The following is a 55,363-nucleotide window of genomic DNA, read 5'->3' as shown; positions in this document are numbered from 1 at the left end:
TCGTACGGTCGCGGTTCGCCTGGTTGAAGTCGACGAAGATGCGCTCTCCGCGCTCCTCCTTCCACCACGCCGTTGTCACCCGGTCGGGCATCCGGCGCTCCAGTTCGCGCGCCGCGGCGATCACTGCATGGCGCACGTCCAGGAACTCGCGCTCCGGGACGATCGGCGCGAACACGTGCAGGCCGCGGTTGCCGGAGGTCTTGATGAAGGCCGTGAGCCCGGCCTCCTGCAGCACCTTCCGCAGCTCGATGGCCGCCGGGACGGCGTCGGCGAACCCCGTGCCGGGCTGCGGATCGAGGTCGATCCGCAGCTGGTCGGGGTTGTCCGAGTCCTCGGCGCGCGACGGCCACGGATGGAACACGACGGTGTTCATCTGCGCGGCCCAGACGGCGGCCGCCGGTTCGTCGATGACGAGCTGGGGATGCGACCGAGCGCTCGGGTAGACGACGGGCACCGCGCGCACGTACTCCGGCGTGCCGCGCGGCGGGTTCTTGGAGAAGAACTGCTCGCCGTCGATCCCCTCGGGGAATCGCTGCAGCGAGACCGGGCGGTCGCCGTTGGCCCGGACGAACGCCTCACCCACCTCGACGAGATATTTCGCAAGGTCGAGCTTGGTGATCCCGGCCTCCGGGAAGATCACCCGGCCGGGACTCGAGATGCGCACCTCCCGGTCGCCGTGGGGACCTGGAACCGTGAGGACGACCGCGTCACCTGCCATGCGACCACCGTACCGCCCGAACCTGCGGTGTCCGCGATGTGAATTCCTTGTGGGATCGCGCGGGGCCGCTTGAGCGTGCGCTCAAGTGGGCCAGAATGGCAGGGCGGGCGCTCATCCGGGCGACCAGCGACTGTGGTCTTCGAGAAGAGGTGCATGACCCTGAGGATCGTCAGCTACAACCTCCGCAAGCACGCCGCGAGCGGCGAGTTGGACGCCATCGCGCAGGACTACGACGTCGATGTCTTGTGCTTGCAGGAGTGCGACAGCGAGGCGCTGCCGCAGCGGCTGCACCACCTTGCGCTGGCCGACACCACGCGCGCCAACCGGCTCGGGCTTGCCGTCTACGTGCGCGACGACCGCTACGAGATCCTTCACTCGCAGGTGTTCGCGGTGCAGAAGTCGCTGCACGACCGCGTTCTCGCTCCCGCGAACGAGCGTCTGCTGGCCGTGCACCTGCGCGACCGGGACAACGGCGAGGACATCCTCGTCGGCTCGTTCCACGCGGCGCCGCTGACCGCGCTCAACTCGCTGCGCCGCAAGCAGATCGCGGCGGCGCACGACGGCATGCGCTCGCTCTCCCCCGACACCCCAGCGGTGATGGTCGGCGACTTCAACTATCCGTGGTTCATCCGCGGACTGGAGCGCCACCTGACGACGTCGGGATACACGCTGAAGCGCACCACGCAGCCGACCTACCTGCGGTACAAATTCTTCTCCGGCTACTTCGACTTCGTCACGTCGACGGGGTTCGAGATCGAACACGTGGATGTGTTGCCCGCCGGCGCCTCGGATCACCGGCCGATCCGGCTGGATGCGGAGCTCGCCGCCTAGCTGTACCGACGGCCCCGTCGCCGACCGGACCCGACCTCCTCACGTCCGCCTCCCCGGCGTACCGTGAACGGCGTTCCGACGGCGAGGGGGTGTGGATGACGGTCCCTGCCTGGCTGACCGGGTGGCTGGCCGGCGACGACTACACGATCGCCCGCGAGATCCTCGAGCGCGGCGTCGCGGCGCTCTACCTGATCGCGTTCGTCTCGGCGGTGAACCAGTTCCCGGCGTTGCTCGGCGAGCACGGCCTGCTGCCCGCCCGGCGATTCCTGCGGCATCCGTACGCGCGGAAGCAGCCCACCCTGTTCCGCTGGCGGTACTCCGACCGGCTGCTGCGGGTGGTGGCGTGGACGGGCGCCGTGCTCTCCGCACTCGTCGTGGCCGGCGTCGTCCAGCTCGCCCCGAGCTACGTCTTCGTACCGCTCTTCCTGATCATCTGGTTCCTGTACCTCTCCATCGTGAACATCGGGCAGACGTTCTACGGCTTCGGCTGGGAGAGCCTGCTGTGCGAAGCAGGCTTCGTCGTCGCTTTCCTGGGCGCGTGGGACACCGCCCCGCCGATCACCATCGTGTTCTTCGTCCGCTGGCTGGTGTTCCGGCTGGAGTTCGGCGCAGGCATGATCAAGATGCGCGGCGACCGCTCCTGGCGCGACCTGACCGCCCTGTACTACCACCACGAGACCCAGCCGATGCCGAACCCGGTGAGCCGTTCGGCGCACCTGCTGCCGAAGTGGTGGCACCGGGTGGAGGTGCTCGGCAACCACTTCGCCCAGCTGATCGTGCCGTGGTTCCTGTTCGCTCCGCAGCCGGTCGCGAGCGTCGCCGCGGCCATCATGATCCTCACCCAGCTCTGGCTGGTGCTGACGGGCAACTTCGCCTGGCTGAACTGGATCACCATCGTGCTCGCCTTCGCGGGCATCAGCGACGCGGTCTGGTCGTGGATGCTCGGCGGCGCACAGGTGGGAGGCTTCGGCGCGGACAGCGTCCCGCTCTGGTACGCGGTGGTCGCCGTCGCCGCGACGGTCTTCCTGGTCGTGCTGAGCTGGCCGCCGCTGCGGAACCTGTTCTCCCGGCACCAGCTGATGAACGCCAGCTTCAACCGCTGGCACCTGGTCAATGCGTACGGCGCCTTCGGCAGCGTGACGAAGGAGCGCTACGAAGTCGTGGTGGAGGGCACGGCAGACGACCCTCGCGACCCCCGGGCGACCTGGTTGGAGTATCCCTTCAAGGGCAAGCCGGGCGACCCGCGCCGGACGCCCCGGCAGTTCGCGCCCTACCACCTGCGGCTGGACTGGCTGATGTGGTTCCTCGCCCTCGGCTCCCGCGACTCCCCCTGGTTCGAGGTCTTCCTGCTGCGGCTACTGGAGGCGGACCGCCCGACACTGAAGCTGCTGCGGGGTGACCCGTTCGGCGGTGCGCCGCCGCGCGCCGTCCGGGCCCGGATGTTCCTCTACCGCTTCAGCACGCACGCCGAGAAGCGGGAGACCGGCGACACCTGGGTGCGGTCCGAGGTCGGCGACCTGGTGCCGCCGGTGAGCCTGCGCGACGGTCAGTAGCCAGTGCGCGTCTCCTCGAGCCGGGCTAGATCGCGCGAGATCAGGAGGTTCAGCCGCGCAGGCTTCTCGCGTTCGTAGTCGTCCTTCAGCGCCTCCGCGCCCGAGAAGGCATCCAGCCCCGCCTCGATGGCGCGCCCGACCTCATCCCAGGCGTCCTTCCTGCCGCGCTCGACGAGGGCGAGCAGCTCCTCGTCCGAGTCCGCCTTTGCCCGAAGTTGCTCAGCGAGGGCGATCGCCGCATCCCGCCGCAGTCGCAGGTTGTCGACGTCCACCTTGCGGTAGTCGTGCGGGTGCATCGCATCCCCACCGAGGTTCTCGGCCGCCCCCAGCTCCTCCTCGATGCGCCCGGCGGCAATGCCCTGCTCGGAGGCGAGCTCGCGGAGCATGGCCGCCGCCTCCATCGCGTGCAGCGCCGGATCGTACGAGTTGCCGTACTGGATGGTGTCGACGACGATGTGATTCTTCACCCACATGCGCGTGGCGTAGTCGGCGAGCAGCATGCCCTCCTCGATGGACTGCTCGAGAGTGGGCGCGACCGGCTCCGGCAGGGCGTCCTCGTCGAAGGGACGCGTGCGCGTCGTCTTCTCGACGCCCCTGCGAAACCACTTCGGCCAGCGCATGGGACTCCTCGATACCTGAAGCGCCGTTCGCGGCGCCGCCCCTCCATTCTGTCCGATCGGGCGGTCCGATACGGCGGGAGCGGCCGGAAGTCCGGCGGGCTCAGCGGCCGGCGAAGAAGTCGTTGGCGCGTCTGGTGTACAGCAGCAGCACGATCAGCAGCGCCCAGAGGATCTGGATGACGCCGTTGACCACCTGAGACGCGAACAGCAGCAGAACGCCGTTCAGGATGTCGATGATCATCACGACGGTCACGATGGCGCGCGATCCGGTGCTGCCGCGCAGCAGACCCCGGGCGACGATGACGATGACCACACCGAGGATGAGGGAGATGATGGCCGCCGTCGTGATGCCGGTGAGGGCCGCAGAATCCCTGCCCGAGACCATCGAGTTGCGCGTGAGGAGGATGATCACGCCGCCGATGATGTTCAGGATGCCGTTGATGTACGTGAGGACGGCCACGAATGTGACCGACCCTGGGCGTTGTGCCATGTCCACTCCTTCGCTTCACCGGTGGCGGTTCCACCGGTGGCCGGTTCACCGGTAGCTTGGCGGATATGGCCGGTTACCGCTATGAGTTCGAGGCAGAGCTGTTCCGTTGGGCGTCGCGGCGGGAGCTGTGGGTGTTCGCCCGGCTGCCGCTGGAGGTCTCGGAGGAGATCCGGCTGCAGCCGCATCCACCGGCCGGTTTCGACTCGGTGAAGGTGGCCGTGACGTTGGGCGGCTCGCGGTGGTCGACGTCGATCTTCCCGGAGTCGGACGGCACGTACGTCGTGCCGATCAAGAGCGCCGTGCGGCGGGCCGAGGGCGTGGAGCTGGGCGACCGGGTGCGGATCGGCGTGGAGACCCGGCTCTAGGAACGCCTCCGGCTACTTCGCCCCCGACATGATGGTGTTCAGCGCGAGCACGATGATGAGGCCGTTGAAGAAGTAGCTGAGCACGGAGTGCCAGACGATGGTCCAGCGCAGCCGCGTGCTGAGCACCTCGACGTCGGAGGCGGCGAACGTCGTCCCCAGGGTGAACGCGAAGTACACGAAGTCGAGGAATCGCGGGTCCGCCGGCGGCGCACCCGCCGGGTGCGGGAAGCGCAGCATCGGCTCGTCGGCCGCGTAGTAGCGCTGGAAGTAGATCTGCGAGAAGCCCCAGTGCAGGAATCCCCAGGCGAGCAGCATCGACCACACTCCCACGATGTCCGTGAGCGAACCGATCTGCGGGTCGTTGTGCAGGGCGAGCACTTGCACGGCCGCCCCCAGGCCGATCAGGCTGGCAAGGATGGTGGCCGTCATCGACACCAACCGGGCGATCCGTCCGGTCTCCCAGCGCGCCGGCCGCGCTCCCTGCGGCGCGGGCTTCTTGGCGATCCGGCCCAGGGCGAACAGCACGACGATGAGGTAGAGGGTCCCGATCCCGCACCAGATGGCCAGAAGCTCGATCGTCGTGGCGTCGTCCTCGCTCAGGATCAGCAGCCAGACGCCCACGACGATCATCGCCAGCTGGGCGACGATGCTGGCGCCGAAGCCGACGAGGGCCATCGGCCGCCTCAGGGGCGCGCTCTGCGACATACCTGGATGCTAGCGGTGCCGTCGCTCATCCCGGCGCAGGGCAGGATGGAGTGGTGCAACCGCTTCTCGTCGTCGCCGCCGTCCTCCGAGACGGCGAGGGCGACGACGCCCGCGTGCTGGCCTGCCGCCGAGCCCCGGGGCGGGATGCGGCCGGCCGCTGGGAATTCCCGGGCGGCAAGGTCGAGGCGGGCGAATCGCCGGAGGCCGCGCTGGAGCGGGAGATCCGGGAAGAGCTCGGTGTCGGCATCCGGGTCGGACCACTCCTCGACCGGACGGTGACCGCCCGTGCGAACGGCCGTGCGATCGACCTGGCTTGCTACGACTGCCGACTGGACGCTGACCCGCCGACGGCGAGCACCGACCACGATGTGCTGCGCTGGCTGCCCGTCGAACAGCTCACCGGGCTGGACTGGGCGGAGGCCGACCTTCCCGCCGTGACCATGCTGACCGCGCGCGGCCGTGCTCAGCCGAAGGAGGACGCGTGAAGGCCCTGTACTACGAGCGATTCGGTGGACCCGTGGAGGTCGCCGACCTGCCCGATCCGGCCGTGCCGGTCGGAGGGGCGGTCATCCGGGTGGAGGCGTCCGGTCTCTGCCGCAGCGACTGGCATGCCTGGGTCGGTCACGACGACACCGTTCCGCTGCCGCACGTGCCGGGTCACGAGTTCGTGGGCGTCATCGAGGCAGTCGGTGCGGGCGTCACCGGTTGGCGGCCGGGCGACCGGGTGACCGCGCCGTTCGTGAACGGCTGCGGCGAGTGCGAGTGGTGCCGGGCGGGTGCAGCCCAGGTCTGCCCGCGCCAGACGCAACCGGGCTTCACGCACTGGGGTTCGCACGCCGAGCTGGTCGCCGTGCGGGCCGCGGACACGAACCTCGTCCGCGTTCCGGACGGACTGGAGCCGGATGCGGCCGCCGCACTGGGCTGCCGGTTCGCGACGGCCTACCGGGCCGTGACCGCGCGGGCCCGCATCCAGCCGGGCGAGTGGCTCGCGGTGTTCGGTGCGGGCGGCGTGGGCCTCAGCGCGGTGATGATCGGCGTGGCTCTCGGCGCACGCGTCGTGGCGGTGGACCGCTCCCCCGCCGCGTTGGAGCTGGCCGCTCGACTGGGCGCCGAGCTCACCGTGCTCGCGGGCGACGACGCGCCCGAGCGCATCCACGAAGCGACCGGCGGCGGCGCCCACGCGGCGATCGACGCGGTCGGCTCGGTCGACACGGCGAACGCGGGCATCCGCTCGCTGCGGCGGCGCGGACGTCACGTGCAGGTCGGGCTGCTGGCCGGCTCCGTTCCCGACCTGCCTCTCGACCGCGTCATCGCATGGGAGCTGGATGTGCTCGGCAGCCACGGCATGGCCGCAGCCGACTACCCCGCCATGCTCGAGCTCGTCGCGGCAGGGCGCCTGCGGCCGCAGGAACTGGTCGGCGGCGCCGTCGGCTTCGCGGAGGCCGCGCGACTGCTCCAGACGGCGGACACCGCGCCCCCGACCGGGATCGCGGTGCTGCATCCCGCCGGCTGACGGACGCGGCGTCCGATTTGGCAGAATGGAACGATGCGAATCGCAGACTTCACTCGCCCGGACACGGCCGCCGCCCGCGCAGCCGTGGTGATCGCGACGACGTATCACTCCCCGTCGCTGCTGAACCATGTCGAACGCTCGTGGCTCTGGGCGGAGGGTTTCGCCGCACTGCGAGGCTTCGAACCCGACCCCGAACTCCTGTTCGTCTCGGCACTGCTGCACGACCTCGGCATCACGCCCGAATTCGACAACCAGACGCTCGCGTACGAGGATGCGGCCGGACACGTCGCCATCGCTCTCACGGCGGGCGCGGGCTGGCCCGCCGACCGCCGCATCCGGGCCCACGAGGTGATCGTCCGGCACAACTGGCCGGAGGTCGACCCGGCGATGGATGTCGAGGGGCACCTGCTCGAGATCGCCACCGCGCTCGACATCTCCGGCGCTCGTTCCGACGACCTCCCGCTCGACTTCCGCCGCGAGGTGCTCACCGCGTATCCGCGGCTCGACCTCGCTGCCGAGTTCGGCGCCTGCGTCGCCGACCAGGCGGAGCGCAAGCCGGACACCTCGGCCCGCCGGCTCGTCGACGGCGGCGTGCAGCGCAAGCTCCGCGACAACCCGCTGGAACGTATCCTCGAAGGGTGACCGTCGCCCCTCCCGAGTCCGTCGCGCTTCCCGCCGTGCGGGCCGGCGTGCCGACCGGCGCGCTCCCCGCCGACGTCTGGCGCGGCCGGGAGCGGGCGCACGCCGAGCGGGCCGATGCCCTCACCGCGGACCACCGCGAGCGGTCGGCCCGCGGAGAGAAGCACCCGGTCTGGGACTTCCTTTTCACCTACTACTCGTATTCCCCGGCCCAGCTGCGCCGCTGGCATCCCGGCCCCGGCGTGGAGCTCGATGAAGCGGCCGAGGACGCCCGGGCCGGCTGGCGCTGGTACGCACCGGGCTGCGTCCCCGGCTCGCTGGTCGTCGACCGCGACGCGTTCGAGCACGAGAAGGCTCCGCTGCTGCGGACCGTGGAGCGCATCCTCCGCTCCACGGCCGCACGGCCTGGACGGTTCGGCTGCTTCGGCCTGCACGAGTGGGCCATGGTCTATCGGGAGGACGAGCACCGGCACCCGGCGCCCCTGCGCTTGGGGCGGGATGGGACGGATGCAGTCGTCGAGGCGAACGAACTCCGCTGCACGCACATCGACGCGTTCCGCTTCTTCACCCCGGATGCGGTCCCCCGCAATCACTTCCGACCGACCCGCGCGACACAGCCGGAGCTGGAGCAGCCGGGTTGCCTGCACGCCGGGATGGACGTCTACAAGTGGGCCATGAAGCTCGGCCCGCTGGTCCCTGGAGAGCTGCTGCTCGACGCCTTCGAGCTGGCCCGCGACATCCGGCTGCTCGACATGCAGGCGTCGCCCTACGACCTGCGGCAGTGGGGCGCCGAGCCCGTCGCCATCGAGACCGCGGAAGGGAAGGCCGAGTATGTGCGCCTGCAGCGCGCATTCGCAGAGCGGTCCAACGCGCTGCGCGGGCGCATCCTCGCCACGTGGCTCGGGCAGGACGACGGCAGTCCCGTCACCGCAGACGCCTGAGCGACGGGGTCACCGGCCACGGGCTCGCCGGCGCGAGCAGGTCAGCACGTCAGCCGGTCGACGTCGGTGACGGCGTCGAGGTGCCCGGCGCAGGGGTGGGGCGCGGCGTTCCGGTCGACTTCTGCCCGTTGCTCACCGTGAGGGTGACCGAGTCGCCGTCCTCCACTGTCGCCCCGGCGGGCGGGTCGCTGGCGGCCACCGTGCCGGCGGGCTGGGCGCTGTCCACCGGGGTCGGGTCGACCGTCACGTCCAGGCCGAGTCCGTCCAACAGTTTCTGCGCCACGTCCGGTGCCTTTCCGGCGAGGTCGGGCATGGTGATCTCGTTCCCATAGAGCACCGCCTGTGTCGGCTTGGTGAAGTCGTCGCCGCCGTACGCGACGTTCATCGCCTTCAGGATCGGCTTGGCGATCGAGAACTTCACGTTGCCGCCGCCGATCCCCTTGAAGCTCAGCGACCGCAGCGGTGTGGATCCGGAGACGTTGCCCACCCAGGTCGCCGTCGCCACCTTGGTGGTGGACGTGATCAGCCAGTTCTCCAGGGAGTCGTCCGTCGTCCCCGTCTTGGCCATGATCGGGACGTCGTCGTACGGGTTGGCGCTCGCGGCCGTCCCGCCGCCCTTCATGACACCCTGCAGCGCGTAGGTCACCCCGGCCGCGATCTCGGGCTTGAGCCCCTGCGTGCAGGTCGACTTGCCGACCTTGTGGTCGGTGCCGTCGGCGTTCACGACCCGGTCGATCGCGATGGGCGTGCACACGATGCCGTTGTTGGCGATGCCCGCGTAGGCCGTGGCCATCGTCAGCGGCGAGATGTAGTTCGTGCCGAGGATCATCGACGGCGTCTGGACCCAGGGGTTGCTCTTCGACGCGGGATGCACGCCCAGGCCTTTGGCCGCGTCCAGGATCGAGCACAGGTCGACCTTCGTGCCCATCTCGGCGAACGCGGTGTTCACCGACTGCGCGGTCGCAGACATGACCGAGAGGCGGCTCGCCGAGCCCTCGTCGTTGGTGACCGGCCACGGCGGGCCGTTGATGTCGGCGCAGGTGTTGGTGAAGTCGGAGGTCGGGAAGAGGTGCTGGGAGGCATTCACCGTCTCGTACAGGCTGTGCCCGGCCTCCAGCCACGCGGCGAGGTCGAACGCCTTGAATGTCGAACCCGTCTGGAAGCCCTGCGAGCCGCCGTAGTCCTCGTCGGTGTTGTAGTTCACCGCGGTCGTGCCGTCGACCGGTGTGTCCGTGTTGTTGAAGGCCCGGTTCTGCACCATCGTGACGACGCGTCCGGTCCCCAACTCGAGCGCGACGTTGGAGGCGCCGAGGTCGATACCGGGACGCGAGCCCGGGATGTATTTGCTGAGCGACGCCTGAGCCACCTGCTGCAGGTCGAGGTTCAGTGTGGTGTAGATCTTGAGGCCGCCCCGGTTGAGCGTCTGCAGGCGGGCGTCCGAGGTGGAGCCGTACGCCGGGTCGGTGAGGATCACATCCCGGACGTAGTCGCAGAAGAACGCGGCGTTGAACTGCTGCGCCGCCGCGCATCCCTGCGTCGTCGGGGTGATCGTCGGCGTGATCGGCGTCGCCTTCGCCGCGTCCCGCTGCTGCTTCGTGATCGTGTGCGTGATGTACATGCGGTCGAGCACGTAGTCGCGGCGTTCCTTGGTCAGCTTGTAGCCGTTGGCCGCACCGTTCGCCTTGTTGTTGGGCTGGTCGATGCGCAGGTTGGCCGGGTTGTTGAGGATCGCGGCCAGCGTCGCCGCCTGGGCCAGGTCGAGCTTCGCGGCGGTCGAGTTGAAGTAGTACTGCGCGGCGGCCTGCACTCCGTACACCTGGCCGCCGAACCCGACCACGTTGAGGTAGCCGGTGAGGATGTCCTTCTTGCTGTAGGTCTTCTCCACCTGCACCGCGTAGCGCATCTCCTGCACCTTGCGCTGGAGGGTCACCCCCGCGGCGTCGGCGTAGCAGGCGTCCACCTTCTTCTGGCTGGTGAGGGCCTCGCACTTCTCGACCTCGACGTTCTTCACGTACTGCTGGGTGATCGACGAGCCGCCCTGCACGTTTCCGCCCGCGACAGTCGAGACCGCACCGCGGAGGGTTCCCCAGATGTCGACCGCGCCCTCTGTGTAGAACCGCGGGTCCTCCGCCGAGACGGTCGCGTCTTTCACCGTCTGGGCGATCTGACCCCAGGACACGTCCTGCCGGTTCTGTGCGAAGAACTTCGCGATCGGCACATCCTGGCCGCCCTGCTTGGCGTAGACGGTCGAATTCTGGGCGAACTGCTGGATGTGCAGGTCTGCGGGAAGCGCGTTGAAGCTGCTCGCACCGGCGGCAGCGGTCACGCCGGCGCCGAGGAACGCGGGCAGCGCCAGCAGCGAGCTGAGCACCGCGGCGACCAGGGCCAGGCCGAGGAACTGGGCGATCAGCCCGCCGCGCGTGCGCGCGGGCTTCAGCTCGAAGCGCTTGACCGGCTCCAGCCGCTCATCGAGGGCGGCCAGGCGTGACGGAAGGCGGAGTCGTTCGGGGGCAGACACGCCTTCCAGGCAACCAGTCCTTTCTGGGCGAGTCCAGGGGGTTGCGTGTGCGTCGGTTTGGAGTCGTTCAGGATGCGCACACGCGAGGGCGCCGCGCGCCGGGCCGGCTTCGCCCGATCTGGTGGACGCAACACGCCGTTATCGCGTAGCCGAAACGGCGTGTTGCGTCCACCAGATGCCGGGATGCGCGAAGGCGCCGGCCCTGGGACGGGCCGGCGCCGTGGCGGGTGGTGCGGGGGCGGTTACGCCGCGACGGGGAGGGACGCTGCGGCGGTGACGCGCAGGTCGCCGGCCTCGGCGTCCACGGTCACGCGGCCGCCCTCGCCCAGCTCGCCGCTGACCATCAGTTCGGCGATGCGGTCGTCGACCTCGCGCTGGATGACGCGACGGAGCGGACGGGCCCCGTACTCCGGCTCGTAGCCGGCGTCCGCGATCCACGCGACCGCCGCATCCGTCGCCTTGAAGGCGATGTCGCGGGCGGCCAGGCGGGAGGCGGTCGCGTTCAGCAGCAGACGGACGATGTCGCGCAGCTGCTCGGCGTCCAGCTTCCGGAACAGGACGATCTCGTCGATCCGGTTCAGGAACTCCGGACGCATGGCCTCACGGAGCTTGCCCATCACGCGGTCGCGGATGTCCTTCTCCGAGGCGAAACCGTCCGACCCGGCCGGGATGAAGCCGAGAGCTCCGCTGCGGCTGGCCAGGAACTCCGAACCGAGGTTCGACGTCATGATGACCACCGTGTTGCGGAAGTCGACCGTGCGGCCCTGACCGTCGGTCAGGCGGCCGTCGTCCAGCACCTGCAGCAGCAGGTTGAACACGTCCGGGTGCGCCTTCTCGATCTCGTCGAAGAGCACCACCGAGTACGGGTTGCGGCGCACGCGCTCGGTCAGCTGGCCGGCCTCGTCGTAGCCGACGTATCCGGGAGGGGCGCCGACCAGCCGGGCGACCGTGTGGCGCTCGCCGAACTCGCTCATGTCGAACCGCAGCATCGCCTTCTCCGAGCCGAACAGCGACGCCGCGAGCGACTTCGCCAGCTCGGTCTTGCCGACACCGGTGGGGCCGAGGAAGAGGAAGCTGCCGACCGGACGGCCCTCGTCGCCGAGGCCGGTGCGGTTGCGCCGGACAGCCTTCGCGACCGAGACGACTGCGTCGTGCTGGCCGATCACCCGTTCGTGCAGCTCCGACTCGAGGCGCGCCAGGCGCTCACGGTCGGCCTCGCCGACGCGGGACACCGGGATGCCGGTCGAGCGCGACACGATCGCAGCGATCTCCGGCTCGCCGACCACCGCATCCACCCGGGGAGCCGACGCCAGCTCGTCCAGCGAGTGCTGAACGGACTCGATCTCGTCGCGCAGCCGCGACGCCTCCTCGTAGTGCTCGGCGGTGACCGCGGAGTTCTTCTCGGACTCCAGCGTGGCCAGCCGCTCCATCAGGGCGGAGGTGTCGACGCGCTTGCCCAGCGAGAGGCGCAGGCGCGCGCCGGCCTGGTCGATCAGGTCGATGGCCTTGTCGGGAAGGAACCGGTCGGAGACGTAGCGGTCGGACAGCTCCACGGCGGCGCGGATGGCGTCGGCCGTGTAGCGCACGCCGTGGTGCTCCTCGTAGGCGGCGCGGAGGCCGTCCAGGATGAGCACTGCGTCCTCCACGGACGGCTCGCCGACGGTCACCGGCTGGAAGCGGCGCTCCAGCGCCGGGTCCTTCTCGATGCGGCGGTACTCCTTCAGCGTGGTCGCACCGATCAGGTGCAGGTCGCCGCGTGCCAGACGCGGCTTGAGGATGTTGCCGGCGTCCATGCCGCCGGACTCGCCGGAGCCTCCGGCACCCACCACGGTGTGCAACTCGTCGATGAACACGATCAGCTCGTCGGTTCCCGCGCTGATCTCGTCCATCAGGGTGGTGAGGCGCTCCTCGAAGTCGCCGCGGTAGCGGGTACCCGCGACCATCGCGGCCAGGTCGAGCGAGACGACCCGCTTCTCCTGCAGCTGCTCCGGCACGTCTCCCGCGACGATGGCGCGGGCCAGGCCCTCGACGATCGCCGTCTTGCCGACGCCGGCCTCGCCGACCAGCACCGGGTTGTTCTTGGTGCGGCGAGAGAGGATCTCGACCGCCTGCTCGATCTCGTCCAGCCGGCCGATGACCGGGTCGAGCTTGCCGTCGCGTGCGAGCGCGGTCAGGTCGGTGCCGAACTGGTCCAGCATGGGGGTCTGCGAGGCCTCCTGGGAGGTGGCACGGTCGCCCGCGCCGCTCGCATCCACCGTCGCACGGTCGCCCATGGACTCGGTCAGCGCCTCCGGGGTCACACCGGCGGCCTGCAGCACCCGGCCGGCCGGGGCGTCACGACCGATGACGAGCGCGAAGAAGACGTGCTCGGGGTCGATGTACGTGGAGCCGGACGCCTGGGCGACCTGGTACGCGTGGAAGAGTGCGCGCTGCAGCGCACCGGTGATGGAGGCGCCGTCCGCACGGATGACGTCGCTGGAGGCGGGTAGGCGCGACTCGGCGGCCTGCGCGACGCGCGATGGGTCGACGCCGATGCGGCGCATGGCGTCGGCGGCCGGCTCCTGCTCGGCCATCACGCGGAGGACGTGCAGAGCGTCCAGCTCGTTATGGCCGTGCTCCAGCGCGAAGCGCCCCGCCTCGGCGAGGATCTCCTGGGTGCGCCGGCTGAGGAAGCGGCTGATGTCGATCGAGCGTGCGTTGCGCGCACGCTCACCCGCGAGGTACCGCGCAAGGAACTCGTCGAACGAGTTGTTGCCGTCACCGTCGGGAGTGAAGTTCTCAGGCACGTGTTCTCCTGTTTCTGAAAGTTGAGCCTTGTGCACTCAAGTCCAACGCAGGAGGGGGGCCTTTATTCCTGGCTCTCGGGCGACGATTTTCGGCGGATCTTGCCGGTGGCTGCTAACGGCGGAGAAGGACCTCGAAATCTCCGACGCACCGCGGTGAGAAGGAGATTCGACGGCTCAGGCCGCCGAATCTCCTTCTTTGGCCGGCGGATCTCCGACGGAAGGGCCCCTCAGGACGTCACTCGCCCGCGTGAAGAGCGTCGAGCGCCGCGACGTCCTCGGCCGACAGCTCGAAGTCGACGTCGGCGTTCTCGACGATGCGGCTCGGGGTCGTCGACTTCGGCAGGGGCAGGATGTCCTTCTGCAGCAGGTAGCGGATGCTCACCTGTGCCACCGACTTCCCGTACTTCTCCGCGATGTCTGCGATGTCCGCGTTGTCGAGCAGGCGCCCGGTCGCCAGCGGCGAGTAGCCCTCGACGAGGATGTCGTGCTCCTGGCAGTAGGCCGTGGTCTCCGGCTGCGTGTTCCCCACGAACCACCGGATCTGGTCGGCGTGCGGGACAACCTCCGTCGCGTCGATCAGCGAATCCAGGTCGGCGACCGTGAAGTTGCTGACGCCGATCGATCGGGTCCGTCCCTCCTCATAGACCTCCTCGAACACCTTCCAGACCTCGATGTTGCCTGCGCGATGGTCGCTGCCGATCGCGTTCCACGGCCACGGCGCGTGGATGAGGTACAGGTCGATCGCGCCCAAATCGAGCAGCTCCGTCGACCGGTCGAACGCGTGACGCGCGCCCTCCGCATCCTTCACCTCGGCGGGGCACTTGGTGGTGATGAAGATCTCGTCGCGCGGGATGCCGCTGTCGCGCACCGCGCGTCCCACGCTCGCCTCGTTGCCGTACGCGCGAGCCGTGTCGATGTGCCGGTAGCCGGCGTCCAGAGCGGTGCGGACCGAGTCGTAGGTCTCCGGGCCGTCGGGGATCTGCCAGGTGCCGAACCCGATCTTGGGGATGGTGACGCCGTTGGAGAGCGTGAACGTGTCGGTCAGTGCGGGCATGCGTGATTCCTCTCAGAAGGATGCGGTGCGGCACATGGTAGCCCCGCCCCACGGATCAGTTCAGCGGCTCCAGGCTCCCGTTGCGCAGGTGCTCGTAGACGACGGACGTCCGGACGTCGGCGATCTCCCGGCGCTGGGTGAGCCGGTCGATCACGAAGGCGTACAGGCTCTCGTTGTCGGCGACCGCGACGTGGACGATGAAGTCCTCGTTCCCGCTCGTGACGAACACGCCGAGCGTCTCGGGCAGCGCCGCCACCCAGTCCCGGAATCCCTCGATCACCGGACGCGACGGCGGCCGGATGCGCACGGCGATGAGCGCCTGAACCGGGCGGCCGATCGCCGCCAGGTCCACGTCGAGCACGGCGCCGCGGATGATTCCGCGTCGCCGCAGCGCCCTGGTGCGCTCCAGCGCGGTGCTCGGTGAGACCCCGACGGCGGCGGCGATGTCTCGGTTGCTGCGCCGCGCATCCGACTGGAGTTCTCGCAGGATCGCCCGATCAAGTTCGTCCATGTCGTGCAGAATACCGCGGTCGCCGAACGAAATTCGGATCGTCAGCATCAGACGAGCGTTGTCTGTAGATTCAGGCCGATCGAGCCGAACGAAAGGACATATGCTATGACGAACTCCGTCGGCTTCCTTCCCCACGAGGTGGACACGGGCGCGCCGACGCGGTCGGCCCGGCTGAATGGGTGGTCGTGGTGGACGAGTCGCTGCCTGCGGGCATCGCCGCCAATGCGGCCATCTGCGCGGCGGCGGCCACTGCAGCTCGTGTGGACGGACTTCTCGGCCCGGACGCGGTGGACGCCGACGGGAGCGCGCATCCCGGGCTGCCCTGGGCGGGATGCTCGGTTCTGCGGGCCTCCGGCACGCAGCTGGCGGCGATCCGGGTGAAGGCGGGGACCGCAGAGGACGTCTTCGTCGCCGATATGCCGGCTGCCGCACAGCTGACCCGCGTCTACGACGAGTACCTGCAGGGGGTGACCGGGTCCCGCTCCGGCGAACTCCCCTACTACGCGGTCAGCATCGTCGGTCCGCGCAACCGGGTCGACCGCATCGTCGGCAAGCTGGCGCTGCTGTAGCGCGGGATGTCGGACCTCTGCGCTACCGTCGGCGCATGGAGATCATCCTCGTTCCCGGATTCTGGCTCGGCGCCGACGCCTGGCGGGAGGTGGCGCCCGTCATCGAGCGGTCGGGGCACCATGCGCATCCGCTCACGCTGCCCGGCCTGGAGTCGGGAGAGACCGATCGCGGCCGCATCACGGTGCCGGACCAGGTGGATGCGATCGTCCGTCAGATCGACGCGGTCGGCGACGCCGGCGCACGGGATGTGGTGCTCGTCGGGCACTCGGGCGGCGGTCCGCTGGCCTACGCCGCGACGGGACTGCGTCCGGACCGGGTCTCGCGGACGGTCTACGTCGACTCCTGGCCGCTCGGGCCCGGCGGCGTCATCGCCTCGGACCTGACGCCCGTCGACGGCGAGATCGACCTGCTCGACTGGGAGGACTTCGAAGACGCCGACCTGGTCGACCTCACCGACGCGCAGCGGGAGGAGTTCCGCCGCACGGCCGTCCCTGAGCCGGGAGCGATCCCCACCACCCCGATCGAGCTCACGGACGACGCACGACGTCGAGCCGTCCCGGCCACGATCGTCGCGTGCGAGTTCACGCCGGCGGACCTCCGCTCCTGGGTCGACGGCGGCTCGCCGGTGCTGGCGGAGGTCGGGCGCCTGGAGCGCCTCGACGTGGTCGAGCTGCCGACCGGACACTGGCCGATGTTCACCCGCCCCGCCGAGCTCGGCGCGCTGCTGGCGGAGGTCGCCGACCGCTGAGGCTCGCACTCGGTGACGCGCGCACTCAGTGCTGCAGCGCGCTCTTCAGCAGGATGACGACGATCCCGAACGATCCCGTGACGACCGCCCCGACCAGGCAGACCAGCACGGAGCGGCCGCGACGCCGGAACGCCGAGAACCCGAGGATGGCGAGCATCAGCACGGCCAGCCAGAGCGCCAGGGCGACACCGAAGTCGGGGGGCAGTGCCCCGATGGCTGCCAGCAGCAGAGGGATGCTGGGCACGATGGCCGCCTCCAGCATCCCACCGGACTCGCTGAGCGCGTGGCGGATCGAGTCCCGCACGCGGCCCCTGACGCTGGCCTCATCTGCCTGGAATCCGAGCGCGGTCGAATAGACGTGCGCGAGCCAGAAGACGACGATGCTCACCAGGCTGAAGACGAGCAGGCGCACGGCCGACTCCTGGTCGTCGTCGGCGCCCGAAGCCGCCGCCACGACGCTTGCATAGACGATCGTCCCGTAGATCGCGGCCGGAGACCCCCAGTGCCGCCACAACCCCCTCCGGACGGACGGATCGCGGTCGCCCGGAGGGTTTCCCGGCTCGTTCAGGTCCATCGGCGCCGCGTCGCCGCACTCTCCAGGGCGGCGTCCAGCTCGATCGCTGCACGGATCAGCGCCAGGTGGGTGAAGGCCTGCGGGAAGTTGCCGAGCTGCAGACCCGACGGGTCGATCTCCTCCGCGTACAGGCCCACATGGTTGCCGTAGGTCAGCATCTTCTCGAACGCGTACTGCGCCTCCTCCAGCCGCCCAGCGTCGGTGAGCGCCATCACGTAGAAGAAGGAGCAGAGCGAGAAGGTGCCCTCCTCGCCGGGCAGGCCGTCCGGCGAGGCCGCCGGGTTGTAGCGGTACACCAGGCTGTCGGTCACCAGCTCCTCCCCGATCGCGTCGAGCGTCGACAGCCACATCGGGTCCTGCGGCGCGATCATCCCGACCCGCGGCATCAGCAGAGTGATCGCATCCACGACATCGGTGCCCGGGTACTGCGTGAAGGCCTTCCGCTCGGGGTTCCAGCAGCGCGTGAACACCTGCTCGTAGATGGCGTCCCGTTCGGCCGTCCACCGTTCCAGCGGCGCGGGGAGGCCGCGGTCGCGCGCGATGCGGATGCCCCGGTCGAAGGCGACCCAGCACATGATTCGGCCGTAGGTGAAGTCCTTCCTGCCGCCGCGGGTCTCCCACACCCCTTCGTCGGGCTGATCCCAGTTGTCGGCCAGCCAGTCCAGGATGCCGCGCAGCTTCGCCCACCCCGGGTTGCCGATCGGGCGGAACTGCTCGCCGACGGCGAGCGCCTCCAACGCCTCCCCGTAGATGTCGAGCTGCAGCTGGTCCGCCGCCCCGTTCCCGACGTGGACGGGTCGCGAGCCGGCGTAGCCCTCGAAGTGGTCCAGGGTGAGCTCCTCCAGGTCGGATGATCCGTCGATCCGGTACATGATCTTCAGCGGCCCGGACGAGTCGCCGACCTGTTCGATCACCCGATCGCCGACCCACAGCTCGAACGCGATCGCTTCGTCGGTGTAGCCGAGCGCGAGCAGGGAGAAGACCGAGAAGGAGGCATCCCGAATCCACGTGTAGCGGTAGTCCCAGTTGCGAACGCCGCCGAGCTGCTCCGGCAGCGCGGCCGTCGGCGCGGCCACCAGCGCCCCGGTGGGTGCATACTGCAGCAGCTTCAGCACCATCGCTGAGCGCTCCACCTCCTCCCGCCAGCGTCCCGTGAAGGTGCTGCGGGAGAGCCAGTCGCGCCAGAAGTCGACGGTGTCGCGGAACAGCCGGGTACCCCTGGCGGCTCCGAGCCCGCGCGGATCGGCGGCAGGCTCGGTCTCGAAGGCGAACAGCCGGCGTTGCCCCGCGGTGAGCGTGATCGTCACGTCGACGTCGTCGCCGTCGAGGGCACTGCCGCCGAGATCGCCGTCGAGGTCGCCGCCGTCGAGATCGTCCGGGCCGACTCCGAGCAGCGCCGCGCTGTTCTCGCCGTCGTCGAAGCGGACGCCGTGGGCGGTGGCGGTCGCGGTGTGGGTGCGGCGACCGTAGTCGAACCGTGGCCGGCACTCCACCCGGAACGTCACCTCGCCGCGGACGACCCGGACGACGCGCACAATGGTCCGGCTGGCGGTCGGGACCTTCGGTTCGGCGGCGACGGGCATGAAGTCGATGACTTCGCCGACACCGTCCGCGGACATGAACCGCGTGATGAGGACCGCCGTCTGTGGAAAGTACATCTGCTTGACGCGCATCCCGTCGCCCGGCGCGTGGATGCGGAAGTAGCCGCCCTTCTCGGGGTCCAGCAGAGCGGCGAACACCGACGGCGAGTCGAACCGCGGCGCGCAGAACCAGTCGATGCTCCCCGCCGTGGAGACCAGGGCGACCGTCTGCAGGTCCCCGATCATGCCGTGCTCGTCGATTCCCGGGAAGCGGGAGCCCCCGTGCGATTCCGCAGCCATGTCCGCCCCTTCCGTCCCGCCGCCCCTGCTCGCGCGCATGCTAACGCCGCGGACATCCGGGCGGGAAGGGGCCGTTGCCCGTACCAGAGGGGCGACCGCGATCTGCGGTCTAGCCGAGGCCGGCAACGCGGAGGCATCATGCAGCCGACGGGAGGAATCCGGATGTCCGCTACCGGGGGCGCCGTGACGGGGTGGGTGCTGGCGCCGCTCGCCCTCGCGCAGTTCATCTGCTCGTTCGCCGGCTCCAACATGAACGTGATGCTCAACGACATGAGCGAAGATCTGGGCACGACCGTGCCGGGCATCCAGCTGTCGATCACGCTGTTCCTGCTGACCATGGCGGCACTCATGGTGCCGTTCGGCAAGCTCACGGACCTTCTCGGCCGCAAGGTGTGCTTCCTGCTGGGGCTGGGGATCTACGGGGTCGGCGCCGTCCTGAGCGCGTTGGCTCCTGGGCTGGGGCTGCTGATCCTCGGGAACTCGATCCTGGAGGGAGCGGGCACTGCACTTCTGATCCCACCGGTGTACATCCTGGTGACGCTCTATTGGAAAGATCTCCGTTCGCGCGCCCGCTCCTTCGGGATCGTCAGCGCCGCGGGAGGTGTGGGGGCCGCGACCGGTCCGCTGATCGGCGGATGGATCTGCACCGCGATCAGCTGGCGTGCTGCCTTCGTGTTCCAGGCGATCATCATCGTCGCCATCCTGCTGCTGGCCCTGCGCCTCAGGGATCCGATTCCCGCCGACCCGACGATGCCGTACGACGGCATCGGGGCGGTCCTCTCCGGCGCCGGCTTGGTGGTGTTCGTGACGGGCATCCTGGCGATCGACGACCGCGTCGTCCTGGGAGTCGTGCTGCTCGTCGCGGGCGCGGCCATCATCGCCGGCTTCTACGCCTGGATCCGCGGACGGGAGCGTCACGGCCGCGCGGCGTTGCTCTCCACCGCGCTGTTCCGGAATCGAGAATCGAACCTCGGGCTGGTCACTCAGAACTTCCAGTGGCTCCTGCTGATGGGAATCTCGTTCCTTGTGGCCGGCCACCTTCAAGTGGTGCGACAGTATGACGCCGTCGAATCGGGCGTGATCTTCAGCGCTGCGACGGTCGGAATCCTGGTCTCCTCGCTCAGCGCCGGCCGTCTGGTGCGGTCGATCGCCCAGCGCACGCTGATCCTCAGCGGCTTCCTGGTCACCGCCCTCGGGACGGTTCTGCTCCTGCTGGTGGGCGCTGTGCCAGGGGCGTGGCCGTTCGCCCCCGGACTACTCGTCATCGGCCTGGGGCTCGGGGTCATGCTCACACCCAGCGTGAACGTCGTGCAGTCGGCCTTCCCGGAGGAACTACAGGGAGAGATCTCCGGCCTGTCCCGCAGCGTCTCGAATCTCGGATCGAGCTTCGGGACGGCGATCGTGGCAAGCATCCTCGGCCTCACCGCGCGGGGCCCCGGCGACAACTATGCGCTCGCCATGGTGCCCTTGATCGTCGTGGCGATCGCAGGGGCGGTCGTGGCGGGTTTCCTGCCGGGACGAAGGGCGGCGCCGGCCGGCCGCGTTGCCCGCGCGACCGAGGCCTGATCGAACGTTCAGGCAGCGACGGACAGAGGAGGAGGACCGACGATGACCGGGATCCGGCAGAGAAGCACCACTCGTGTGGCCATGAGGGCGGCCGCGCTCGACTTGGAGGGTGCCGCCATCGTCGTGGGCGCCGCCGCGCTGGTGGTCGCCGCGATCGTCTCCCTCCCCTTCTTCTGGGGTCGGTCCCTTCCCATCGTAGGTCCCGGCTCGGTGTCGCAGTTCACCGCACTGGCCGCAGGCATCCTGGCCGTGGCCGCGTACGTCGTCGGTCGCCTGTGGCACCGCGACGCGCTGACCCCGTTCGGTGGCCGACCGGACCGGGAGCCCGGGAGCGCCCCCCGGAGCGCACCCGCCGTGTCCGTGTTCGACACGGCGGTGATCGCCGTGTCGCACGGGATGATCGCCCTGCTGGGCTGGCTGCTGCTCGGAGCCGTGCTCGCGGACGGCTTCGCCGACGCGACCGTTTACGCGTTGTCGGCGACCGCGCTCGCCGGTGCGGCTGCGGGCGTGACGGCCTACGCGGTCTTCCTGTCGGCGACGCGAATGGACCTGATGCGCCTGTCGACCGTGCTGGCGGTCTTCGCCGTGGTGGGCATCCTGGTGGCGACGCTGACCGCGCCGGACCCGCACTGGTGGCAGTTCCACCTGAGCGCGCTGGGCATGACGAACAGCGTTTCGTCGCTGACCTTCAACCTGACGCTCATCGTCGCCGGGCTGATGATGGCCGCGATCGCCCGCTATGCGACGGACCTCACCGGGGTCGACGCCTCTCTCCGCGCGGCGACGCTGCGCGTGCGCGTGTGTCTCATCCTGATCGGGGTGCTGCTGGCGGGGGTCGGCCTCTTCCCGCTCGACGTGTCGCAGATCCTGCACAACGTCTCGGCGGTCGGGATGCTGATCGCCTTCGCGCTGCTGATCTTCTGGGTGCGCCCGGCGCTGCCGCAAGCGCCGCGCGCCTTCCTCCTGTTCGGCTACCTGTCGTTCGCGGTGATCGTGGTGGCCGCCGTGTTCTTCGTCACCGGCTACTACGTCCTGACAGCGACCGAGCTGATCGCCGGCGTCATCGTGTTCGCCTGGGTCACGGTGTTCCTGCGCGTGAGCGGTGCGGGCGCGCGCGCCTGACGATCCCGGCAATGCTGCGAGTGCGGCCATACTGTGCGTGTGGCCGAACGAAGCGAGAGGTTCCGCATCGGATTCTCCGCCGACCTGCTGCGGCCGGCTACGGGCGACGCATCGCACCGCGTCACCTACATCGAGCTGTTCTTCGACCTGGTGTTCGTTTTCGCCATCACGCAGGTCTCGCACATCCTCATCCACGAGCAGAGCGGCAGCTCACTGGTGCACACCCTCATACTCGGCTGGGCCGTCTGGTGGATGTGGGTCTACACCACCTGGGCGTCCAGCTGGCTGAACCCGGAGACCGGTGCCGTTCGCGCCCTCTTCATCGTGCTGATGTTGTTCGGTCTGCTGGTCTCGATCGCGATCCCCGAGGCGTTCGGTGCGCGCGCGCTGCTTTTCGCGGTCAGCATGGTCGCACTGCAGCTGAGCCGCAGTGTGTTCGCGATTTTCGCGTTCGCGCGACAGAGCCCAGCGCATGCCGTCAACTTCGTGCGCATCAGCGTCTGGCATGCCGTCGCGGGCGCGGTCTGGATCATCGGCGCGTTCGTGCCGGATCAGGCCCGCCTCTGGGTGTGGCTCCTCGCGCTGGTGATCGACCTGGTCGGCCCACGAGTCCGGTACTGGACACCGGGCCTCGGGGCCTCCCGGGTGGAGACCTGGAACGTGTCAGGAGAGCACATGTCCGAGCGGGTCAGCCTGTTCCTGATCATCGCGCTCGGCGAATCCATCGTCGTCACCGGGTCGACCTTCGGGGCCGGAACGATCGGGTGGGCGACCTTCGGCGCTTTCGTCGGCGCCTTCGTCGGCACGGTGCTGATGTGGCTGCTCTACTTCACCCACAACCAACGGAGCGGCAGCGAGTACATCGAGAACGCTGCCGGGCGCGGCATGGTCGCGCAGACGGCGTTCACGTACATCCCGATCCTGTTCGTCTTCGGCATCGTGCTGGCCGCGGTCGCCGACGGTCTGGTGCTGCAGGATCCGACCGGAGACACGAACGTGTGGACCGCCGGGCTGCTGACCGGCTCGGCAGCCCTCTACCTGGTCGCCAACGCGGTCTTCCGGCGAGCGGTCGGCGGACCGTGGCTGGGCACACATCTGGTCGGCGCCGTTGTCGCACTCGCCCTGTTCGTCATGCACAGCGTGCTCACGCCGCTCGCTCTCAGCTGGTTGGTCAACCTGGTGCTGCTCGTCGTCGTCGTTCTCGACGAGACCGCGAACCGGCGCCGAGCAGCACGAGCGACTGCCGACGCCGGGCCGTGATCACGAGGCGGCACGGAGCGCCCTACGCCGCCTCCTTCCCGTGCGGGTCGGACGCGTTGAGCACCTCCACCACACGGTCGTAGTCGCCGCGGGCCTCGCCGTAACGGAGGAACTTGACCCGTTCGACCTGCAGCTCCTTGGCGTCCGGCTGCGTCTCGATCAGCTCCATCACCTCGGCCACGAAGTCGTCGAGGGGCATCGCGAACTCGCTCTCCTCCTGGCCGGGCAGCAGGGCGGTCCGGACCGCCGGCGGCACCAGTTCGAGGATCTTCACCGAGGTGTCGGCCAGCTGGAGGCGGATGCTCTCGCCGAGCATGTGGACGGCGGCCTTGCTCGCGTTGTAGCTGGGTGTCGCCTTCAGCGGCGTGAACGCCAGACCGGACGAAACTGTGACGATAGTCGAGTCGGGGCGCGTCTGCAGGTGCCCCACGAATGCGGCGATCAGGCGGATCGGGCCGAGCACGTTGGTCGCGACGACAGCCTCGGCCGAGTCCAGGAAGCCGGCCGGGGTGTGCCAGTCCTCGACCCGCATGATGCCGGCCATGGCGACCAGAACATTGAGGTCAGGATGCGCGGCGAGCACCTCGGTCGCAGCGTCCCGGATGCTCTGGGCGTCTGCTGTGTCGATGCGCACGGTGTCGATGCCGGGGTGCTCGGCGGCGATCTGCTCGAGCAGCTCGGTGCGCCGGCCGCCGACGATGACGGTGTTACCGCGGTCGTGGAGGGCGACGGCGAGGGCGAGCCCGATTCCGCTGGTCGCGCCGGGGATGAAGACGGTGTTTCCTGTGATGTTCATGCCTCCACCTTCGGGCCGGCCGCCAGGCGGAGGAAGTGGAGCGGTCATCCAGGGATCGGCGGTCCCTGGTTGCCGCGGGCGAGGGCGTCCATGATGGAGGTATGGACCGTGCCGCACTCGCCGACTTCTTGCGACGCCATCGCGAGACGCTGCATCCCGAAGACGTCGGCCTGCCTGCCGGCGCCCGCCGTCGTGCCCCCGGGCTGCGGCGCGAGGAGGTCGCCCTCCTGGCGGCGATGTCCACCGACTACTACACCCGGCTGGAGCAGCGGCGCGGCCCCCAGCCGAGCGAGCAGATGCTGTCGTCGCTCGCACGGGCGCTGCGGCTGACCGCCGACGAGCGGGACTACCTGTACCGCGTCGCCGGACACAACACTCCCGATCGACTCTCGGGTGCCGGGCACGTCTCCCCCGCCCTCCTGCGCGTGCTGGACCGCCTCGACGACACACCGGCGCTGGTGCTGTCGAACCTGGGCGAGACGCTGGTGCAGAACCGGATGGCCGTCGCCCTGCTCGGCGACCGCTCAGGCTACACGGGCCTGGCCCGCAGTGAGTACTACCGCTGGTTCACGGATCCGGAGACCGCGCGGGCGCAGTACCCGGAGGACGACCGCGCGCGTCAGAGCCGGGCGCAGGTCGCCTCGTTGCGCGACGCGTACGGCGCGATGGGTCCGCGGTCGCGGGCGGGTGAGCTGGTGCGGGCGCTCCTGGCGGAGAGCCCGGAGTTCGCCGAGTTGTGGGAACGGCACGAGGTCGCCCGCCGGTTCGAGGACCACAAGACGCTGCTGCATCCCGAACTGGGGGCCATCGAGCTGGACTGCCAGGCGCTGTTCACCGAGGACCAGTCGCAGTGCCTCCTCGTGCTCACCGCTCCGCCGCGCACGGAGGCCGCCGAGAAGCTGGCGCTGCTCTCCGTCCTGGGCACCCAATCCTTCGCCCCCGCCTCCCCCCGCCGCTAGCGCCCCACCGTCGAGTACACAAAAACTGCTCGCCGTCGCGGCGTGTCGCGTGCACTATTCGTGTACTCGACGGCGGGGCGGTGGGGGCGCAGGGGCGGGACGGCGGGGGTACAGTCCTCGGCATGACCGCCCGCACCCTGCTCCTCATTCGTCACGGCGAGAGCACGGCGAACGTCGCCGCTGCGGCCGCGGAGGCCGCCGGCGTCGATGTCATCGCCGTCGAGGCGCGCGACGCCGACGTCAGCCTTTCGCCGCTCGGCGAGCTGCAGGCCGGGGCGTTGGGCGCCCGCCTGCGCGAAGCGCTGCCCGCCGACGCCGTCGTGTACAGCTCGCCGTACCGCCGGGCGATCCAGACCGCGCAGTTCGCCCTGGGCGAGCGTGTCCCGCTCCGCATCGACGAGCGCCTCCGGGATCGCGAGCTGGGCATCCTCGACCGGCTCACCGCGGTCGGGGTGGAGCGCCGGCTGCCGCTGGAGGCCGACCGGCGGCGCTGGTCGGGCAAGTTCTACTACCGTGCACCGGGCGGCGAGGCGTGGACGGATGTGGCGTTGCGGCTCCGCTCGTTCCTGCGGGATGCCCTCCCCACCGATTCGAGGGACGGTGTGGTGGTCGTCTTCGCGCATGACGCGGTGGTCAGCCTTTTCCTGTACGTGCTGCTGCGGATGACCGAGGCGCAGCTGGCCGAGCACCTGCTGACCCATCCCATCGCGAACGCGTCGGTGACCGAGCTCAGCTTCAACGGCGCCGAATGGCACCTGCAGGCATTCGCCGATGACACGCACCTGACGGCCGCGGGCCTGCCCGCGACCGAGCACGCGGGTGAGGCGCGGACCGATGCGTGAGCGGACGGGCGCGCATCCCGAGCCCGCCGAGGAGGTCACACCCGAGCTGCTGCGCGCCTGGCCGCTCCCGGAGCCGTCCGGGTCCAAGCGTTCCCGCGGCGAGGTGCTGGTCCTCGGCGGAGCGCTCCGCTCCCCTGGCGCTGCCATGCTCGCCGGTCGCGCCGCCCTGCGCGTGGGCGCCGGGCGCCTCACACTGGCGGTCGGAGCATCCGTGGCCGCGCAGGTGGCGGTCGCCTTCCCCGAGTCGGGGGTCGTCCCCCTTCCGGAGACATCCAGCGGTGCTGTGCGCGGTGCGGGTGTCCGCGAAGCGGCCGGCGACCTGGCCGGCGCGGATGCGGTGCTCCTCGGGCCGGGGCTCGACGACGCGACCGAGACTGCCAGGATGCTCCCTCGCGCCGCCCGCGCGGCCGGCCGCGACACGGTGATCGTCCTCGACGCCTTCGCGCTCGGCGCGCTCGCGGGGCGACCGCGTCTCGCGGGTGACGGCCCGCGCATCCTCACCCCGAACACGGAGGAGGCGTCTCGGCTGCTCGGGCGCGAGGCGGACGACCTGGACGCGGACACCCGGGAGCTCGCCCACCGCTACCGCGCCGTCGTCACCTGCTTCGGCCGGGTCGCGTCGCCCGACGGGCGCCTGCTCAGCGTGGGCGACGGCGACGCCGGCCTCGGCACGTCGGGAAGCGGCGATGCGCTTGCCGGAGCCATCACCGGACTCGCGGCCCGCGGTGCGGAACCGCTCCAGGCCGCGGTCTGGGGCACCTACCTGCACGTGGCTGCCGGCCGGCGGCTCAGCGGGAGCGTCGGCCGCCTGGGTTTCCTGGCGTCCGAGATCGTGGACCGGTTGACGGCGGAATTGGACGCGCTCAGCTGACCCATCCCGCACCCGAAAGTTCTCTCTAGCCGCGCGAACGCGCCCGGCGATACTCTCACCGCACATCCAGACGTCGAGCTGGAAATCGAGAGGGGAGTCCACTATGGACTGGAGCAACTTCTGGAGTGTCGTCTGGCTGTTCTTCTGGAGCTTCGCCTTCGTGGCGTACCTGTTCGCGCTGTTCGCGATCATCAGCGACCTGTTCCGTGACCACAAGTTGAACGGCTGGTGGAAGGCGCTGTGGATCATCTTCCTGATCTTCGTGCCCTTCCTGACGGCGCTCGTCTACCTGATCGCGCGCGGCCCCGGCATGGCCGAGCGCAACCAGAGGGAGGCGCGACAGATGCAGTCGGCGACGGACGACTACATCCGTCAGGTCGCCACGTCGAGCCCGGCCGACGAGATCGCGAAGGCCAAGGCGCTGCTCGACAGCGGAGCCATCACGCCGGACGAGTTCGCGCACCTGAAGGCTCGGGCACTCGCGGGCCACGGCGCACCGCCGGCCGCACCCGGCGGCGCAGGCGCAACGCCGATGGCGCCGGCCGCTCCGGCAGGTCCCACCACGACACCGCCCGCAGCGCCGACGGTCTGAACGACCCCGGCACGGCGCGCGCCGTGACCGGACCGGCATCCCGGATCCACAGCCGTCGCCCTCGGACGACGGCTGTGGTTCTCCAGGCCCACCGCTCGCGACCGTTCACGGCCGCCGTCAGGGAGGAGTGCTCCAGATGAGCACGGGTGAAGCTGCGCCTGCACCGCAACCGGCACCGAAGCAGGGCAGTCGGTGGCCGTTCCGCCGCCGTCCGCGTCCGACGGCGCCGGCCGGCCCGATCGACCCCGACGCCGAGCTGAACGCTTCGGGAGGTCTCGGGCGCGGCCTCCGAATCCTCCTCGGCCTCGCCGCGGTGGCCGTGGTCTCGTTCGGCATCGCGGGCATCCAGGGCATCTTCGCGCCGACCTTCCTCGCCCTCATCCTGACCATCTGCGCTCAACCGGTGCGCGTCTGGCTCGAACGGCATGGAACACCGCAAGGGTTGGCCACCGGCGCCGTCGGCCTGACGGTGTTCGCGCTCCTCGCCGGCTTCATCGGCCTGCTGTGGGTCGCGCTGGCTCAGTTCGTGGGGATGCTGCCCCAGTACAAGCCGCAGCTGCAGCAGCTGGGCGATCACATCGCGTCCTGGCTGCAGAGCATCGGCGTCGGGCCGCAGCAGTTGCAGCAGATCAAGTCCGGGTTCAATCCGGGAACGATGCTGAATTTCCTCACGGGTCTGCTCGGCAACGCCCTCGGCATCGTCGCCCTGCTGGTGATCGTGCTCACCATGCTCATCCTGATGCCGGCCGATGCGGCGTACACACCGTCGCTGCTCCGTCAGCTGCAGCCGACGCGCCCGAACCTGGTGTACGCGATGAGCGGGTACGCCCACTCGGTCCGCCGCTACATGGTCGTCACCACTCTGCTCGGGATCGTGCAGGGCGTCCTCAACGGCATCCTGCTGTGGATACTGGGCGTGCCGGCGGCGCTGTTGTGGGCCATCCTGTCGTTCCTGTGCAGCTTCATCCCGAACGTCGGCTACTTCTTCGCGCTGGTGCCGCCGATCGTCTTCGGCTACCTGACCGGCGGCTGGGGCACCGTGATCGCGATCATCGTCATCTACGGGATCATCAATGCGGTGGTGCAGTCAGTCGTCCAGCCCAAGGTGGTCGGCAGCGCGGTCGCCCTGAGCCAGACGCTCACCTTCTTCTCCGTGCTGTTCTGGGCGGTCGTCCTCGGCCCGATCGGCGCCATCCTGGCCATTCCGCTCACCTTGCTGTTCCGGGCCATCCTGATCGACTCCGATCCGCGTGCGCGGCTGTGGCGGCCCATCATCGGCGACCTCAGCCACACCCGCGAACTGATGAAAGAGGAGTCGCACGCCCGGCGGGACGAGCGGCAGCAGCGCCGCGACCAGACCGGCCACCGTGGGTAGCGCGATCGGGAAGAACGCCGTCGAGGTGCTCGCAGTTGCCGCCGACACGCCGCAGCCAGGTGCACCTGCGAGCACCTCACGCGTCAAAGAGACGCGGGGTGGCTAGCCTGCCGCGACCGCGAGGTCGCTGCCTCCCTCGACGGTGAGCCGGCGGCCGATCCTGACCCGTTGCGGCTGCTCGCTGAACGCGCCGGCGAACAGCGCCTCGCCCTTGCGGAACGACGGCGACGACTGCAGCAGGTCCGGCGGCACGAAGCCGAACACGTCGGCGAGCTCCGCGAGGTCGCGCGGCGAGTTCATCCGCATCAGTCCCAGGTTGTCGCACTGTGAGAGCACATTGGGGTGGATCTTGGTCGGCCGTTGAGTGGACAGGAACAGCCAGAGTCCGAACTTGCGGCCCTCCGCGGCGATCTGGATGAGCTGCTCGGTCAGTTGCGCCTCCACACTCGACCGCGGCGCCGGCGGGCAGAAGTTGTGGGCCTCGTCGATGACGATGAGGATCGGCCGGCGCTCCATCCGCTTCAGCCACAGGTCCTCCAGGATGCCGAGCGCCGCGGCCTGCGGCTCCCCGGGATGTGTGAACCCGCCGACATCGAGGACCACCGCGCGCGGCCGCTCGGCGACCGCGGCTGCACCGGAGGACCCGCCGAACGCCCACAGCGGCCACTCCAGGATCTGCAGGTTGTCGAGCCGGAGGCCCAGGCGTCGCCGCGCCGGGTCGGTCGACGCGGCGAGCGTCTGCAGGAACGTGTCCCGGGAGAAGGTCTCCGGCGTCACATCCAGGTGCAGGAGGGCGTTGTACTCCTCCTCGTCGACGATCGGGTCCAGGCGGCCGACGGCGGCCTTGGAGCGCACGCTGAGGTCGACGAAGCGGATGTGGAGCTGCGGTTCACGCTCGGTGCTCGAATGGAGCACCCGGATGCCGAGGTCGCCCCAGCGCTCCGCGTCGGCACGGTCCGCGTCGTCACGCGTGCGCGCCAGCTCGGTGAAGTCGGCGTTCGGATCCAGGACGGCGATCGGCAGCGCGGTGTGCAGCAGCAGCTGCTCGAGCACGACTCCGAGGGCGTACGTCTTTCCGGACCCGCTCTGCCCGCACCAGAAGGTGTGCCTGTTGAAGCGGGAGCCGTCCAGCACGGCCGGCCGTTCCGGGCTCTCCGCCAGGGTACCGACGGTCAGCGGAATCACGGGCCCCTCCTCCCAGCGGCCCTTCCGGCCCGCGTGCGGCCGATGCTAGCGCCGGGATGCGGTGCACGGACACCCCGAAGTCAGCGGGGTCCGTCAGGCGGGCCGCAGGGTCTCCGGCAGGGGGAAGGGCAGCGTGTAGAACAGCTGCGGGGCATCGATGGCGCCGAAGTCGTCCTTCTTCACGACGATCCGCTGCGTCGACACTTCGGTGAGACGGACCCGCAGGCGGCGCCCGTCCTCGAGCTGCAACTCGTACCGGTCGGCGAGGTAGCCGATGCCGGCCCGCTCCAGCGTCTCTTCGCCCGTGAGCCAGTCCACCGCGCCTCCCAGCTCCCGTCCGAGGAGGTCGACCGGGACGAACCCGTCACCTTCCGGACGCAGCCATCCGACGCGCTCGCCGTCCTCGCGGCGGTGCTCGATCCACTCCTGCATTCTGCATACCCTAGCGGCCGGGCGCGGACCTATGATGAGCGCGTCCACGCCCGGTGGTGCTCCGCGTCGACGTCGGGGCACCGCAACCGGAAGGAGGCGCGGCATGACACTGGACGTCGCAGAGGCGGGTGAGCGCGCGGAGAGTCCGCTCACCGCAGAGGAGCTCCGCGAGGCGGGACGGGCTGCGCGTGCAGCCCTGCCGCGCTCCGATCAGGCGGACTACGCGCCGCCGCCCGGCCGCGACCCGGTCGGCATCCTGCAGGCTCAGCACGAGAACCGCCTGCAGAACCTGATCGACCTCCGGGTCGAGCGGATGAGCGCGAACGCGTTCGCCTTCTATCGCGGGACGGCGGCGATCCAGGTAGCCGACCTTGCGGGCGCCCCGACCACGGGCGCGGAGGTGGTGATCTGCGGCGACGCGCACCTGAGCAATTTCGGCATCTACCGGTCACCCGAGAACGCCATGGTCTTCGACATCAACGACTTCGATGAGTCGACGGTCGGCCCGTGGGAGTGGGATGTGAAGCGCCTGCTCGCCAGCGTCGTCCTCGCCGGGCGATCCCTGGGGCTGCCGGCCGACCGCATCCGTGACACGACGGAGGCGGGGGCTGCGCAGTACCGGACCGCGCTGCGACGTGCCCTCGAAGCCCCGCTGACCACCCGGTACTACTCGCCCGCGACCGTCGAGTCCTCGCGAAACCGCAACGCCCTGAGCAAGGACATGGTGCGACTCGTCGACCAGGTGACCAAGGAGTCGCGCAAGCGCACCAGCGAGCACGTCGCCCGCAAGACCCTCGAAACGGGTGAGGATGGGGTGCTGCGCTTCGTGGACAGTCCGCCCATCCTGCGGCGGGCCGAGCCGGAGGTGCAGGCGCTGGCCCAGGGCGCCTACGAGCAATACAGGAGCACCCTGCCTCCGAACACTGCGCTCCTCGCGTCGCAGCTGCGGCTGGACGACGTCGCCCGCCGTGTCGTCGGAGTCGGAAGCGTCGGCACCCGGTGCTTCATCATCGCCCTCCGCGGTCCGACCGGCGAGGTGGTGCTCCTGCAGTTGAAGGAAGCCGAGGCGTCCGTCGTCGAGCGGTTCGGCGGTGTGGCCCCGCTGACCGGGTACCTCGACCTGAGCCTGCTGCCCGATGAGCAGGGCTACCGCGTGGTCGCCTGCCAGCGCATCCTCCAGGCAGTCTCCGACCCGTTCCTCGGGTTCCTCCGGGTGGAGGGTTTCGCCTTCTACATGCGCCAGTTCCGCAACCGGAATGCGTCGTTCGACATCCCATCGATGAACCGGACGCAGTTCTTCGACTACGCCCGCATGTGCGGTGCGGTGCTGGCACGGGCGCATGCCCGCTCGCCCAAGGCGCCGTTCGTCTCCGGCTACGTCGGCTCCGGTCCGTCGTTCGTACGTGCTCTGGCGGAGTGGGCGGAGCGCTATGCGGACCAGGCGGAGGCCGACTTCGCGGAGTTCGTGGTGGCCGCGAACGACGGAGCGTTCGCCGTCACCTGACGCCGGTGGGGCGGGCGCGCTGGCCCTCCGGCAGGAGGAAGGCGCGCACGGCCTCCTCGACGGCGGGGGTGTCCAGGTGGAGGCCGTGCCGCGCATCGAACTCGACGAGGGCGGCGCGCGGGATGCGGTCCGCGAGCACGCCCGCGTGCGCCAGCGGGGTCAACGCGTCGTGCGTGCCGTGCACCACGAGCGTCTCGGCACGGATGCGATCGAGGACGCCAGAGCCGTCGTGGTCACGGCTCGCGGCGAAGTGCCCGCGCAGGGCGGGACGGGAGGCGACCCGGCTGAAGAAGCGCTCGACATCGGCGGAATGCGTGTCCGCCCACTCCGCGTCGAAGAACAGGGGAACCATCCGCGCCAGGTCCCCGCTCAGCAGGTCCGCGATCGCAGCGGGGTCGCGCGGCGCTGCGCTGCGGTCCCCGGAGCTGGTGGCCAGGAGCACCAGGCGCCTCACGCGCTCGGGGTGGTCGGCCGCGAGCCACTGTGCGACCCGTCCGCCCATCGAGTGGCCGACCACGTTGGCCGCGGCGACTCCGGCTGCGTCGAGCACGGCGACGGCGTCCGCCGCGAACCCCCGCGTCGAGTACGCGGACGGGTCACCGAGTCCGCTCTCGCCGATGCCCCGGTGGTCGTACACGATGACGCGGAAGTCGCGGGCCAGCGCCTCGGCGAACGCGCCCCAGCCGTGCATCCCGGTCGCCTGGCCGGCGATGAGCAGGACGGGGACTCCGACGCCGTGCTCCTCGAACGCGATCGGGGTTCCGTCGTCGGCGGTCGCGAACTCCGTCACGACGTCGTTCCGCCGATCGGATGCTCCCGCACGGCGCGCGCGCTCCAGCGCCCGTCGGCCTTCTCGACCCGGATGCGGTGCTCGAATGCCCGGGAGACCCTCTCGGTGGTGACCACGTCGTCGATGTGTCCGAGCGCGACCGTCCGGCCGTGAGCGATGAGGAGCGCGTGCGTGGTCGACTCCGGCAGCTCCTCCAGGTGGTGGGTGACCAGCACGGACGCGAGCTCCGGAGACGTGTGCGACAGACCGTCGATCGTCTCCAGCAGCTGTTCCCGCGCGGCCACGTCGAGCCCGGTGGTCGGCTCGTCGAGGAGCAGCAGTCGCGGGTCGGAGATCAGCGCGCGGGCGATCAGCGCCCGACCGCGTTCGCCCTGCGACAGCGTGGGCCAGCGGGCGTCGGATCGTTCGTCGAGGCCGACCGCGTGGGTGAGGTCGCGGGCCCGGCGCAGCTCGGCCTCCGTCGCCTCCCACCGCATCGGCGGCTCCAGCGTCCCGGTCAGCCCGGTCAGCACGACCTGGGTCACCGTCAGCGGCGAGCGCACCGGGTGGCGCGGGTTCACGTGGCCGATGTGCCGCCGGAGCTCCTGCAGCTCCACCCGGCCGAGGCGCCGCCCCAACACGTCGACCGTGCCGGACGTCGGGAAGCTGAGGGCGCCGCAGAAGCCCAGCACGGTCGACTTGCCCGCGCCGTTCGGCCCCAGCAGGGCCCAGTGCTCCCCCGCTCGCACGGTGAGGTCGATGCCCTCGAGGATGTGCGTGCCCCCGCGGCGGAAGGTGACGTCTCGCAGGACGAGCACGGGGTCGGGGATCACCGATCCACCCTACCGAGCCCGCTGGCCCTCCCTGATAATCGGCACAATGTCCCTTCACGGTTTCGCGACCGGGGTCTATCGTGCGTGTTCGACGTCTGCATCCTGTACAACGGATGCGTCAGAAGGAGAACACGACAGCCGTGGCCCTCGACCTGCCGACCATCCCCCTCATCACCGCACGCTTCCGTGGCGACGCCACCGCCGAGCTCAGTGTCGACGGCGAGCGCGAGGAGTTCGCGGCCGACAGCGTCGAAGCGCTGCGCGACGCCGTGCTCACCCGGGTGACCGCCGTCGCCGCCGACCTCGGGCGCCCGGTGCAGCTCACCGCCGAGGACGACGATGGCGCGTGGCTGCTCGCGGTGCATCCCGACGGCGAGATCGGCGAGGAGGAGCCGCTCGACGCGGACCCTGTCGAGCAGGGCGATGTGCCGGCGCCGTTGCCGGCGCACGGCGCCCACTCGGCCGGGGCGTACGCCGAGCTGGATGCGCTGGACGCGCAGGACGCGCCGGATGTGCGGGATGCGCAGGATGCGCCGGATGGGCAGGAGGCGCCACTCGGCGCAGACGCGCCGGACACGCAGGACGGCCCGCAGCGCACCTCGTTCCTGCAGGAGCAGCCGAGGACCGACCGGGCCGCACGCGGCTGGCGCGGCTTCCTCGTGCGCGTCGGGCTGCCCGTCGCGGCGTCGCGGTCGGAGCGCGAGGAGCGCGCCGAGGTGCAAGCGGTGAGCCGGCACTGGGCCGGTCCCCGCACCATCTCGATCGTCAACGGCAAGGGCGGCGCCAACAAGACGCCGACCACGGCCATGCTCGCTTCCGTCTTCGCGCGCAACGGCGGCTCCGGTGTGCTCGCCTGGGACAACAACGAGACGCGCGGCACTCTCGGCTGGCGGACGGAGCAGGCGGCGCACGACGCCACCCTGCAGACCCTGTTGCCCGCGGTGGATCACCTGCTCTCCCCCGCCGCGCAGTCCTCGGAGCTCGGCTACTTCGTCCACCACCAGACCGCCGACAAGTACGACGTGCTGCGGTCGAATCCGGCCATGCTGGCGACCCAGCAGCGGATCACCACCGAGGACTTCGACCGGCTCCACGCGGTGGCCGCCAAGTACTTCCGGCTCATCTTCGTCGACTCCGGCAACGACGAGTCGGCGGAGCGCTGGCTGCGCATGATCGACCACACCGACCAGCTGGTGATCGCGACAACAGCGCTCGGTGAGCACGCGGAGGCGGGGGCGCTGCTGCTGGAGGCCCTCGCGCAGCGCGACGAACGGTCGGCCAGGCTCGCCCGCGACGCCGTCGTCGTGGTGTCGCAGTCGGAGCGGACCGGAAACCGCACCGATGCCCGCACGGTCGCCGCCGGCTTCGAGCCGCTCGCCCGGCGCGCGGTGACCATCCCGTTCGACCCGGCGCTGCACGGCGGCAGGCTCGATTTCGACTCGCTGGCGAAGCCGACACGCCGGGCGTGGCTGCACGCGGCAGCCGCCGTCGCGGAAGGCCTCTGACGGGCCGGAGACCTGTGACCGCGCGGTATGCCATGGGTCACGGTTGGGTGACGTTCGGGCTTCCTTCGACCTTCACCTAGCCGACGCACAGGCCCAGTGCCTACGCTCGCCCGATATGACGACGCAGCCGCTGAGAGTGGGGGTCCTGGCTCGCCGCCGGCTGGCCCGGCTGGCCCGCCGCGATGCCGCCGCCGTGCACGACACGGAGCCGGACCGCGCCGACGCCACGACACCGACCGTGGCGACCCTGCAGGCGCGTGCCGACGCCTACGCCCGCCGCGAGGAGCAGCGGTTCTTCCGGCGGATGCGGCGCGAGCTGACGGAGCACCGGGTGCTCGTCTCCGCGCTGCGCAGCGACATCGACGCCTACGACCGGCAGCTGGAGCGCATCTCCGATGCCGGTGGCGAGGCCGCCGCCCGGCCGAACATCGCCGAGGGCCGAGGGCCGGCCTTCGAGGAGCTCCGGCGGCTGGAGCGCCGCATTCGACGAGCCCACCGTCGCGCCGACGAACTCAGCGCCCTCATCAACTCCCGCTTCACCGCCGCGCAGCTTCGGGCGGCACGGATGTTCGACCGCTCCGACGAGAAGACCGCGCTGTACTGGGGAGCACTGCGCGAGGCCACCGCCGGGCGCGTCGCGCCCCGGCCGCCCGCGCTGCGCCGCTCGGAGTGGCTCACCGCCCGCGGGACCGCGGTCGACGCTCTGCACCCGATCAGCGAATCCCGCACCGTGGACACGATCCGCGAACACGACGCCGACACCAGGAGGACCGATGCCAGGACGTGAACGGCTGAAGGACTACCGCGTCCCGGCCACCGGAGGGCTGCGCCGTCGGCTCCTCTGGCGACTGCGGCGCATGCGCCACGCGGTCGACGTGGAGACGCTGGAGGTGTTCGAGCACGAGCTCGCCGCCTTCGAGCGCGCCGGCGTGGCCGACCTGGAGGCGCAGCGAACCCGCAACGTCGCCGCCGCGTCCTCACGGCTCGCCGAGGCGCAGCAGCGCGAGGAGCTGATCCGCCGGGCGCTCGAACGCGCCGAGGCGGATATCCGGCGCGCCGACCAGGACGTCGAACGGCTGGATGCCAAGCTCGCCGGCCACGACCCCGACTTCCACACCTACGCCTGAGAGGCCGCCATGGCTCGCGACATCGTCACCCGCCCGCCCCGCCTGAGACCGCGCGTCGGGCACATCTCGCCGTTCGCGCACGCGATGGTCTACGTGCTGTTGCTCGCGATGATCACGGTCGACTACATCCTGTTGGCCCAGGCGCTCACCCTGCTCCTTCGCAACGACAGCCAGTACGGCTCCATCGGGCTGCAGATGTACGTCATCACCCTCGGGATCTCGCTTGCGGTGGTCACACTGCCGCACGTCGTCGCCATCCTGCTGCGGCGGGTGCAGGCGGGAGTGATGTCCCGTCGCTGGATCGCCACCTCGATCGTGCTCGGCCTGGTCTGGGCGGCCATCCTCGTTGCGATCACCGTCGCGCGGATCAAGGCGGGCATCGACGCCCAGAGCGCCGGCGGCCTCACCGGTCTCGTCGGCGGCTCGCAGACGGCCGCGCCCGCCGTGTTCTCCTGGACGGCGCCCGACACGATCATGGCGTTCCTCATGCTGGGCGTACTGATGACCTCCGGCGCCGTCAGCTTCGTCGCCGCCTGGCTGACCACCCGGCCGCTGCTCACCGCGGCCGAGAAGGCGCACGCGCATGCAGCACGCCTGCGGGTGCACCGGGACCGCCTGCTCGGCGAGGCCGTCGCCGCACAGGAGCGGACGCGGTCCGCGCACCAGCTCGACGCCCACGACGCCGTCCGCTACACCGGCGCGCGGGTGACCTTCCACTCGCGGATGGATGTGGTGCGCGCCCAGCTGGCCACCCGCCTGGCCCAGCGCGAGCGCGACCCGGAGAGCACCAGCCAGATCATCCGGGAGCTGCGCGCGCGTCGCAGCGTCGAGGCGCCCGACGTGGCGGCGCCCTTGCCTCCCGGCGGGTCGACTCCGGGCGGCCCGACGCCCGGCACGGCGACCGGAGGTGTGCAGTGAGCATCCGCCCGCGCCTCCGCCCGCGCCTCCTCGCCGCGGCGGCCGCGGTGGTGGCGGTCTGCGCCGGCCTGACGGCCTGCACGCCCGCGACGGCCTCCGGCGAAGCCTGCGACCAGTCCCACAAGCGCAACCTCGGAGTGGTCGCCGGCAGCACCGCCAACGCGCCGGCCGTCGCCCTCCCCGCCTCCGCTTCGTCGCAGCTCTCCGCCGCGAGCAAGACGAACGGGGCTGTGACCGTCGTCGTGCCGTCGGGAACGCCGCAGGTGATGGGCACCACCCCGCTGGGCTCGTCGGCTCAGGATGCGATCGTCTGTCAGAACGACCAGCGCACCAAGCTCACGCAGATCACCTCGTACATCGGCGGACTCAAAGCGACGGCTCCGGAGGTCGATTACCTCGGAGCGATCGACCAGGCGGCGCGCGACCTCGGCAGCGACCCGATGGGCGTGATCGTGATCGGCAGCGGACTGCAGACGACCGACCCCCTGAACTTCGCCGGGACCGGCCTGCTCTACGCCGACCCGAGCCAGGTGGTCTCCGACCTCACCTCCCGCAACCTGCTGCCGTCCGACCTCAAGGGTGTGACGGTGTACTGGTCCGGGATGGGCGACGTCGCGGGTGCCCAGCAGCCGCTCACCGTCCCCGCCCGCAGCAACCTGGAGGCCATCTGGTCGGCCGTCGTGAAGGCCGCTGGTGGCACGCTCTCCCTGCTGCCTGAGCCGGCCTCCGGCAGCGCCGCCCCGTCGCTCCCGGCGGTCACGCCGGTCACTGTCGAGGCGGTGGCCACCAAGACCGACTGGACGCACCCGGTCGTGATCCGCAACAGCGACCTGCTCTTCGCCAAGGACACGGCCGACTTCTCCGACCCGGCCGCGGCTCAGAAGGTGCTCGCCACCCTGGTGCCCGCGATCGAGCAGAACGGGAAGCCGGTGACGATCACCGGCACCGCGTCGAAGGATCAGGCGACGGACAACACCGCCGACACAGCGCTCTCACAGCGACGGGCCGACGCGGTGAAAGCCGCGCTGGTGGGCCTGGGCGTGCCGACCTCGCTCCTGAAGACCGCCGGCGTCGGGTTCCAGTGGTGCGGCTGGAAGAGCGAGACGGACGCGACGGGAAAATACTCCGACGCTCTCGCCGAGCAGAACCGTACGGTCATCCTCACGTCCGCCGGCGTCGGACTGTGCGGCTGACCGAAACGTGCGGCTGCCGGGGAATGCCGTGAGCGGGACCGGGGTTCCTCCGGCATGACGACTATCGGATTCATCGGTTCAGGACACATCGGCTCCCAGCTCGCACGTCTCGCGGTGGCACGCGGCTACGACGTCGTGCTCAGCAACTCGCGCGGCCCGGAGAGCCTTCACGGCCTCGTGGGCGAACTCGGCGAGCACGCCCGTGCGGCGACACCGGTCGAAGCCGCGGCGGCGGGCGACATCGTCGTGGTGACCACCCCGCTCGCCGCCGAGGCGACGCTGCCGGTCGAGGAGCTCGCCGGCAAGGTCGTCATCGACACCAACAACTACTACCCGCGGCGCGACGGGCACATCGCCGAGCTGGACGACGAGTCCACGACCGTGGCGGAGCGCCTGCAGAAGGTGCTGCCCACCTCGCACGTGGTGAAGGCCTTCAATCACATCGGTGCGGGCGAGCTGACCAGCCAGGGCCTCCCGGCCGGTTCCCCCGACCGCCGGGCCCTCATCGTCGCGGGCGACGACGCAGCGGCGCGCGACCGCGTCGCGGCGCTGATCGAGGAGTTCGGGTTCGACGCGGTGGACATCGGCGAGCTCGCCGAGGGGTGGCGCGCCCAGCGCGACACCCCCGCCTACGTCAGGCGTTACGATGCCGCCGGACTGCGTGAAGCCCTTGCCGCGGCCAAGCGCTACCGCGACATGTGAGTGCTGACGGCGGGGCTCAGTGCGCCGGCTCGGCGACGAGCTCCGCCGTCATCGTCGCGTCGTCCGAGTCGGCAGCCGCGCGGGCGGAGAGGTAGCTCCCGCTCACGAAAGCCGCCGTCGCGAAGACGAGGGCGACGATGAGGTCGGACCACTGGGTGGGCGTGAGGTGCTGCAGAAGCCCTCCCGTTCCCCGAGTGGTGCCGGTCGCGCCGGGCGCCAGGAGCAGTCCGAGAGCCAACGCGCAGACAGCGGCGGAGAATCCGAGGACGTACCAGGCGATTTCTTTCACGTGCCTAGCTAACAGCGTCCGACGAAGCGGATGAAGAGGCTTGCGTGGCAGCCCGGTGATGTGCTATCGGTCTGATGCAGCACGCCCTCTGTACATTTCCACACGAACGTCACACAATGACGTTATATGAGCCACCCTCAGGTAATCCGTACGCCGGACCAGCGGCTCCGGATCTTCGTCTCGTCAACGCTGCAGGAGCTCGCCGCCGAGCGCCGCGCAGCACGGACGGCCATCGAGCGCCTCCACCTGGCCCCGGTGATGTTCGAGCTCGGCGCCCGGCCGCATCCCCCTAGGCAGCTGTACCGCGCCTACCTGGAGCAGAGCGACGTCTTCCTCGGCCTCTACTGGGAACGCTACGGCTGGGTGGCCCCCGACGAGGACGTCTCCGGGCTCGAAGACGAGTACAATCTCTGCCCGCCTGAGCTGCCGCGGCTGCTCTACGTGAAGAGCCCCGCCACCGACCGCGAGCCGAAGCTGGCGACGCTGCTGGCGCGCATCCGGGACGATGATCGTGCAGCGTACAAGTACTTCGAGACGGCGAAGGAGCTGGCCCAGCTGATCGAGAACGACCTCGCCACCCTCCTGGCCGAGCGCTTCGACCAGAGCCGGGCCGTGGTCACCGCGGACGTCGCAAGCGACGCCGACCGCGTGGTCGAACCCGTGCGCCTTCCGGTGCCGTTGACGGGCCTGGTCGGCCGCGAAGACGACGTCGCCGCGATCGTCGACCGGCTGGCGCACGGCACACGCTTCGTGACGCTCGCGGGACCCGGAGGGATCGGCAAGAGCCGGCTCGCGATCGCCGCGGCCCGAGCGGCGGCGCAAGAGTTCGACGACGGCGCGGTCTTCGTCGACCTGTCCGCCGTGTACGACCCGCAGCGCGTGCCCAACCGGATCGCCCAGGCTCTCGGAGTGCGCGACACCGGCGACGCGCCCGTCCTGGACAACCTGGTGACCGCCCTGCGCGACCGCCGGATCCTGCTCGTGCTCGACAATTTCGAGCAGGTCCTGGATGCAGCCCCGCTGCTCACCGGGCTCCTCGCCGCCGCGCCGGGCCTGGCGATGCTGGTCACCAGCCGGGCGCTGCTCCGGGTCAGTGCCGAGCAGAGCTACGAGGTCGGGCCGCTCGCCGAGGACTCATCGGTCAGCCTCTTCGTGGAGCGGGCTCACGCCGTGAAACCGGACTTCGAGATCACGCCGGAGAACAGGGATGCGGTGACCCGTATCTGCGCCGCCCTCGATGGGGCACCGCTGGCCATCGAGCTCGCGGCCGCGCGCATCCGCGTACTCTCCCCCGCCGAGCTGCTCGACCGGCTGGACCGGCGGCTGTCGGTGCTCGTCGGCGGCTCGCGCGACCTCCCGGAACGCCAGCAGACCATCCGGCGCACCATCGAGTGGAGCACGCAGCTGCTGACGCCCGAGCAGCGCAGGCTGCTGTCGCGGCTGGGCGTCTTCGAGGGCGGCTTCACTCTGGAGGCCGCGGAGTTCGTGGGCGCTGACGGTGACAGCACTGACGACGACAGCGCAGACGGCGACAGGCCAGACGGGGACACCGCCGACGGCGACCGGTCCGACGTGCTGAGCGATCTGGCCGTCCTGGTCGACTCCAGCCTGGTGTCCCAGCACGACAGCGACGACCGTCCCCGGTTCACCATGCAGGCCATCGTCCGTGAGTACGCCCGGGAGCAGCTGGCGTCCGGCGGCGGGCTCACTGCGGCCCAGGACGCCCACGCCCGGTACTTCATCGACCTCGGCTCCCGGGCGCGGCTGCCGTTGAAGGCCGGCGGTCAGCGCGAGTGGATGCAGCGGCTCGGCGACGAGCGCGACAACCTGCGCGCGGCCGAGCGCTACCTGCTGGACTCCCGCGACTGGGACCGCGCCGCCCAACTCGCCTTCAACCTGTTCCTCTACTTCTGGGTGATCGGCCTCCTGGGCGAAGTCCGGACCTGGATGGACGAGCCGCTGGAGTCCGGAGACGCGCTCCAGGACCGCACCCGGGCGATCGCGCTGTACTTCACCCGCACCATCCGGTTCTGGAAGGACCCCGACGGCCGGGTGGCGGCGGATCTGTCGGAGAGCGCGGACCTGTTCCAGCAGTGCGCCGACCGGACGGGTGAAGCGATGGCCCTGATCTCCCTCGCCCTTGCACTGATGGCGGGCGAGAAGCCCGACGCCGAGCGGGCCGCGGAGGTGATGGAGCGGAGCCTGACGTTGTTCCGCGACACCCACGACATCTGGGGCGAATCCATGGCACTCGTGCTGCTCGGGAGGGTCGCGCTGCTCAGGCAGGAGGTACGGACGGCCTTCGAACGCTTCGACGAGTCGCTGGCGCTGACCCAGCGCAGCGGGGACGCGGTCGGCGGCCGCATCGCGGCGTATCACCTCGGCTGGGCGCACCTCCTCCTCGGGTCGCCTCAGGACGCCCGCAAGGACTTCGCCCTCAGCGTCACCCTGTCCACCTCCCTCGGCCACATCGAAGGCATCGCCTACGGCTTGGAGGGGCTCGCCGCCGTGGCCGCCCTGGCCGGGGACGTGGACCGGGCCGGCCGCCTGGCGGGCGCGGCGCACGCCCTCCGCGAGCGGTCCGGAACCCACAACGGGCCGACGTTCACCTTCCACCAGCGATACCTGGACCGGCTCGCTGCGGTGTCGCCGCCTGGCCGCCTGGCTGCGGCTGTGGCCGAGGGCCGGGAGCTCGGCGTGGAGCAGGCCGTCGCCGAGGCACTGACCGAGCCCAGCCTGAATTGACCGCAGCGGTTAAACGGTGGAACCCCGGCACCAGAACGGTGCCGGGGCTCCTCCAGATCCCGGTGAGCGCACCCGAAACGCCGGGCCGGGATGGTCGGTGGGTCAGGCGATGAGCGCCCGCTGCCCGTCCTCCTCGGCAGGAGCCGGGGCGACCCAGGCGCCGTAGACGGCGATGCGTGCGGACTCCTGCGTCGCGTACACGCCCAGCTCGCGGCCGGTGCAGTCGGTGGCGGCGAAGCCGTCGAAGTTCTGGTCGACCATGCCGACATAGGCGGTCGGGGTGGAGGCCACCCACAGGGACGCCGCCGGCGAGTGCCAGGAAACGTACTCAGTGGGAAGATCGATGATGTCTGCGAGCTGCTCGGCCATGGTTCTTCCTTACTGCTTCTGCCCTCGTGGATGCGGTCGAAGGTCTCTCCTCAAATGATCGGTCGACCGCTTCGGCGGCGCAAGAAAATGAGGGGGCCTTGCTTTCGCAATCGGCTTCCGCTATAAGTGCGTCAACGCTGCCCTGGAGGGCGGATCTCCGACTCCTCCATCATGATCATGCCGGAGGCGCGCGCGCCGGTCTGGATCATGGCCTCGATCCAGTCCTTGTTCAGCGTCGGGATCTTCGAGCCTGCGAAGAAGATGTGCAGCGGCACACCGTTGTCCACCCAGATGGTGTGCCGTCCACTGCCGAGCTCGGCGGGGACAGGCCAGGTGAGGAAGAAGTTCTCGCCCCGGCGCAGCTTGGTACTGATCGCGATCTGCATGTGGAAGAGCAGGCGGTCGTCGAGTTCGTAGCTTTCGCCGTCGTAGCGGAGGGTGCCCACGGGAACCTTTCTCGTCGTCGTTTGCCGCGCGTTCAGTGCTGCTGGCAGCTTATACGCCCGGAATACGGGTGTATCGTGACGGCGCGATAGGGTTCAACAACATCCGCACCGAAAGGATAAACCGCATGATCGTTCACCGCCTCACGGTTGATGGAAAGGACTACTTCCTCCCTGATCCGGTGATCGAACTCCGCGGAAAGATCCTCGAGGCGGTGCGTGCCGGCGGTGGCTACGTCACCATCCCGCCGCTGCGCGGTGGCCCCGGTGTGGATGTGCTCTTCTCCCCCGGCATGCCGGTGACCTGGGCGCAGATCGAGGTCGACCCCCCGGCCGCGCGCCAAGAGGAGCCGCGGGTCGACATCGACTCGTTCGACGCCCTCTGAACTGCTCGGCTGCTCAGGAGCGCGTCGAACGCGCGTGATGCCACAGGCGCAGAGCCTTGGCCGGCTGCGGCTTCGCGATCCAGAACCCTTGTGCCCGGTCACATCCGGCAGCGACCAGCCGGTCCAGCTGCGGGCGGTTCTCCACGCCCTCGCCGACGACGCGCATCCCGCGACGGTGCGCCTCTGAGATGATCTCCGCCACCTCGTGCGCCCGCTCGTCGGCCTGGACCAGGCTCTTGTCCAGCTTCAGCTCCGTCGCACGCAGCGCCTCCGCGCGGGCGAACGACGAGTGACCCGTACCGAAGTCGTCGACCGAGATGGTGACGCCGGCGGCGGTGAGCGCCTCCAGCGGCCCGGCAACGCGATCGGGATGCCGGATGCGCCGGCTCTCGGTCACCTCGACGATCAGGGCCGTGGGGTCGCAGCGGCCGGTCTCGAAGGCGCCCTCGAACATGTCGTAGAGGGCCGGGTCCTCGAGCTGGGTCGCCGAGACATTCACCGCAACATCGATGGTGCAGCCGGGGATGAACTCCGCGGTCACATCCGAGAGGATGCGCGCGGTCAGCAGCGGCAGCAGGCCCGACTTCTGGGCGACGTCGATGAAGACGTCCGGGGCGATCGAGCCGCGCTCCGGGTGCGTCCAGCGGGCGAGCACCTCGACCCCGACGACGGTGCCATCGGTGACATCGATCTGCGGCTGGTACGCAGCCAGGACCTGGCGCTGCGCCAACGCGACCTGGAAGTCGCGGGCGAAGTCCTCGAGGGTCCCGTCCACCAACGTCATCTTCTCGATAGTCCTCAGGGGCGTGGACCTTGTCAATTTTTGCGCCGACCCCTTGCGAAGTAGGCTTCGGCCCGCTAAAAGCGGTTCGCCTGCGCGCGGAATCGGCGCAACCGCAGGCTGTTGCTGACAACGAAGACGCTGGAGAGCGCCATCGCAGCGCCCGCAAGCAGCGGGTTCAGCAGACCGAGGACCGCGACCGGGATCGCCGCCACGTTGTACGCGAACGCCCAGAACAGGTTGCCCTTGATGGTGCCGAGGGTGCGCCGGGACAGCCGGATCGCATCCCCGACCGCGAGCAGGTCGCCGCTCATCACCGTGATGTCGCTTGCGGCGATCGCCGCGTCGGTCCCTGCGCCCATCGCGATTCCGAGGTCGGCGGCAGCGAGCGCCGCGGCATCGTTGACTCCGTCGCCGACCATTGCGACGACGTGCCCGTCGGCGTGCAGCCGACGGATCGTGTCGAGCTTGCCTTGCGGGGTGACCCCGGCGCGCACATCGTCGATGCCGACCTGCTCGGCGACGGCCCACGCCGCGCGCTCGTTGTCGCCCGACAGGAGGACCGGTTCCAGCCCGAGGGCCCGGAACCGCGAGATCGCTTCCGCGCTGGACTCCTTTACCCTGTCGCTGACGGTCAGCACTCCCCGCGCCGCGCCGTCCCAGCCGATCACGACGGCGGTCATCGCCTGTCCTTCCGCCTCCCGGATCGCCTTTACGACAGCCGCGGGCATGTTGAGAGCCCACTCGTCGGCCAACCAGGATGCGCGACCGAGGGCGACGTCCAGGCCGTCGACGACCGCCTGGACGCCGAGGCCGTGCTCGGAGCGGAACGACTCCACGTCGGCCAACGGGATCCCTCGGTCGCGCGCACCGTCGACGATCGCCCGGGCGACCGGATGCTCCGATCCGTTTTCGGCCGCTGCGGCGACCGCGAGGATGGTGGCCTCGTCCTCCCCCTCGGCGGCGTGCACACCGGCGAGGCGCATCCGACCGGTGGTGACGGTCCCGGTCTTGTCCAGAACGATGGTGTCGATCCGGCGGGTCTGCTCCAGCACCTGCGGGCCTCGGATCAGCAGGCCGAGCTGCGCTCCGCGACCGGTGCCCACCAGCAGCGCGGTAGGGGTCGCCAGGCCCAGCGCGCACGGGCAGGCGATGATGAGGGTGGCGACCGCCGCGCTGAAAGCCGGCTCGATGCCGGCGCCGAGCGACAGCCAGGCGACGAAGGCGATCAGCGCGACACCGATGACGACCGGGACGAAGATCGCCGAGACCCGGTCCGCAAGGCGCTGAGCGTCTGCCTTCCCGGTCTGGGCTTCTTCGACCAGCCGACCGAGCCGAGCCAGTTCGGTGTCGGCGCCGACGGCCGTGACTTCGATCACCAGGCGTCCACCGACATTCACCGTGGCACCGGTGACGTGGTCGGAAGGGCCCACTTCGACCGGCACCGACTCACCGGTGAGCATGCTCAGGTCGATCGCGGAGGACCCGTCGACCACACGGCCATCGGTGGCGACCTTCTCCCCGGGCCGGACCACGAAACGATCCCCGAGGACGAGAGATGCCACGGGCACCCGCGTCTCCACCCCGCCTCGGAGCAGGGAGGCATCCTTCGCCCCGAGCTCCAGCAGTGCCCGCAACGCGGCGCCGGACTCGCGCTTCGCCCGCGCCTCGAAGTATCGGCCGGCAAGGATGAAGACCGTGACGGCCGACGCGACCTCCAGGTAGATCTCCTCCGAGCGGGAGCCCGGCGCAGAGATCAGCTGGAATGTCATGTGCATGCCGGGCATCCCGGCGTCGCCGAGGAACAGGGCGTAGAGCGACCACCCGAAGGCAGCGATGACTCCGACGCTGATCAGCGTGTCCATCGTTGCTGCGCCATGCCGCGCGTTGACCCACGCGGCGCGGTGGAACGGCCACGCGCCCCACACAGCGACGGGGGTGGCGAGGGTCAGGGCCAGCCACTGCCAATCGGTGAACTGCAGAGCGGGCACCATCGAGAGGACGACCACCGGCACGGTCAGAGCTGCCGAGACGAACAGCCGCCGGCGCAGTTCCGCTGTCTCGCGGTCGGCCGGAGAGGTCGGGGTCTCGTCCATCGTGTCGGGCGGCACCGGCAGGGCGGCGGTGTAGCCGGCGGCCTCGACGGTGGCGATCAGCAGGGAGGTGTCGACGCCATCGGCGCTCACCGTGGCCTTCTCCGTCGCATAGTTGACGGTCGCCTCGACCCCGTCGAGGCGGTTGAGCGTGCGCTCGATGCGCGTGGCGCAGGAGGCGCAGGTCATCCCGCCGATGTCGAGCTCTACGGCTGTCGAACTCATGCGGTGACCAGCGAGTACCCCGCCTCGTCGATCGCCGCGCGTACGGCGTCGGCGTCCAGCGGTGCAGCCGACGAGACCGTGACCGTCGAGGTTCCGCCCGCGTTCAGGTCGACTCTGACGGTCTCGACGCCGTCGATGGACTCGAGCTCTTCGGTGACACTGCCGACGCAGTGCGAGCAGGTCATGCCGGCCACCAGGTAGTCGGTGCTGCGCATCGGGCTTCCCCCTTCGATTGGATACCCCCAGAGGGTACCACTTCGCTCGCATTCATGACGATTGACAGATACCCCTATGGGGTATAGCTTGACCGCATGACCATGGAGCACCACGACGACCACCACCACCACCACGACCACAGCGACCATGTCGGCCAGTTCCGCCGACTGTTCTGGATCATGCTCGTGGTGGCGATCCCGGTCGTGGCCTTCTCCCCGATGTTCGCGACGATCCTGGGATACCAGCTGCCGGACGCAGCCTGGGTGGACTGGGTGTCCCCGGTGCTCGGTACGGTCATGTTCGTCTGGGGCGGCAGACCCTTCCTCACCGGCGCCGTCAGCGAACTCCGGGCGCTCAAGCCGGGCATGATGCTCCTCATCGCCCTGGCGATCTCGGTCGCCTTCCTCGCCTCCTGGGGTGCGAGCCTCGGCATCCTCGACCACGAGCTCGACTTCTGGTGGGAGCTGGCCCTGCTGATCGTCATCATGCTTCTGGGCCATTGGATCGAGATGCGCTCGCTCGCTCAGACGACGTCGGCGCTCGACTCCCTGGCCGCGCTGCTGCCGGATGAGGCGGAGCGGGTCGAGGGCGAGTCCACGGTCACCGTCGCGCCGTCCGAGCTGCGCCGCGACGACCTCGTGGTCGTCCGGCCGGGCGGCCAGGTTCCGGCTGACGGACGGATCGAGTCGGGCACCGCGAGCATGGACGAGTCGATGATCACCGGCGAGTCCCGCACAGTCCGCCGCGAACCCGGCGACACCGTGGTGGCCGGCACGGTCGCGACCGACTCCGGCGTCCGGATCCGGATCACCGCGGTCGGCGATGACACCGCGCTGGCCGGCATCCAGCGTCTGGTCAGCGACGCGCAGAACTCGTCGTCCCGCGCACAACGCATCGCCGACCGCGCGGCCGGCTGGCTGTTCTGGTTCGCGCTCGGTTCCGGGATCATCACCGCGATGGTCTGGACGATGATCGGACTCCCGGACGAGGCGGTCGTGCGCACCATCACCGTGCTGGTCATCGCCTGCCCGCACGCTCTCGGTCTGGCGATCCCGCTGGTCGTCTCGATCGCGACGGAACGCGCCGCCCGCGGAGGGGTGCTGATCAAGGATCGGCTGGCCCTTGAGAGCATGCGCACCGTCACCACCGTGCTGTTCGACAAGACGGGCACCCTCACCAAGGGCGAGCCGGCGCTCACAGCGGTGGAGACGGCCGGCAGCGTCGCAGAGGACGACCTGCTGGCCTGGGCCGCCGCCGCCGAGGCCGACTCCGAGCATCCACTCGCTCACGCGATCGTCGCTGCGGCCCGAAGCCGGGACATCACCGTGCCGACTGCCACGGAGTTCGAATCCTCCCCCGCGATCGGTGTCGCCGCCATCGTCGACGGCCACCGGGTGCAGGTCGGCGGCCCCAACCTCCTGGAACAGGAGAACGCCCGCGAGTCCGAGGTCGCCGAACGGTGGCGGGACGACGGCGCGATCATCCTCCACGTCCTCGTCGACGGGACGGTCGCGGGGGCGCTGAAGCTCGCCGACGAGGTCCGCGAGGAATCCCGTCAGGCCGTCGCCGCCCTCCGTGCGCAGGACGTGCAGGTGGTCATGATCACCGGCGATGCCGAAGCCGTCGCGAAGTCGGTCGCCGACGATCTCGGCATCGACCGGTACTTCGCCGGCGTGCGGCCGGAAGACAAGTCCGCCACGGTGAAGGAGCTGCAGAACGAGGGACGGAAGGTGGCGATGGTCGGCGACGGCGTCAACGACGCCCCGGCGCTGGCCCAGGCCGATGTCGGGATCGCGATCGGGGCCGGCACGGATGTCGCCATCGCGTCGGCCGGGGTCATCCTGGCCAGCGACGACCCCCGGTCGGTCCTGTCGGTCATCGAACTGTCGCGCGCGAGCTACCGCAAGATGAAGCAGAACCTGTGGTGGGCGGCCGGGTACAACCTGATCTCCGTCCCGCTCGCCGCCGGCGTGCTGGCACCGATCGGGTTCGTGCTCCCGATGTCGGTCGGCGCCATCCTGATGTCGTTGTCGACGATCGTGGTCGCCCTGAACGCGCAGCTTCTGCGCCGCCTCGACCTTCGCCCGCAGACCAGCGTCCGCGCCCTCAGCGCCCGGCCGGCGCGCGTCGAGCGTCCGGAGGACGCGCTGCGGAGCTGACCGCTGCGGGCGTCAGCGCGCCCGGCGACGGCGGTGACGCAGCCCCCCGGCGATCGCCAGGCAGGTCGCGGCAGCAGCCCCTGCGACCCCGGCGACCACCAGATCCACCGCCTGCACCGCGGGTTCGGTCGTGCCGCCCAGAGGCGCGAGCAGAAGGACGATCGCGGCCAGTGCGATCGCTGCGGCGAATGCGCCGGCGGATGACAACTCGTGCATGACCTTCCCCCTCCCGGGGGCAGCATAGCCACCTCACAGGGTGCAGCCCTAGACACCGCGCCGCCGAGAGCGCGAAGAGCGAAGAGCGAAGCGAGGCTCAGCGCCAGGCGGCCTCACTGCACGGCGGCCTCACTGCACGGCGGCCTCACTGGGGGTGGGGCGTCTCTCCGCGTTCCAGCATCGCGACCAGTTTCGCGAGACGGTTCGCCCGGCTGGTGGCGCTCGGGGCGGTCACGATGCGGTGCAGGACAGAGTAGCGGTTCTGCCCCTTCAGTGCCTCGAAAGCAGCACCCGCCTCCGGGGATGCGGCCAGAGCAGCGGCCAGATCCTCGGGCACCTGAATGGATGAGGACCCCGCGTAGGCGCGCTCCCAGCGACCGTCGGACTTGGCTCGCTCGATCTCGGCATGACCGTTCGGCCGCATCCGGCCATCAGCGATGAGCTCGGCCACCAGCCCGATGTTGCGCTCCGACCACAGCGACGACTTCCGCCGTGGGGTGTAACGCTGTACGAACGTGGTGGCGTCGCGGGACCGCCGCTGCCCGTCGATCCAGCCGCTGCAGAGCGCCTCGAGGAGCGCCTCCTGGTAGGTGAGGCTGGTCGGCTCGGTGACGCCCTTCTTGGCCAGCACCAGCCAGACGCCGTCGGACGTCTGCTCGTTCTCGTCGAGCCAGGCCCGCCACTCCGCCCGATCGGCGAACACGAGGTGCTCGCCGCTCGCCACTCGCGTCTCTTCCGCCACACCGAGATCCTAGAACCCGCCCCCGACACCCGTCCCGCCTACACCCCGCCCTGCCCACCCCGCCCCACCCCGCGCCCCACCCCGCGCCCCACCGTCGAGTACACACTTTCTGCACGGAATTCTCGAAAATCCGTGCAGAAAGTGTGTACTCGACGGTGGGGCGCGGGGGACGTTCGGGGCTAGTGGACGCGTCCCTGGCGGGCGGGCTGGCCGGCCTTTGCGGGCCCGGCGATCACCCTCACGTCGGGAAGCGCCGTCACATCCTCACCCTCGGGTCCGTTCACGACGAGACCCATCGAACTGTCTGCGGACGCCGAGAGCTCCGCGAGCCACCCGCGGTCGATCTCCGGCACCCGCGACCCGTCGAACTTGAAGTAAAGAGGGATGGTCGGGTCGATCCAGATCGCGCTGCGGCCGTCCCCGACGGCGTTGGAGTCACGCCACGACATGGCGAACGATTCTCGTCGTCTCAGCTTGTTCACGATCACGATCTGCAGGTGCGTCAGCACCCGGTCGTCGAACTCGACGGTGACGGAACCGTACCTCAGGCTTCCCAATGTCATCCCCTTCTCGATGGGCGTGAATCGGCGGGTGGATCAGTGCTCGAACGCCTCGCCGTCGCTGCGGAGCTCGAACGGCTGTGTCAGGGCCTTGACGCGTTCGCGCATGTATTCGACCGCATACTCGTTGTCCGGCTCCTCCACTCCGGTGTTGGCGGTTTCGATCATCATGATGGTGGACGGGTTCAGCAGGAACGTCGCGTCCACCTCGTTGCCGTCGACGCCGATCGCATGCACCGTCACGGTGTCCGTGCCGTCCGTCCGGCCGAGCACGGTCGCGTAGCTCATCAGGAGGTCCGCCGCGTCGTCGCCGACGAGGAGGGACTTATCCGAGTAGGTCACATGCTTCATGATGCCGACGGTAGGCGCGACCAGAGGCGGCACAGGGGATTGACGGCGCAGCCGGACCGTGCTGGGAAGAAAGCACAGCCGGCCCGGGTTGCGGATGCTGGAAGGGCGACAGTCGTCCCGCGAAAGGTTACGGACATGGCAGACATCACGATCATCGGAGGCACCGGGTTCACCGGTAGCCACATCGCCCAGGAGGCGGTCGCGCGGGGCCACCGGGTCACGTCGCTGAGCCGCTCCCTGCCCGTGGCGCCTCTGGAGGGCGTGCGGTACCTGACCGGTTCCGCGGACGAGCCGGAGCAGGCCGTCGAGGGCGCCGACGTGATCGTTGCGACCGTCTCGCCGCGCGGCGACAGCGCAGGAACCCTGGGTCGCCGCTACGGCCACCTGGCGGAGCTGGCCGCCGCCTCCGGAGCCCGCCTGGTCGTCATCGGCGGCTTCAGCTCGCTCCGTCCCGCTCCCGGAGCGCCGCGCTTCGCCGAGGGCGACGACCTCCCGCCGCAGTTCGCCGGCGAGGCACGTGAGCTGAACGCCGTGCTCGGTGACCTGATCGAGAATGCGCCGGCGGGCCTGGACTGGGTGTTCGTCAGCCCGGCCGCGACCTACGGCTCGTACGCGCCGGCGTCCGAGCCGCGCGGCTCCTACCGCGTGGGCGACGACGTGGCGCTCTTCGATGCTGAGGGCACGTCCTTCATCAGCGGTCAGGACTTCGCCCAGGCCGTGATCGACGAGATCGAGACCCCGAGCCGGAGCCGCGCGCAGGTCCACTTCGCCTACTGACGCGACTTTGCTGCTTGCCCTCCTCTCCCCCACGTGGCACCGTGCGAGGTGGACCACCAGATGACGACCACCCAGACGCGAGGGATCGGAGCGGCATGGCGAAGCAGAAGAAGCTGGAGAAGGCGGCGGCGAAAGCCTTCGCCCGGGCGGAGGACGCCGTCGCAGACGCGCGGAAGGCCGCAGAGAAGCTCGACAAGAAGAGGCTCAAGAAGCGCGCCCGCGAGCTCGAGAAGGAACTCGCTGCGCTGGTCGGCGGTGGCGCCACCGCCGACGCCACCGCCGACGCTGCCGCCGACGCGACCCGCGCCGCCGCCGGCGTCGACCTCACACCACCCCTCCCGTCGGTCCGCGACGACCAGGTGGAGGCGACGGTCGAGTACGCCGGATCGGTGACGACCCCGAAACCGCACGACCCGGAGCTCGACCAGCTCAGCGTCCAGGCGCTGCGCGACGTCGCCCGGGCCCGCGGTCTCCGCAACGTCTCGCGGCTCACGAAAGGCCAGCTCATCGAACGTCTCAGCGAGTGACCCCCCGCACGGGTCTACGTTGGCAGTCACGGAAGGAGACCGAGTGAACGACGAGGCACCCGAGGTGACCGAGCAGACGCAAACCGAACAGACGGACATCGCCCCCGAGGCGCAGAGCGAGGTGGTTGAGGAACACGCGGCTCCGGAGGAGATCACCTACGACGAGCAGCTGTACCCGGCGCGACCCCGTCGCCTCCGCCCCCGCACCAACCTGCGCGGCGGCAGCATCCGGCGTACCTTCTCCGACCCGCGTGCGGCCAACGGCCAGAACCCGGCGTACGTCGAGTGGCTGGTGCGCCAGTCCATGCTGAAGGATGCGGATGTGCTCAGCCGGCAGCTCTCCGGCTCCCCGAGCATGTGGCGCAACCCGTATGCCCGACCCGATGCACGCCGCGCCGTCTCCACCTCGGACGTCTGGTTCACCGCCTACCCGATCTCCCTCATCACCCGGCCGGGCGAGTCGTTCCTGACGGCCCTCGCCGACCCGGAGCTCTGGACGGCGTTCGAGCGGATCGGCATCAACGGCGTCCACACCGGACCGGTGAAGCGGGCCGGCGGCATCCGCGGCTGGCAGGAGACACCGAGCGTCGACGGGCATTTCGACCGCATCGGCACACAGATCGACCCGGCTTTCGGTGACGAGGAGACGTTCCGCCGGATGACGGATGTCGCCGAGGAGCACGGCGGCAGCGTCATCGACGACATCGTCCCCGGACACACCGGCAAGGGCGCGGACTTCCGCCTCGCCGAGATGGCGTTCAAGGACTACCCGGGCATCTACCACATGGTGGAGATCCCGCCGGACGAGTGGCACCTGCTGCCGGAGGTACCGGAGGGACGCGACTCCGTGAACCTGGATGCGGCCACGGAGGCGTCGCTCGCCGAAAGCGGCTACATCATCGGCGAGCTGCAGCGCGTGATCTTCTTCGCGCCCGGCGTGAAGGAGACCAACTGGAGTGCGACCGCCCCGGTGATCGGGGTGGACGGCATCACCCGCCGCTGGGTCTACCTCCACTACTTCAAGGAGGGTCAGCCGTCCGTGAACTGGCTGGACCCGACCTTCTCGGGCATGCGCCTGGTGATCGGCGACGCCCTGCACTCGCTCGGCGACCTCGGGACGAGCGCCCTGCGCCTCGACGCCAACGGCTTCCTCGGCGTGGAGAAGAGCGCGGAGGGCATGCCGGCGTGGTCGGAGGGCCACCCGCTGTCGCACGCGGCGAACCACATCATCGCCGGTATGGTCCGCAAGGTCGGCGGCTTCACGTTCCAGGAGCTGAATCTGACCGTCGAGGACATCCGCGACACGGCCGCCGTCGGCGCGGACCTGTCGTATGACTTCATCAACCGTCCCGCGTACCACCACGCCCTCGCGACCGGTGACACGGAGTTCCTCCGCCTGACGCTGCGGACGTCGCTGGAGCTGGGCGTCGAACCCGCCGTCCTCGTCCACGGGTTGCAGAACCACGACGAGCTGACCTACGAGCTCGTGCACTGGGCCACCCTGCACCAGAACGACGTCTACACGTTCCGCGGGGAGGAGATCAGCGGCGGCGAGCTGGCCCAGCGCATCCGCGCCGACCTCACCGAGGCGATCACCCAGCCCGCCGCCGAGTACAACCTGGTGTTCACGACCAACGGCATCGCCTGCACGTCCGCCTCACTGATCGCCGCGACGCAGGGACACGCGACGCTCGACTCGATCACCGACGCCGACATCCCGGCGATCCGCGACGCCCACCTGCTGCTGGCCGCGTTCAACGCCTGGCAGCCCGGAGTGTTCGCCCTGTCCGGATGGGATCTGCTCGGCGCGCTCACCCTGCCGCGCGAGCAGGTCGCCGACCTGATCGCGGAGGGCGACACCCGCTGGGTGGAGCGCGGAGCGCACGACCTGCTGGGCGTCGCCCCGGAGGAGCAGCGCTCCGCGTACGGGATGCCGCGGGCGCGGGCGCTCTACGGCACGCTCCCCGAGCAGCTCAAGCGGCGCAACTCATTCGCGAGCCGCCTGCGCCAGTTGCTGCGCATCCGGAACCGCTGGGGCATCGCCACCGCACGCCAGGTGGATGTGCCGGATGTCGCGCACCCGGGGATGCTGGTGATGGTCCACGAGCTGGAGACGCTGGACGAGCACGGGCTGCCGGTCGTGCAGCTGACCGTGCTCAACATGACCGGGACCGCGGTGGACGGCACGGTGCGATCGGAGGCCCTTCCGCTCCGTGCCGTCGTGACGGACGCGGCCGACGGCAGCGAGGTCGGGACGGTGGACGACCTGGCCAGCTTCCCGGTCAGCGTTCCTGCGTACGGGTCCCGCTTCCTGGTGCTGCAGCGTCCCGCCCCGGAGCAGTGATGGTCAGCTGCCTGCCACCGGCTTGTAGCGTTGCAGTATGACCGAGCTGCCGGACGCCCTGCCCGCCGACTACGACCCCGCGCACGTCTTCCGGGTGGTCGCGACCCCGGTCGCCCAGGGCTGGGGCGTCTGGTTGCGCGCGGCGGATGACAGCATCATCCACAGCTTCGGCCTGGGCTTCACGCCGGACACCTCCTTCCAGCCCGACGTGCTCGACATCCTCGGCCCGATCCTCAACGTGCAGTACGCGCTCGCGTACCACGGCCCCGAGTCGTGGGATGAGCTCGACAACCACTGGTCGGCGATCGTCTACGAGTACATCCCGCGCTAGGCGTTCCTGCCGCGCTTGCGTCGGAGATCTGCCGGCCTCGGTCGGAGTTGTGGATGCGGTGGGCCAGGTTTCTCCGACCGGCCGCGGTGGGTCGGAGATTCCGGGGCGATTCTCCGACCGTGGCGCCCGCGTCTCGCGTCTCGCCTCCGTCGGAGATTTGCGGGCTTGTGTGGGAGATCTGCCGGTCTTGGTCGGAGATGTGGATGTGAATGGCCGGGTTTCTCCGACCGGCCGCGGTGGGTCGGAGATTCCGGCGCACTTCTCCGACCGTGGCGCCCACGTCTCGCCCCTCGCCCCTCGCCCCTCGCCCCTCGCCACTCGCCACTCCGTCGGAGATTCGCCGTCTTCGGTCGGAGTTGTGGATGTGGTGGGCCGGGTTTCTCCGACCGGCCGCGGCCGGTCGGAGGTTTCGGGCCGGTTCTCCGTCGTTAGGCGTCGGTGTCCTGTCGTGCCGGGTCGCGGCGGAGGGGTTGCAGGCGGGTGAGTTGGGTGACGTGGTGGGGGGTGAGTTCGTCGAGGGTGCGGACTTGGAGGAGTTTCATGGTGCGGACCAGTTGGTCGGTGAGGATTTGGATGGTGCGGTCGACCCCTTCCCGCCCGCCGGCCATCAGCCCATACAGGTAGGCGCGGCCGATCAGGGTGAACTTGGCCCCCAACGCGTACGCGGCGATGATGTCGGCGCCGTTCATGATGCCGGTATCGATCGCGACCTCCGTGTGCGCACCGACCTCGCGGACCACGTCGGGGAGCAGGTGGAACGGGATCGGTGCCCGGTCCAGTTGCCGGCCGCCGTGGTTGGAGAGCACGATCCCATCCACCCCGTGATCGACCAAGGTTTTGGCGTCGTCGACGTTCTGCACCCCTTTGATCACCAGTTTCCCCGGCCACATCTCCCGGATGATCTTCAGGTCCTCGTAGTTGATCGACGGGTCCATCGCCGCGTTCAACAGGTCACCGACCGTGCCGCCGGTCGCGGACAGGGAGGCGAACTCCAGTTTCGGGGTGGTCAAAAAGTCGTACCACCACCACGGTCGCGGGATCGCGTTCAGAATCGTGCCGAGGGTGAGCTGGGGTGGGATGGAGAACCCGTTCCTTTTATCCCGCAACCGGGCCCCGGCGATCGGGGTGTCCACCGTGAAGAACAGGGTGTCGAACCCCGCCGCTGCTGCCCGCTCCACCAGCCCGTAGGAGATCTCGCGTTGCCGCATCACATACAACTGGAACCAGTTCCGACCGGCCGGC

Annotated in this window: 57 protein-coding genes (1 of these 57 cut by a window edge); 31 read left to right on the top strand and 26 right to left on the bottom strand. The window is 70.1% G+C overall.

Annotation, left to right across the window (positions count from 1 at the left end; genetic code table 11):
• On the bottom strand, nt 1-718 hold the 5' portion of the coding sequence (gene ligD / locus AB4079_RS18255; protein WP_441788749.1) for a non-homologous end-joining DNA ligase. It extends 302 nt beyond the left edge of the window; 718 of the gene's 1,020 nt are visible here — the first part of the coding sequence; it begins with the start codon at nt 716-718; its stop codon lies off the left edge, out of view.
• Between the two features lie 153 nt (nt 719-871).
• Here ligD and AB4079_RS18250 point away from each other — a divergent pair, with 153 nt between their 5' ends.
• Both AB4079_RS18250 and AB4079_RS18245 read left to right on the top strand, forming a co-directional pair.
• The gene (locus AB4079_RS18250; protein ID WP_441788748.1) at nt 872-1,549 is read left to right on the top strand and encodes an endonuclease/exonuclease/phosphatase family protein; all 678 of its coding nucleotides are present in this window, start codon (nt 872-874) and stop codon (nt 1,547-1,549) included.
• Between the two features lie 95 nt (nt 1,550-1,644).
• Entirely contained in the window at nt 1,645-3,102 is a 1,458-nt protein-coding gene (locus AB4079_RS18245) for a lipase maturation factor family protein (RefSeq protein WP_441788747.1), read from the top strand.
• Here the strand turns inward: AB4079_RS18245 and AB4079_RS18240 are convergent.
• Complete coding sequence (locus AB4079_RS18240; RefSeq protein ID WP_441788746.1) at nt 3,096-3,722, bottom strand: hypothetical protein; 627 nt, start codon at nt 3,720-3,722, stop codon at nt 3,096-3,098. The two genes, AB4079_RS18245 and AB4079_RS18240, sit on opposite strands and share 7 nt — an antisense overlap.
• 100 nt (nt 3,723-3,822) lie before the next feature.
• Nucleotides 3,823-4,212, bottom strand: coding sequence for a DUF7144 family membrane protein (locus AB4079_RS18235; protein WP_441788745.1), 390 nt, complete (start codon nt 4,210-4,212; stop codon nt 3,823-3,825).
• Between the two features lie 65 nt (nt 4,213-4,277).
• On the opposite strand from AB4079_RS18235, the gene AB4079_RS18230 reads away from it, so the two are divergent.
• Nucleotides 4,278-4,577: a DUF1905 domain-containing protein gene (locus AB4079_RS18230; protein WP_441788744.1), complete on the top strand. Its 300-nt coding sequence runs from the start codon at nt 4,278-4,280 to the stop codon at nt 4,575-4,577.
• A gap of 12 nt (nt 4,578-4,589) precedes the next feature.
• Here AB4079_RS18230 and AB4079_RS18225 read toward each other — a convergent pair whose 3' ends face one another.
• Nucleotides 4,590-5,282 (bottom strand): DUF1345 domain-containing protein, encoded by a 693-nt coding sequence (locus tag AB4079_RS18225; protein ID WP_441788743.1) that lies wholly within the window; start codon nt 5,280-5,282, stop codon nt 4,590-4,592.
• 53 nt (nt 5,283-5,335) lie between these two features.
• Here AB4079_RS18225 and AB4079_RS18220 point away from each other — a divergent pair, with 53 nt between their 5' ends.
• Genes AB4079_RS18220 through AB4079_RS18205 form a run of 4 tightly spaced genes read left to right on the top strand, consistent with a single transcriptional unit; the run spans nt 5,336 to nt 8,375 of the window.
• Nucleotides 5,336-5,767, top strand: a complete 432-nt coding sequence (locus tag AB4079_RS18220; protein ID WP_441788742.1) for a (deoxy)nucleoside triphosphate pyrophosphohydrolase — start codon at nt 5,336-5,338, stop codon at nt 5,765-5,767.
• Nucleotides 5,764-6,795, top strand: coding sequence for a zinc-dependent alcohol dehydrogenase family protein (locus AB4079_RS18215; protein WP_441788741.1), 1,032 nt, complete (start codon nt 5,764-5,766; stop codon nt 6,793-6,795). Before AB4079_RS18220 ends, AB4079_RS18215 begins: the two co-directional genes overlap by 4 nt.
• 33 nt (nt 6,796-6,828) lie before the next feature.
• Complete coding sequence (locus AB4079_RS18210) at nt 6,829-7,437, top strand: HD domain-containing protein (RefSeq protein ID WP_441788740.1); 609 nt, start codon at nt 6,829-6,831, stop codon at nt 7,435-7,437.
• A gap of 35 nt (nt 7,438-7,472) precedes the next feature.
• A complete protein-coding gene (locus AB4079_RS18205; protein WP_441788764.1) occupies nt 7,473-8,375 on the top strand; it encodes a 3-methyladenine DNA glycosylase in 903 nt (300 codons plus the stop codon).
• A gap of 49 nt (nt 8,376-8,424) precedes the next feature.
• Here AB4079_RS18205 and AB4079_RS18200 read toward each other — a convergent pair whose 3' ends face one another.
• From AB4079_RS18200 to AB4079_RS18185, 4 genes are all read right to left on the bottom strand, one after another.
• Nucleotides 8,425-10,893, bottom strand: a complete 2,469-nt coding sequence (locus AB4079_RS18200) for a penicillin-binding protein (protein WP_441788739.1) — start codon at nt 10,891-10,893, stop codon at nt 8,425-8,427.
• Nucleotides 10,894-11,135: 242 nt separating this feature from the next.
• Nucleotides 11,136-13,679 (bottom strand): ATP-dependent Clp protease ATP-binding subunit, encoded by a 2,544-nt coding sequence (locus AB4079_RS18195; protein ID WP_441788738.1) that lies wholly within the window; start codon nt 13,677-13,679, stop codon nt 11,136-11,138.
• A 235-nt stretch (nt 13,680-13,914) separates the two neighbouring features.
• Nucleotides 13,915-14,733 carry an aldo/keto reductase gene (locus tag AB4079_RS18190; protein ID WP_441788737.1) on the bottom strand — a complete coding sequence of 273 codons (819 nt, stop codon included), beginning with the start codon at nt 14,731-14,733 and terminating at the stop codon, nt 13,915-13,917.
• Between the two features lie 55 nt (nt 14,734-14,788).
• On the bottom strand, nt 14,789-15,244 hold the full coding sequence (locus AB4079_RS18185; RefSeq protein ID WP_441788736.1) for an Lrp/AsnC family transcriptional regulator: 456 nt from the start codon (nt 15,242-15,244) through the stop codon (nt 14,789-14,791).
• 185 nt (nt 15,245-15,429) lie between these two features.
• Here AB4079_RS18185 and AB4079_RS18180 point away from each other — a divergent pair, with 185 nt between their 5' ends.
• Entirely contained in the window at nt 15,430-15,813 is a 384-nt protein-coding gene (locus AB4079_RS18180) for a DUF2000 domain-containing protein (RefSeq protein ID WP_441788735.1), read from the top strand.
• Nucleotides 15,814-15,848: 35 nt separating this feature from the next.
• The gene (locus AB4079_RS18175; RefSeq protein ID WP_441788734.1) at nt 15,849-16,562 is read left to right on the top strand and encodes an alpha/beta fold hydrolase; all 714 of its coding nucleotides are present in this window, start codon (nt 15,849-15,851) and stop codon (nt 16,560-16,562) included.
• A 25-nt stretch (nt 16,563-16,587) separates the two neighbouring features.
• On the opposite strand, the gene AB4079_RS18170 is transcribed toward AB4079_RS18175, so the two are convergent.
• On the bottom strand, nt 16,588-17,136 hold the full coding sequence (locus tag AB4079_RS18170; protein WP_441788733.1) for a hypothetical protein: 549 nt from the start codon (nt 17,134-17,136) through the stop codon (nt 16,588-16,590).
• Nucleotides 17,127-19,016, bottom strand: a complete 1,890-nt coding sequence (locus AB4079_RS18165; RefSeq protein WP_441788732.1) for a glycoside hydrolase family 15 protein — start codon at nt 19,014-19,016, stop codon at nt 17,127-17,129. The genes AB4079_RS18170 and AB4079_RS18165 overlap by 10 nt, the downstream gene beginning before the upstream one ends.
• Before the next feature lie 162 nt (nt 19,017-19,178).
• Here AB4079_RS18165 and AB4079_RS18160 point away from each other — a divergent pair, with 162 nt between their 5' ends.
• Genes AB4079_RS18160 through AB4079_RS18150 form a run of 3 tightly spaced genes read left to right on the top strand, consistent with a single transcriptional unit; the run spans nt 19,179 to nt 22,964 of the window.
• On the top strand, nt 19,179-20,582 hold the full coding sequence (locus AB4079_RS18160) for an MFS transporter (RefSeq protein WP_441788731.1): 1,404 nt from the start codon (nt 19,179-19,181) through the stop codon (nt 20,580-20,582).
• Nucleotides 20,583-20,624: 42 nt separating this feature from the next.
• Nucleotides 20,625-21,704, top strand: a complete 1,080-nt coding sequence (locus tag AB4079_RS18155) for a DUF998 domain-containing protein (protein ID WP_441788730.1) — start codon at nt 20,625-20,627, stop codon at nt 21,702-21,704.
• A 39-nt stretch (nt 21,705-21,743) separates the two neighbouring features.
• Nucleotides 21,744-22,964, top strand: coding sequence for a low temperature requirement protein A (locus tag AB4079_RS18150; protein WP_441788729.1), 1,221 nt, complete (start codon nt 21,744-21,746; stop codon nt 22,962-22,964).
• A 22-nt stretch (nt 22,965-22,986) separates the two neighbouring features.
• Here the strand turns inward: AB4079_RS18150 and AB4079_RS18145 are convergent, their stop codons facing one another.
• A complete protein-coding gene (locus AB4079_RS18145; protein ID WP_441788728.1) occupies nt 22,987-23,760 on the bottom strand; it encodes an SDR family oxidoreductase in 774 nt (257 codons plus the stop codon).
• Nucleotides 23,761-23,861: 101 nt separating this feature from the next.
• On the opposite strand from AB4079_RS18145, the gene AB4079_RS18140 reads away from it, so the two are divergent.
• The 5 genes from AB4079_RS18140 (at nt 23,862) to AB4079_RS18120 (ending at nt 28,399) form a co-directional block, all read left to right on the top strand.
• Complete coding sequence (locus AB4079_RS18140; protein WP_441788727.1) at nt 23,862-24,719, top strand: helix-turn-helix transcriptional regulator; 858 nt, start codon at nt 23,862-23,864, stop codon at nt 24,717-24,719.
• Between the two features lie 122 nt (nt 24,720-24,841).
• Nucleotides 24,842-25,561 (top strand): histidine phosphatase family protein, encoded by a 720-nt coding sequence (locus AB4079_RS18135; protein ID WP_441788726.1) that lies wholly within the window; start codon nt 24,842-24,844, stop codon nt 25,559-25,561.
• Entirely contained in the window at nt 25,554-26,432 is an 879-nt protein-coding gene (locus AB4079_RS18130; RefSeq protein WP_441788725.1) for an NAD(P)H-hydrate dehydratase, read from the top strand. The genes AB4079_RS18135 and AB4079_RS18130 overlap by 8 nt, the downstream gene beginning before the upstream one ends.
• 103 nt (nt 26,433-26,535) lie before the next feature.
• The gene (locus AB4079_RS18125; protein ID WP_441788724.1) at nt 26,536-27,024 is read left to right on the top strand and encodes an SHOCT domain-containing protein; all 489 of its coding nucleotides are present in this window, start codon (nt 26,536-26,538) and stop codon (nt 27,022-27,024) included.
• A 136-nt stretch (nt 27,025-27,160) separates the two neighbouring features.
• Complete coding sequence (locus AB4079_RS18120) at nt 27,161-28,399, top strand: AI-2E family transporter (protein WP_441788723.1); 1,239 nt, start codon at nt 27,161-27,163, stop codon at nt 28,397-28,399.
• A gap of 102 nt (nt 28,400-28,501) precedes the next feature.
• Here the strand turns inward: AB4079_RS18120 and AB4079_RS18115 are convergent, their stop codons facing one another.
• Complete coding sequence (locus tag AB4079_RS18115) at nt 28,502-29,584, bottom strand: ATP-binding protein (protein ID WP_441788722.1); 1,083 nt, start codon at nt 29,582-29,584, stop codon at nt 28,502-28,504.
• Nucleotides 29,585-29,677: 93 nt separating this feature from the next.
• Nucleotides 29,678-30,016 (bottom strand): hypothetical protein, encoded by a 339-nt coding sequence (locus AB4079_RS18110; RefSeq protein ID WP_441788721.1) that lies wholly within the window; start codon nt 30,014-30,016, stop codon nt 29,678-29,680.
• 103 nt (nt 30,017-30,119) lie between these two features.
• On the opposite strand from AB4079_RS18110, the gene AB4079_RS18105 reads away from it, so the two are divergent.
• A complete protein-coding gene (locus AB4079_RS18105; protein ID WP_441788720.1) occupies nt 30,120-31,520 on the top strand; it encodes a DUF2252 domain-containing protein in 1,401 nt (466 codons plus the stop codon).
• On the opposite strand, the gene AB4079_RS18100 is transcribed toward AB4079_RS18105, so the two are convergent.
• Together AB4079_RS18100 and AB4079_RS18095 are read right to left on the bottom strand one after the other, a co-directional pair.
• The gene (locus tag AB4079_RS18100) at nt 31,513-32,310 is read right to left on the bottom strand and encodes an alpha/beta fold hydrolase (RefSeq protein ID WP_441788719.1); all 798 of its coding nucleotides are present in this window, start codon (nt 32,308-32,310) and stop codon (nt 31,513-31,515) included. The genes AB4079_RS18105 and AB4079_RS18100 overlap by 8 nt on opposite strands.
• Nucleotides 32,307-33,119, bottom strand: a complete 813-nt coding sequence (locus tag AB4079_RS18095) for an ABC transporter ATP-binding protein (RefSeq protein ID WP_441788763.1) — start codon at nt 33,117-33,119, stop codon at nt 32,307-32,309. The genes AB4079_RS18100 and AB4079_RS18095 overlap by 4 nt, the downstream gene beginning before the upstream one ends.
• A 116-nt stretch (nt 33,120-33,235) precedes the next feature.
• Between AB4079_RS18095 and AB4079_RS18090 the strand changes: the two genes are divergently transcribed.
• The 6 genes from AB4079_RS18090 (at nt 33,236) to AB4079_RS18065 (ending at nt 38,567) form a co-directional block, all read left to right on the top strand.
• The gene (locus AB4079_RS18090) at nt 33,236-34,627 is read left to right on the top strand and encodes an ATPase (RefSeq protein ID WP_441788718.1); all 1,392 of its coding nucleotides are present in this window, start codon (nt 33,236-33,238) and stop codon (nt 34,625-34,627) included.
• Nucleotides 34,628-34,742: 115 nt separating this feature from the next.
• Entirely contained in the window at nt 34,743-35,414 is a 672-nt protein-coding gene (locus tag AB4079_RS18085) for a hypothetical protein (protein WP_441788717.1), read from the top strand.
• A complete protein-coding gene (locus AB4079_RS18080; protein WP_441788716.1) occupies nt 35,401-35,754 on the top strand; it encodes a hypothetical protein in 354 nt (117 codons plus the stop codon). The genes AB4079_RS18085 and AB4079_RS18080 overlap by 14 nt, the downstream gene beginning before the upstream one ends.
• Before the next feature lie 9 nt (nt 35,755-35,763).
• A complete protein-coding gene (locus AB4079_RS18075; protein ID WP_441788715.1) occupies nt 35,764-36,672 on the top strand; it encodes a hypothetical protein in 909 nt (302 codons plus the stop codon).
• A complete protein-coding gene (locus AB4079_RS18070) occupies nt 36,669-37,865 on the top strand; it encodes an OmpA family protein (protein ID WP_441788714.1) in 1,197 nt (398 codons plus the stop codon). The genes AB4079_RS18075 and AB4079_RS18070 overlap by 4 nt, the downstream gene beginning before the upstream one ends.
• A gap of 54 nt (nt 37,866-37,919) precedes the next feature.
• Nucleotides 37,920-38,567 (top strand): NADPH-dependent F420 reductase, encoded by a 648-nt coding sequence (locus AB4079_RS18065; protein ID WP_441788713.1) that lies wholly within the window; start codon nt 37,920-37,922, stop codon nt 38,565-38,567.
• A gap of 16 nt (nt 38,568-38,583) precedes the next feature.
• On the opposite strand, the gene AB4079_RS18060 is transcribed toward AB4079_RS18065, so the two are convergent.
• Nucleotides 38,584-38,856 carry a hypothetical protein gene (locus tag AB4079_RS18060; RefSeq protein ID WP_441788712.1) on the bottom strand — a complete coding sequence of 91 codons (273 nt, stop codon included), beginning with the start codon at nt 38,854-38,856 and terminating at the stop codon, nt 38,584-38,586.
• 126 nt (nt 38,857-38,982) lie between these two features.
• Here AB4079_RS18060 and AB4079_RS18055 point away from each other — a divergent pair, with 126 nt between their 5' ends.
• Entirely contained in the window at nt 38,983-41,601 is a 2,619-nt protein-coding gene (locus AB4079_RS18055; RefSeq protein ID WP_441788711.1) for a DUF4062 domain-containing protein, read from the top strand.
• A 102-nt stretch (nt 41,602-41,703) separates the two neighbouring features.
• Here AB4079_RS18055 and AB4079_RS18050 read toward each other — a convergent pair whose 3' ends face one another.
• Both AB4079_RS18050 and AB4079_RS18045 read right to left on the bottom strand, forming a co-directional pair.
• A complete protein-coding gene (locus tag AB4079_RS18050; RefSeq protein ID WP_441788710.1) occupies nt 41,704-41,970 on the bottom strand; it encodes a hypothetical protein in 267 nt (88 codons plus the stop codon).
• 131 nt (nt 41,971-42,101) lie between these two features.
• Nucleotides 42,102-42,416 carry a DUF7882 family protein gene (locus AB4079_RS18045; RefSeq protein WP_441788709.1) on the bottom strand — a complete coding sequence of 105 codons (315 nt, stop codon included), beginning with the start codon at nt 42,414-42,416 and terminating at the stop codon, nt 42,102-42,104.
• A gap of 125 nt (nt 42,417-42,541) precedes the next feature.
• On the opposite strand from AB4079_RS18045, the gene AB4079_RS18040 reads away from it, so the two are divergent.
• On the top strand, nt 42,542-42,799 hold the full coding sequence (locus AB4079_RS18040) for a hypothetical protein (RefSeq protein WP_441788708.1): 258 nt from the start codon (nt 42,542-42,544) through the stop codon (nt 42,797-42,799).
• Nucleotides 42,800-42,812: 13 nt separating this feature from the next.
• Here the strand turns inward: AB4079_RS18040 and AB4079_RS18035 are convergent, their stop codons facing one another.
• The 3 genes from AB4079_RS18035 to AB4079_RS18025 form a co-directional block, all read right to left on the bottom strand.
• On the bottom strand, nt 42,813-43,583 hold the full coding sequence (locus tag AB4079_RS18035; RefSeq protein WP_441788707.1) for an EAL domain-containing protein: 771 nt from the start codon (nt 43,581-43,583) through the stop codon (nt 42,813-42,815).
• A 74-nt stretch (nt 43,584-43,657) separates the two neighbouring features.
• A complete protein-coding gene (locus AB4079_RS18030; protein WP_441788706.1) occupies nt 43,658-45,898 on the bottom strand; it encodes a heavy metal translocating P-type ATPase in 2,241 nt (746 codons plus the stop codon).
• Nucleotides 45,895-46,113 (bottom strand): heavy-metal-associated domain-containing protein, encoded by a 219-nt coding sequence (locus tag AB4079_RS18025; protein ID WP_441788705.1) that lies wholly within the window; start codon nt 46,111-46,113, stop codon nt 45,895-45,897. Before AB4079_RS18025 ends, AB4079_RS18030 begins: the two co-directional genes overlap by 4 nt.
• A gap of 96 nt (nt 46,114-46,209) precedes the next feature.
• On the opposite strand from AB4079_RS18025, the gene AB4079_RS18020 reads away from it, so the two are divergent.
• The gene (locus AB4079_RS18020; RefSeq protein ID WP_441788704.1) at nt 46,210-48,273 is read left to right on the top strand and encodes a heavy metal translocating P-type ATPase; all 2,064 of its coding nucleotides are present in this window, start codon (nt 46,210-46,212) and stop codon (nt 48,271-48,273) included.
• Nucleotides 48,274-48,285: 12 nt separating this feature from the next.
• Here AB4079_RS18020 and AB4079_RS18015 read toward each other — a convergent pair whose 3' ends face one another.
• The 4 genes from AB4079_RS18015 to AB4079_RS18000 all read right to left on the bottom strand — a co-directional run bounded on the left by AB4079_RS18015 (nt 48,286) and on the right by AB4079_RS18000 (nt 50,142).
• Nucleotides 48,286-48,489: a hypothetical protein gene (locus AB4079_RS18015; protein WP_441788703.1), complete on the bottom strand. Its 204-nt coding sequence runs from the start codon at nt 48,487-48,489 to the stop codon at nt 48,286-48,288.
• A gap of 145 nt (nt 48,490-48,634) precedes the next feature.
• Nucleotides 48,635-49,231, bottom strand: a complete 597-nt coding sequence (locus tag AB4079_RS18010) for a YdeI/OmpD-associated family protein (protein WP_441788702.1) — start codon at nt 49,229-49,231, stop codon at nt 48,635-48,637.
• A gap of 179 nt (nt 49,232-49,410) precedes the next feature.
• Nucleotides 49,411-49,788 carry a DUF7882 family protein gene (locus tag AB4079_RS18005; protein ID WP_441788701.1) on the bottom strand — a complete coding sequence of 126 codons (378 nt, stop codon included), beginning with the start codon at nt 49,786-49,788 and terminating at the stop codon, nt 49,411-49,413.
• 39 nt (nt 49,789-49,827) lie between these two features.
• The gene (locus AB4079_RS18000) at nt 49,828-50,142 is read right to left on the bottom strand and encodes a hypothetical protein (protein ID WP_441788700.1); all 315 of its coding nucleotides are present in this window, start codon (nt 50,140-50,142) and stop codon (nt 49,828-49,830) included.
• 135 nt (nt 50,143-50,277) lie between these two features.
• On the opposite strand from AB4079_RS18000, the gene AB4079_RS17995 reads away from it, so the two are divergent.
• The 4 genes from AB4079_RS17995 (at nt 50,278) to AB4079_RS17980 (ending at nt 54,121) form a co-directional block, all read left to right on the top strand.
• Nucleotides 50,278-50,919 carry an NAD(P)-dependent oxidoreductase gene (locus tag AB4079_RS17995; protein ID WP_441788699.1) on the top strand — a complete coding sequence of 214 codons (642 nt, stop codon included), beginning with the start codon at nt 50,278-50,280 and terminating at the stop codon, nt 50,917-50,919.
• A gap of 95 nt (nt 50,920-51,014) precedes the next feature.
• On the top strand, nt 51,015-51,446 hold the full coding sequence (locus tag AB4079_RS17990) for a Rho termination factor N-terminal domain-containing protein (protein ID WP_441788698.1): 432 nt from the start codon (nt 51,015-51,017) through the stop codon (nt 51,444-51,446).
• A gap of 97 nt (nt 51,447-51,543) precedes the next feature.
• Entirely contained in the window at nt 51,544-53,790 is a 2,247-nt protein-coding gene (gene treS, locus AB4079_RS17985) for a maltose alpha-D-glucosyltransferase (protein WP_441788762.1), read from the top strand.
• A 37-nt stretch (nt 53,791-53,827) separates the two neighbouring features.
• Complete coding sequence (locus AB4079_RS17980; protein ID WP_441788697.1) at nt 53,828-54,121, top strand: hypothetical protein; 294 nt, start codon at nt 53,828-53,830, stop codon at nt 54,119-54,121.
• 428 nt (nt 54,122-54,549) lie between these two features.
• On the opposite strand, the gene AB4079_RS17975 is transcribed toward AB4079_RS17980, so the two are convergent.
• The coding region (locus AB4079_RS17975; RefSeq protein ID WP_441788696.1) for an alpha-hydroxy acid oxidase at nt 54,550-55,363 on the bottom strand (814 nt) is incomplete at its 5' end.

This window comes from Leifsonia sp. 2MCAF36 (assembly GCF_052115525.1).
Taxonomy (GTDB): domain Bacteria; phylum Actinomycetota; class Actinomycetes; order Actinomycetales; family Microbacteriaceae; genus Leifsonia.
Note: the sequence above shows the minus strand (reverse complement) of the source record. Positions and strands in the feature narration are given on the sequence as shown.

Bases quoted from the DNA above. Each gene is read 5' to 3' on its own strand.
- AB4079_RS18250 (WP_441788748.1), top strand. From the start codon at position 872: ATGACCCTGAGGATCGTCAGCTACAACCTCCGCAAGCACGCCGCGAGC.
- AB4079_RS18245 (WP_441788747.1), top strand. From the start codon at position 1,645: ATGACGGTCCCTGCCTGGCTGACCGGGTGGCTGGCCGGCGACGACTAC.
- AB4079_RS18240 (WP_441788746.1), bottom strand. From the start codon at position 3,722: ATGCGCTGGCCGAAGTGGTTTCGCAGGGGCGTCGAGAAGACGACGCGC.
- AB4079_RS18235 (WP_441788745.1), bottom strand. From the start codon at position 4,212: ATGGCACAACGCCCAGGGTCGGTCACATTCGTGGCCGTCCTCACGTAC.
- AB4079_RS18230 (WP_441788744.1), top strand. From the start codon at position 4,278: ATGGCCGGTTACCGCTATGAGTTCGAGGCAGAGCTGTTCCGTTGGGCG.
- AB4079_RS18225 (WP_441788743.1), bottom strand. From the start codon at position 5,282: ATGTCGCAGAGCGCGCCCCTGAGGCGGCCGATGGCCCTCGTCGGCTTC.
- AB4079_RS18210 (WP_441788740.1), top strand. From the start codon at position 6,829: ATGCGAATCGCAGACTTCACTCGCCCGGACACGGCCGCCGCCCGCGCA.
- AB4079_RS18190 (WP_441788737.1), bottom strand. From the start codon at position 14,733: ATGCCCGCACTGACCGACACGTTCACGCTCTCCAACGGCGTCACCATC.
- AB4079_RS18185 (WP_441788736.1), bottom strand. From the start codon at position 15,244: ATGGACGAACTTGATCGGGCGATCCTGCGAGAACTCCAGTCGGATGCG.
- AB4079_RS18175 (WP_441788734.1), top strand. From the start codon at position 15,849: ATGGAGATCATCCTCGTTCCCGGATTCTGGCTCGGCGCCGACGCCTGG.
- AB4079_RS18170 (WP_441788733.1), bottom strand. From the start codon at position 17,136: ATGGACCTGAACGAGCCGGGAAACCCTCCGGGCGACCGCGATCCGTCC.
- AB4079_RS18165 (WP_441788732.1), bottom strand. From the start codon at position 19,016: ATGGCTGCGGAATCGCACGGGGGCTCCCGCTTCCCGGGAATCGACGAG.
- AB4079_RS18160 (WP_441788731.1), top strand. From the start codon at position 19,179: ATGTCCGCTACCGGGGGCGCCGTGACGGGGTGGGTGCTGGCGCCGCTC.
- AB4079_RS18155 (WP_441788730.1), top strand. From the start codon at position 20,625: ATGACCGGGATCCGGCAGAGAAGCACCACTCGTGTGGCCATGAGGGCG.
- AB4079_RS18145 (WP_441788728.1), bottom strand. From the start codon at position 23,760: ATGAACATCACAGGAAACACCGTCTTCATCCCCGGCGCGACCAGCGGA.
- AB4079_RS18140 (WP_441788727.1), top strand. From the start codon at position 23,862: ATGGACCGTGCCGCACTCGCCGACTTCTTGCGACGCCATCGCGAGACG.
- AB4079_RS18135 (WP_441788726.1), top strand. From the start codon at position 24,842: ATGACCGCCCGCACCCTGCTCCTCATTCGTCACGGCGAGAGCACGGCG.
- AB4079_RS18130 (WP_441788725.1), top strand. From the start codon at position 25,554: ATGCGTGAGCGGACGGGCGCGCATCCCGAGCCCGCCGAGGAGGTCACA.
- AB4079_RS18125 (WP_441788724.1), top strand. From the start codon at position 26,536: ATGGACTGGAGCAACTTCTGGAGTGTCGTCTGGCTGTTCTTCTGGAGC.
- AB4079_RS18120 (WP_441788723.1), top strand. From the start codon at position 27,161: ATGAGCACGGGTGAAGCTGCGCCTGCACCGCAACCGGCACCGAAGCAG.
- AB4079_RS18110 (WP_441788721.1), bottom strand. From the start codon at position 30,016: ATGCAGGAGTGGATCGAGCACCGCCGCGAGGACGGCGAGCGCGTCGGA.
- AB4079_RS18105 (WP_441788720.1), top strand. From the start codon at position 30,120: ATGACACTGGACGTCGCAGAGGCGGGTGAGCGCGCGGAGAGTCCGCTC.
- AB4079_RS18090 (WP_441788718.1), top strand. From the start codon at position 33,236: ATGCGTCAGAAGGAGAACACGACAGCCGTGGCCCTCGACCTGCCGACC.
- AB4079_RS18085 (WP_441788717.1), top strand. From the start codon at position 34,743: ATGACGACGCAGCCGCTGAGAGTGGGGGTCCTGGCTCGCCGCCGGCTG.
- AB4079_RS18080 (WP_441788716.1), top strand. From the start codon at position 35,401: ATGCCAGGACGTGAACGGCTGAAGGACTACCGCGTCCCGGCCACCGGA.
- AB4079_RS18075 (WP_441788715.1), top strand. From the start codon at position 35,764: ATGGCTCGCGACATCGTCACCCGCCCGCCCCGCCTGAGACCGCGCGTC.
- AB4079_RS18065 (WP_441788713.1), top strand. From the start codon at position 37,920: ATGACGACTATCGGATTCATCGGTTCAGGACACATCGGCTCCCAGCTC.
- AB4079_RS18055 (WP_441788711.1), top strand. From the start codon at position 38,983: ATGAGCCACCCTCAGGTAATCCGTACGCCGGACCAGCGGCTCCGGATC.
- AB4079_RS18050 (WP_441788710.1), bottom strand. From the start codon at position 41,970: ATGGCCGAGCAGCTCGCAGACATCATCGATCTTCCCACTGAGTACGTT.
- AB4079_RS18040 (WP_441788708.1), top strand. From the start codon at position 42,542: ATGATCGTTCACCGCCTCACGGTTGATGGAAAGGACTACTTCCTCCCT.
- AB4079_RS18035 (WP_441788707.1), bottom strand. From the start codon at position 43,583: ATGACGTTGGTGGACGGGACCCTCGAGGACTTCGCCCGCGACTTCCAG.
- AB4079_RS18030 (WP_441788706.1), bottom strand. From the start codon at position 45,898: ATGAGTTCGACAGCCGTAGAGCTCGACATCGGCGGGATGACCTGCGCC.
- AB4079_RS18025 (WP_441788705.1), bottom strand. From the start codon at position 46,113: ATGCGCAGCACCGACTACCTGGTGGCCGGCATGACCTGCTCGCACTGC.
- AB4079_RS18020 (WP_441788704.1), top strand. From the start codon at position 46,210: ATGACCATGGAGCACCACGACGACCACCACCACCACCACGACCACAGC.
- AB4079_RS18015 (WP_441788703.1), bottom strand. From the start codon at position 48,489: ATGCACGAGTTGTCATCCGCCGGCGCATTCGCCGCAGCGATCGCACTG.
- AB4079_RS18000 (WP_441788700.1), bottom strand. From the start codon at position 50,142: ATGAAGCATGTGACCTACTCGGATAAGTCCCTCCTCGTCGGCGACGAC.
- AB4079_RS17995 (WP_441788699.1), top strand. From the start codon at position 50,278: ATGGCAGACATCACGATCATCGGAGGCACCGGGTTCACCGGTAGCCAC.
- AB4079_RS17990 (WP_441788698.1), top strand. From the start codon at position 51,015: ATGGCGAAGCAGAAGAAGCTGGAGAAGGCGGCGGCGAAAGCCTTCGCC.
- AB4079_RS17980 (WP_441788697.1), top strand. From the start codon at position 53,828: ATGACCGAGCTGCCGGACGCCCTGCCCGCCGACTACGACCCCGCGCAC.